The sequence below is a fragment of the Rhodococcus sp. Q genome (assembly GCF_005503035.1).
Lineage (GTDB): Bacteria > Actinomycetota > Actinomycetes > Mycobacteriales > Mycobacteriaceae > Rhodococcus_G.
Genome location: NZ_SCOY01000007.1, coordinates 112,133 through 169,803, shown reverse-complemented (window position 1 = coordinate 169,803; position 57,671 = coordinate 112,133). Strand labels below are relative to the sequence as shown.

Annotated in this window: 35 protein-coding genes (2 of these 35 running past the window's edge); 19 read left to right on the top strand and 16 right to left on the bottom strand. The window is 70.0% G+C overall.

Features of this window, described 5'->3' with window-relative positions:
- The 4 genes in view from FFS72_RS10390 to FFS72_RS10375 are tightly spaced (at most 2 nt apart) and all read left to right on the top strand, a layout consistent with a single transcriptional unit that may run on beyond the window.
- Nucleotides 1–1,081, top strand: partial view of a glycosyltransferase family 2 protein gene (locus FFS72_RS10390; protein WP_137873868.1) — the 3' portion only. 917 nt of this gene lie to the left of the window's left edge; the window shows 1,081 of its 1,998 coding nt (coding positions 918–1,998); its start codon lies off the left edge, out of view; it ends in the stop codon at nt 1,079–1,081.
- On the top strand, nt 1,078–3,315 hold the full coding sequence (locus FFS72_RS10385; RefSeq protein ID WP_137873867.1) for a hypothetical protein: 2,238 nt from the start codon (nt 1,078–1,080) through the stop codon (nt 3,313–3,315). The genes FFS72_RS10390 and FFS72_RS10385 overlap by 4 nt, the downstream gene beginning before the upstream one ends.
- Nucleotides 3,316–3,317: 2 nt before the next feature.
- Entirely contained in the window at nt 3,318–3,515 is a 198-nt protein-coding gene (locus FFS72_RS10380) for a hypothetical protein (protein WP_137873866.1), read from the top strand.
- Complete coding sequence (locus tag FFS72_RS10375) at nt 3,512–4,453, top strand: glycoside hydrolase family 16 protein (protein ID WP_137873865.1); 942 nt, start codon at nt 3,512–3,514, stop codon at nt 4,451–4,453. The genes FFS72_RS10380 and FFS72_RS10375 overlap by 4 nt, the downstream gene beginning before the upstream one ends.
- Here FFS72_RS10375 and FFS72_RS10370 read toward each other — a convergent pair.
- Together FFS72_RS10370 and FFS72_RS10365 are read right to left on the bottom strand one after the other, a co-directional pair.
- Nucleotides 4,432–5,811: a lipopolysaccharide biosynthesis protein gene (locus tag FFS72_RS10370; protein WP_137873864.1), complete on the bottom strand. Its 1,380-nt coding sequence runs from the start codon at nt 5,809–5,811 to the stop codon at nt 4,432–4,434. The genes FFS72_RS10375 and FFS72_RS10370 overlap by 22 nt on opposite strands.
- Nucleotides 5,808–6,656: a glycosyltransferase family 2 protein gene (locus FFS72_RS10365; RefSeq protein ID WP_137873863.1), complete on the bottom strand. Its 849-nt coding sequence runs from the start codon at nt 6,654–6,656 to the stop codon at nt 5,808–5,810. The genes FFS72_RS10370 and FFS72_RS10365 overlap by 4 nt, the downstream gene beginning before the upstream one ends.
- Before the next feature lie 188 nt (nt 6,657–6,844).
- Between FFS72_RS10365 and FFS72_RS10360 the strand changes: the two genes are divergently transcribed.
- From FFS72_RS10360 to efeB, 11 genes are all read left to right on the top strand, one after another.
- Complete coding sequence (locus FFS72_RS10360; protein ID WP_137873862.1) at nt 6,845–8,032, top strand: 4-hydroxybenzoate 3-monooxygenase; 1,188 nt, start codon at nt 6,845–6,847, stop codon at nt 8,030–8,032.
- A gap of 148 nt (nt 8,033–8,180) precedes the next feature.
- Nucleotides 8,181–9,008 carry a 2-amino-3,7-dideoxy-D-threo-hept-6-ulosonate synthase gene (locus FFS72_RS10355; RefSeq protein WP_137873861.1) on the top strand — a complete coding sequence of 276 codons (828 nt, stop codon included), beginning with the start codon at nt 8,181–8,183 and terminating at the stop codon, nt 9,006–9,008.
- A gap of 48 nt (nt 9,009–9,056) precedes the next feature.
- On the top strand, nt 9,057–10,241 hold the full coding sequence (locus FFS72_RS10350; RefSeq protein WP_137873860.1) for a 3-dehydroquinate synthase II family protein: 1,185 nt from the start codon (nt 9,057–9,059) through the stop codon (nt 10,239–10,241).
- Nucleotides 10,242–10,247: 6 nt separating this feature from the next.
- Nucleotides 10,248–11,381: an LLM class flavin-dependent oxidoreductase gene (locus FFS72_RS10345; protein ID WP_137873859.1), complete on the top strand. Its 1,134-nt coding sequence runs from the start codon at nt 10,248–10,250 to the stop codon at nt 11,379–11,381.
- A 22-nt stretch (nt 11,382–11,403) separates the two neighbouring features.
- Nucleotides 11,404–13,923 carry a non-ribosomal peptide synthetase gene (locus FFS72_RS10340; RefSeq protein WP_137873858.1) on the top strand — a complete coding sequence of 840 codons (2,520 nt, stop codon included), beginning with the start codon at nt 11,404–11,406 and terminating at the stop codon, nt 13,921–13,923.
- Complete coding sequence (locus FFS72_RS10335) at nt 13,920–14,810, top strand: beta-1,6-N-acetylglucosaminyltransferase (protein ID WP_137873857.1); 891 nt, start codon at nt 13,920–13,922, stop codon at nt 14,808–14,810. The genes FFS72_RS10340 and FFS72_RS10335 overlap by 4 nt, the downstream gene beginning before the upstream one ends.
- Complete coding sequence (locus FFS72_RS10330; protein ID WP_249353227.1) at nt 14,807–16,105, top strand: lipopolysaccharide biosynthesis protein; 1,299 nt, start codon at nt 14,807–14,809, stop codon at nt 16,103–16,105. The genes FFS72_RS10335 and FFS72_RS10330 overlap by 4 nt, the downstream gene beginning before the upstream one ends.
- A gap of 222 nt (nt 16,106–16,327) precedes the next feature.
- Nucleotides 16,328–16,804 carry a hypothetical protein gene (locus FFS72_RS10325; RefSeq protein WP_137873856.1) on the top strand — a complete coding sequence of 159 codons (477 nt, stop codon included), beginning with the start codon at nt 16,328–16,330 and terminating at the stop codon, nt 16,802–16,804.
- 367 nt (nt 16,805–17,171) lie between these two features.
- On the top strand, nt 17,172–18,065 hold the full coding sequence (efeU, locus tag FFS72_RS10320; protein WP_137873855.1) for an iron uptake transporter permease EfeU: 894 nt from the start codon (nt 17,172–17,174) through the stop codon (nt 18,063–18,065).
- 17 nt (nt 18,066–18,082) lie between these two features.
- Nucleotides 18,083–19,216 carry an iron uptake system protein EfeO gene (gene efeO, locus FFS72_RS10315; protein WP_137873854.1) on the top strand — a complete coding sequence of 378 codons (1,134 nt, stop codon included), beginning with the start codon at nt 18,083–18,085 and terminating at the stop codon, nt 19,214–19,216.
- A complete protein-coding gene (gene efeB, locus FFS72_RS10310) occupies nt 19,197–20,513 on the top strand; it encodes an iron uptake transporter deferrochelatase/peroxidase subunit (protein ID WP_137873853.1) in 1,317 nt (438 codons plus the stop codon). Before efeO ends, efeB begins: the two co-directional genes overlap by 20 nt.
- Nucleotides 20,514–20,612: 99 nt before the next feature.
- On the opposite strand, the gene FFS72_RS10305 is transcribed toward efeB, so the two are convergent.
- Nucleotides 20,613–21,131: a hypothetical protein gene (locus tag FFS72_RS10305; RefSeq protein WP_137873852.1), complete on the bottom strand. Its 519-nt coding sequence runs from the start codon at nt 21,129–21,131 to the stop codon at nt 20,613–20,615.
- Between the two features lie 211 nt (nt 21,132–21,342).
- On the opposite strand from FFS72_RS10305, the gene FFS72_RS10300 reads away from it, so the two are divergent.
- On the top strand, nt 21,343–21,750 hold the full coding sequence (locus tag FFS72_RS10300) for a Rieske (2Fe-2S) protein (RefSeq protein WP_137873851.1): 408 nt from the start codon (nt 21,343–21,345) through the stop codon (nt 21,748–21,750).
- Between the two features lie 8 nt (nt 21,751–21,758).
- Here FFS72_RS10300 and FFS72_RS10295 read toward each other — a convergent pair whose 3' ends face one another.
- The 9 genes from FFS72_RS10295 to FFS72_RS10255 form a co-directional block, all read right to left on the bottom strand.
- Nucleotides 21,759–22,643 (bottom strand): glycosyltransferase family 2 protein, encoded by an 885-nt coding sequence (locus tag FFS72_RS10295; RefSeq protein ID WP_137873850.1) that lies wholly within the window; start codon nt 22,641–22,643, stop codon nt 21,759–21,761.
- Complete coding sequence (locus tag FFS72_RS10290) at nt 22,640–23,623, bottom strand: glycosyltransferase family 2 protein (RefSeq protein WP_137873849.1); 984 nt, start codon at nt 23,621–23,623, stop codon at nt 22,640–22,642. Before FFS72_RS10290 ends, FFS72_RS10295 begins: the two co-directional genes overlap by 4 nt.
- On the bottom strand, nt 23,620–24,612 hold the full coding sequence (locus FFS72_RS10285) for an endonuclease/exonuclease/phosphatase family protein (protein WP_137873848.1): 993 nt from the start codon (nt 24,610–24,612) through the stop codon (nt 23,620–23,622). The genes FFS72_RS10290 and FFS72_RS10285 overlap by 4 nt, the downstream gene beginning before the upstream one ends.
- A 48-nt stretch (nt 24,613–24,660) precedes the next feature.
- Complete coding sequence (locus FFS72_RS10280) at nt 24,661–24,891, bottom strand: phosphopantetheine-binding protein (RefSeq protein ID WP_050062993.1); 231 nt, start codon at nt 24,889–24,891, stop codon at nt 24,661–24,663.
- A gap of 49 nt (nt 24,892–24,940) precedes the next feature.
- Entirely contained in the window at nt 24,941–26,224 is a 1,284-nt protein-coding gene (gene entS / locus FFS72_RS10275; protein WP_137873847.1) for an enterobactin transporter EntS, read from the bottom strand.
- 1 nt (nt 26,225) lies between these two features.
- Nucleotides 26,226–27,278, bottom strand: a complete 1,053-nt coding sequence (locus FFS72_RS10270; protein ID WP_137873846.1) for an ABC transporter substrate-binding protein — start codon at nt 27,276–27,278, stop codon at nt 26,226–26,228.
- A gap of 49 nt (nt 27,279–27,327) precedes the next feature.
- Entirely contained in the window at nt 27,328–39,576 is a 12,249-nt protein-coding gene (locus FFS72_RS10265; RefSeq protein ID WP_137873845.1) for a non-ribosomal peptide synthetase, read from the bottom strand.
- Between the two features lie 59 nt (nt 39,577–39,635).
- A complete protein-coding gene (locus tag FFS72_RS10260) occupies nt 39,636–50,216 on the bottom strand; it encodes a non-ribosomal peptide synthetase (protein ID WP_137873844.1) in 10,581 nt (3,526 codons plus the stop codon).
- A 123-nt stretch (nt 50,217–50,339) separates the two neighbouring features.
- Nucleotides 50,340–51,464 (bottom strand): alpha/beta hydrolase family protein, encoded by a 1,125-nt coding sequence (locus tag FFS72_RS10255; RefSeq protein WP_137873843.1) that lies wholly within the window; start codon nt 51,462–51,464, stop codon nt 50,340–50,342.
- A gap of 201 nt (nt 51,465–51,665) precedes the next feature.
- Between FFS72_RS10255 and FFS72_RS10250 the strand changes: the two genes are divergently transcribed.
- Nucleotides 51,666–52,538, top strand: coding sequence for a siderophore-interacting protein (locus FFS72_RS10250; RefSeq protein ID WP_137873842.1), 873 nt, complete (start codon nt 51,666–51,668; stop codon nt 52,536–52,538).
- 31 nt (nt 52,539–52,569) lie between these two features.
- Here FFS72_RS10250 and panD read toward each other — a convergent pair whose 3' ends face one another.
- Nucleotides 52,570–52,965, bottom strand: coding sequence for an aspartate 1-decarboxylase (gene panD, locus FFS72_RS10245; RefSeq protein ID WP_502704098.1), 396 nt, complete (start codon nt 52,963–52,965; stop codon nt 52,570–52,572).
- 87 nt (nt 52,966–53,052) lie between these two features.
- On the opposite strand from panD, the gene FFS72_RS10240 reads away from it, so the two are divergent.
- Nucleotides 53,053–54,189 carry an isochorismate synthase gene (locus FFS72_RS10240; RefSeq protein WP_137873841.1) on the top strand — a complete coding sequence of 379 codons (1,137 nt, stop codon included), beginning with the start codon at nt 53,053–53,055 and terminating at the stop codon, nt 54,187–54,189.
- An 18-nt stretch (nt 54,190–54,207) separates the two neighbouring features.
- On the opposite strand, the gene FFS72_RS10235 is transcribed toward FFS72_RS10240, so the two are convergent.
- Both FFS72_RS10235 and FFS72_RS10230 read right to left on the bottom strand, forming a co-directional pair.
- Nucleotides 54,208–54,888 (bottom strand): isochorismatase family protein, encoded by a 681-nt coding sequence (locus FFS72_RS10235; protein ID WP_137873840.1) that lies wholly within the window; start codon nt 54,886–54,888, stop codon nt 54,208–54,210.
- 48 nt (nt 54,889–54,936) lie between these two features.
- Nucleotides 54,937–55,710, bottom strand: coding sequence for an SDR family oxidoreductase (locus FFS72_RS10230; protein WP_137873839.1), 774 nt, complete (start codon nt 55,708–55,710; stop codon nt 54,937–54,939).
- A gap of 67 nt (nt 55,711–55,777) precedes the next feature.
- Here FFS72_RS10230 and FFS72_RS10225 point away from each other — a divergent pair, with 67 nt between their 5' ends.
- Nucleotides 55,778–57,418, top strand: a complete 1,641-nt coding sequence (locus FFS72_RS10225) for a (2,3-dihydroxybenzoyl)adenylate synthase (RefSeq protein WP_137873838.1) — start codon at nt 55,778–55,780, stop codon at nt 57,416–57,418.
- Nucleotides 57,419–57,442: 24 nt separating this feature from the next.
- On the opposite strand, the gene FFS72_RS10220 is transcribed toward FFS72_RS10225, so the two are convergent.
- On the bottom strand, nt 57,443–57,671 hold the 3' portion of the coding sequence (locus FFS72_RS10220) for a L,D-transpeptidase family protein (RefSeq protein WP_212744344.1). The gene runs 425 nt beyond the window's last position; 229 of the gene's 654 nt are visible here — the last part of the coding sequence; the start codon falls outside the window, past its right edge; its stop codon occupies nt 57,443–57,445.

Sequence of the window (57,671 nt, the reverse complement as noted above, 5' to 3'; positions counted from 1 at the left end):
GACCGCGGTCGGTGCCGCCCGCCTACGCACACGGCGACCCGAATCCCCCACGCAGGCACCGGAACTTGCTGAATCCGACACCGCGATCAGCGAGGACGAGCTCGTGACGGTGGTGATCCCCACCGTCGGACGCGCGTCTCTCGTCGACACCGTCCACTCGATCCTCGCGCAGGACCACGGCAACATCGAACTGCTCGTGGTCGACAACCGTCCGCACCGCGGTGACGCCGCGCGCATCGTCGCAGGTATCGACGACCCCCGCATCCGGGTGCTCGACCAGCCGGTTCCCGGAGTGTCCGCGGCCCGCAACCTCGGGCACCGCACCGCCGCCGGGCGCATCGTGGCGTTCACCGACGACGACGCGCTCGCCGACCCCAGCTGGCTCTCCCGAGCGGTCGCCAGCTTCCGTGCGGACCCGGTCGGCGTGGTCGGCGTGGTGACCGGCCGGGTCCTGGGCACCGAGACCACCAACCGGGTCCAGGAGTGGTTCGAGGAGGCGAAGGTCTTCGACAAGGGTGAGATTCCGACGGTGTGGACGCTGCAGCCACACGCGATCGAGCCGGAACTCGGAGAGTTCGGCCCCCGCGGTCCGTTCTTCCCCTACACCGCGGGAGAATGCGGTTCGGGCAACAACATGGTGTTCCGGTCGTCCGCACTCGCCTCCATCGGGGGGTTCGACGAACGCCTCGGCACCGGCACCCCGACGCGGGGCGGCGAAGACCTCGACGCCTTCCGGTCCGCCATCCTGCGCGGCTGGTCGATCGCCTACAACCCGAATGCCGTTGTCCGCCATTACCACCGCGACAACATGGCCGAGCTCCGGGCGCAGAGCTACGGCTACGGCACCGGCATGGCGGCAGGCCTGACCAAATTCGTCGTCTCGGGCAATCCGGCGCCGATCCTGACGCGACTGCCCCGCGGCATCCACATGCTGCTGTCCCCGAACTCCACGAAGAACGCGGACTTCCCCAGCGACTGGCCCCTTCGGCTTCGCGCACTCGAGGCGTGGGGATACGTGACGGGCCCCGCGCTGTTCGTACGCAGTCACCTCGTCACACGCCGATCGGGGGCGCGCCGATGACCACCGACACCGCCGTCCCCCGGGTGACCGGAACCTCCTCCCACACCGCGGCATTCGGGTGGAATCCGCGGTCCGCGCTGATTCTCGGCGGCGCCGTGTCGGTGGCAATGCTCGCACTGAACCTGCTCGTCGCGATCGGCGCATCGGACCTGCTTCCGGAGCCGCTACGGCTCCTCGTCGCGCTCGCGGGTGCCGTCCTGGTGCCGGGCCTGCCCGTCGTGGTCGCGTTGCGGATCCCCGGTCGCGCACTCGCCGCCTCACTGACCGTCTCCGTCTCGCTGGCCATCGTCATCCTCGCGGCGCAGTTCACGATCGTCGCGGAGTGGTGGAGTCCACTGACGGTCCAGACACTGATCGCGATCGGATCACTCATCGGTTGCGTGGCGGCCGGGAGGAGCCTCCCGCGGCGCTACACGGTTCCTCGCGGCGCGTTGCAGTACCTGCGCACCGCGACCCGTGCTCGCCTGCAGCCGCTCGGAGCGCTCCTGGCTGCGCTGCTGCTCTTCGTGGTCGCCGCGCGGCAACTGGACTTCCTCGGCTCCGGGCACTTCGGCATCGTCACGCAGGTCGGAGTGGTGTTCTGGCTCGGATTCGCAGTTCTGTCCGCCACGATCGTCCACACGCTGACACGCAGCCGTGTCGACCACGTGGTGATGGCGGCGTCGACTGTCGTCCTGCTCGCGTACACGACGATGCTGGTACCGGTTGCCAGCGGCGAGACCTCGGTTCCCACCGCCTTCGTGCACCGCGGGTTCATCACGAGCATCGCCGAATCCGGACACCTCCCGAACGGCATCGACGCGCGGTTCAGCTGGGCCGGATTCTTCTCGGCGGGCGCGCATCTGGTGACGGTGGCCGAGCTGCAGGACGTCACCGTTCTCCTCGCGTGGTCGACACTGTTCATGGGTGCGCTCCTCGCGTTCCCGCTGTACGCGATCGCCATCTCCGTCACCGGCCGGGCCCGACTCGCGTGGCTGTCGGTCGTGCTGTACCAACTGTTCAACTGGTACCAGCAGGACTATTTCGCTCCGCAAGCCGTCGCGCTGGTCTTCTACACGACGATCGTCGCGACGCTGTTGTGGCAACTGCGACGCTCACCGCTCCCCCGGATCGAGCCCGGGTTCCTCCGGTTCGTTCTCGATGCGCCGCGTCGGACTCCCGGCCTGGTCCCCGGGTTCGGCACCGCGCGCACGCTCGCGATCGGCGCCGTGCTCCTGCTGTTGATCGTCGCGAACGTGGTGTCCCACCAGATCACACCGATCCTGGTCATCATCGCCCTCGCCTTCTTCTCACTCTTCGGCGTCACCCGGTACCGAACGCTGTGGCTCGCCGCGGGACTCGTTTTCGCGGCCTGGTTCAGCTACGGCGCCACCGACTTCTGGTTCGGTCACCTGCAGTCGATCTTCGCCGAGATCGGGCAGGTGGGCTCGTCCGTGAACCGTGGCGTCAGCCAACGACTTTCCGGCGACCCGACCTATCAGCAGATGCAGTACCTGCGGATGGGCGCGTCGGGTCTGTTCGTGGCCGTCGCCTTCGTCGGGTGGCTCTTCGCCCGTGGACGCCGAACCTGGCTCGTGGCGGGCGCCTTGTGCGGGGCACCGTTCGCCCTGGTGCTGCTGCAGAGCTACGGCGGCGAAATGATCATTCGTTGCTTCGTTCTCGCGTCCCCGGTACTCGCTCCGTTCGCGGCGATCGCGGTCGCTCACGCGGTTCAGGCCCTACGGAAGCGCGCCGGCTCCCGAACCGCCACTCCCGCCGGGGGCTGGGTGCCGGTCGTCGCGGGGACGCTTGCGCTGGTGACGCTGGGCGCGCTCCTGACCACGAACCGAGGCCTGAACACCTCGTTCGAGGCGTCGACGCGCGAACAGGTTGTCGTGTCCGACGAGTTCGTCGCCGCAGTCCCGGCCGGATCGACCGTCATGGCGTGGTCGTACGCGCCGCACACCAACGGAGTTCGCCGCACCCTCGACCCCCTCGGGCCCAAGTTCTCGTTCATCGACAGTGACGAGTGCATGCGGGATCTCTCAACCTGTGCACTCGAACGCAGCCCGTCCTATCTGTACACGACCAGCCAGGGAACCGGCATGCTGCGACTGCAGTACGGCCTGTCCGAGGAGTACCTCGACACCCAGGTGGACGAGCTCGTCTCGTCCGGTCTGTACGTGCCGATGGTCGACGGCAACAGCATCACCGTCCTCCGCCGCTTCGATTCCGCCGCCATCGAATTCGAGTGATCATGACCCTGACCGTCCTGTTCTTCGTCCTGTCCGCCGTCCTGCTGCTCGTGAGTGTCGCCCTGCGCGAACGCGACGTGCCGGACACCGGCGCCATCGGCAGGAAGCCGTCCGCGCACATCGTCTCCGTCGCCCTCGCGGTGTGCGTGGCGACCGCGGCAGCCATGACCTTCGTTCGACTGATCGCCCTCGCCGGATGACGCGTCGCCCTCTGCGCGCACGTCGGACGGCGCGGGCCGTGGCCGCGGCGCTCGCCGCGGCCGCCTGCACGTCCTGCACGATCCCGACGAACAATCCGACCGGCCGACTGGGAGCCGCGCCCGCATCCGACGTCTGCGGCGAGAGTGCGATTCCCGGCGAGATCCCCGTTCCCGTCGGTGATCTGCCGGGGTGGACGCAGATCTTCACCGACGACTTCGACCGGTGCGAACTCGGCGGCAAGTGGAGTTCCTACAGTGGGCAGCCGGGTGGAAACCCGAACAGCTGGTGGGACGGGTCGATGGTCGAGGTGGCGGACGGCGCACTCACGCTGAAGTCCGAACGCACCGCCGACGGGTGGATCACCGGTGGGGTCTCCAACTATCCCGTGACGCAGCAGTACGGCCGGTGGGAGATCCGGCTGCGCGCCGACCGCAGTGACGACATCTCGTATCACATGCTCTTGTGGCCACAGCGCGAGAAGTGGCCACCGGAGATCGACTTCGCCGAGTCCGCGAGCGGGGAGCGCACGCAGATGGACGCGTTCGTGCACTGGGTCGATGCGAGCGGCGAGAACCGGAAGTCCCATGGCTTCGTCTCCGGCGACTTCTCGGAGTGGCACACGGTCGGGGTCGAGTGGGGGCCGGGAATCATCCGCTATCTGCTCGACGGTGCGGTGTGGGCCGAGGTCCGTTCGGACGTCATGGTTCCGGACCAGCCAATGTGGCTAGGGCTGCAGGCCGAGGCCGGCGCCTGCGAGCGTCGTGCGGACTGGGGTATCACACCGTGCTCCGAGACGAGCCCGTTGCGTCCGGACAGTGTGGACGTGGAGATCGACTGGGTGGCGGTGTACGCGCCGGAGAAGTCACAGCTGGACGCGATGAGCAACGGCACGATCGCGCCGGCGCCGAATGCCGTTCAGATGACCGAGGCCGGCTGAACGCCCCGCGGTTCACTGCCGAGTGCACGTACTGCCCTGGTCAGCGGAACGATGAGCACCACCGCCGACACCGTCTCCGCGACGATGTAGGCCCAGCCCATCGCAGCCAGACCGTGATCGTCGATGAGGGCGATGCTCAAGCCGAGGACCAGCGCCGCGTTGACGACCTGGACCACGATCGCCAGTCGTAGCCGCCGACGCACGCGGGCGACGGCGTTGTAGGCGAATCCCACGATCGCGGGGATCAGCGCGATCGCGGCGAGCCGAAGGAGCGGAGTTCCGGTGTCCGCGTAGTCGTCTCCGACGATGCGGAGCAGTACCGGCGCCACGACACCGAACAGGACGACGCCCCCAGCCGTGACCACCGCGAGGACGATCAGGAATCGCCGGGTCAACGCACGGACCTGGCCTGGGTCGGCGGCGACGCCGGCGACGTACGGCCCCATCAGGACGGTCATCAGCACGAGCACTGCCGATACGAGCGACCAGGCGATCGCGAAGTAGGCGTTGTGGTCGGCACCCATCTTGGCGACGACGATCAACGGAAGCATCAGCGGTGCAAGTGACCCCACGACATAGATGCCGTAGGAGCCGGCGAGGAAGGACCCCATCTCCCGCCGACTCGGCAGCTGGGAGGGGACCTGGGAGATCTCCGGGCGGCGCAGTCGGCGTGCGACAGCGACGCCGAGTACGGCGGCCCCGATCAGGGCGGGCACCGTCCAGCTCCAGATGATCGCCAGCCGGGACGCGGTGAATGCGAGGACAATCGCGGCGACCAGTTTGACCACGGCATGCGCGACGTTCTTGGTTGCCGCCCATCCCGCTTCGCGCAGGCCGACCGAAGTGTGGTCGAGAAGTGCGAACGCCGAGAACACAAGGACGATCAGGGGGAAGGAGGCCGCTTCGAGCGGACTGTCGAACATCTCCTCGGTCGGTCCCCAGAACAGGAACAGCGCGCCGAGGAGGAGTCCGCCGCAGCCGCCGAACACGAATCCGGCGCGTACCAACGTCGATGCTCGGGTGCCTGCGAGGGGCAGGAACCGCTCGAACAGAGCGCCGAGGCTGATGTTGCCGAATGCCGACAGCATGGTGGCGGTGGTGATCACCGCCGATGCGGCACCCACCTCGCGAGCGGGATAGTGGCGCCCGAGCAGTGCCCAGTAGCCGAGGCCGAGGATGCCGGTCAATCCGGCGGACACGGTGAGCGCGAGACTGTTTCGCTCGAGGCTCTTCGTCTTGACACCCGGGGCTGTCGAATCCGGCACGTCGACGGCGATACCGGCGCCGGTGTCGACACCGAGGGAGCCGCTCCCGCCTGCGGCGCGTTCGGCCGGGACGGGGGCGGCTCCGGTGGTCACTGCGTCAGTTCACGCACATCGGCGCGGGCCGATGCCTTGCGGATGTCCTTCGTGGCACGCCAGTGGTTCCATTCCTGCCCGATGGTGCGCAGCACGCGCATGCCGTCGCTGTAGGCGTTGAGGTTGCTGCGCCCGTGCAGTCGCGGCCCCTCGAAGCTGCCGACCTCGACGATGTTGAGCCCGCTGGTGGCGAGGCGGACGTTGATGACGGTTTCGATCTCGAAGCCGTCGCCCCACTGCGCACGCTGGTACTCGATCGGCGGCAGCTCGATCAGCGGAACGTGCTTGCGCCAGAACGCGTTGTAGCCGTAGCACAGATCGGAGAACTGGGTCCGGAAGACCAGGTTCACCAGGCCGTTGAGTCCCTTGTTCCCGACGTTGCGCAGCGCGGTGATGTCGGAGCTGCCCCCGCGGCCGACGAAGCGGCTTCCCTTGGCGAGGTCGGCGCCGCCGACGAGTGCCTCCACGAACAGGGGGATCTCGGCGGGATCGGTCGACCCGTCAGCGTCGATCATCACGATGATGTCGCAGGTCGCGGCGGCGAAGCCACACGCGAGGGCGTTGCCCTTGCCGCCCCGGGTCTGGGTGACGAAGGTGGCCGCAGGCCACAGCGAGCGCGCCACCGCAACGGTGTCGTCCACGGAATTGCCGTCCACGAACACGATCTCGTCGATGCCGTCCGGCATCCGAGAGGCGACGAAGGGAAGGTTCTTCGCCTCGTTCATGGCGGGGATGATGACCGAAACTGTAGGCCTGCCGCCACGACCGGCATCGCCGTCGGCGGGGGGAACGACGGTCGGAACTGCGGGGGTTCCCGGACCGTCCGTCGGTGTTGGGATGCTCACGTCGATGGCTCCAGTTTGTTCACATCAGGGCCGAATCGCACGAAAACCGGCTGCGCCGTTACTCGTTGATCGATCGGGGGTCCCGCAGTTCGTCGAACCGCGAGTTATACAGTAGAAGGTAGGCAAGCCTAAGCAAAGCGCGTCGGCGCCCCCTGTGAGGACTGTCACACCAGACGAAGGGAACCCTCGTGCACACCCAGGTAGCGATCATCGGAGCCGGCCCCGCGGGCCTGACACTCTCCCGCATGCTCCATCTCCAGGGCATTTCCTCGATCGTGCTGGAGAACCGCGATCGGGAGTACATCGAGACCCGAACCCGGGCCGGCGTCCTCGAGCAGCCCACCGTCGCACTGATGCACGAACTCGGAGTAGGCGAACGCCTCAGCACGGAAGGCATGTCGCACAACGGCTTCTATCTTCGATTCGACCGCGCCACCCATCACCTCGACTTCCATCGTCTGGTCGGCGGCCACGCCACGGTGTACGCCCAACAGGAACTGGTCAAGGATCTGGTCGCGAACCGCATGTCCACGGGCGGACCACTCCTCTTCGGCGCCGAGGTGACCGCGATCGAGACGACCGCCGACGGTGCGCGCATCCTCGTCGACCACGCGGGCACACCACTCGAGATCACCGCCGACTTCGTCGCGGGCTGCGACGGCTTCCACGGTGTCAGCCGTGCGCACATCCCGGCCGGTCGACTCCGCGAGCACAGTCGCACCTACCCGGTGGCGTGGCTCGGCATCCTGGCCCGGACCGCGCCGACAACCCCCGAGGGCATGTACTGCGCCCACGAGAACGGACTCTCGGTCCACAGCATGCGCGGACCGCGCATCACCCGCCAGTACCTGCAGGTTCCCGCGGACACCGATCTCGACGACTGGTCGGACGAGCGCATCTGGGACGAGCTGGCACTGCGCAGCGCGAGCGACGACCACCCCGAACTCGAGCGCGGCGAGATCTTCGACCGGTCGGTGGCACCGTTGCGTTCGTATGTGTGCGAGGCGATGCAGGACGGGCGCCTCTTCCTGCTCGGCGATGCCGCGCACATCGTGCCGCCGACCGGGGCGAAGGGCCTCAACCTGGCGGTCTCGGATGCAAGCACCCTCTCCCACGCCCTCGGCGCGTACTTCGCCGCGGGCGATCGATCGTTCCTCGACGCCTACTCCGAGACGTGCCTGCCGAGAATCTGGAAGGCACAACAGTTCTCGTGGACGCTCACCACGACCCTGCACGCACTGAGCGACGACCCCATGGATTGGCAGCTGCGGCGCGCCCGCCTCGGCAGATGGGTGGAATCCGAGGCCGAACAAGCCGCCCTCGGCGAGGTGTACCTGGGCCTGCCGTTCCCGACTCGATGGAACTTCACCGGGTGACGCACTCGACGGCTCGCCCCGACGGTGTGGCGCAGATGCAGCCACCCCCCTATGATCCAGCACGTAGCTTTGTGTAGCCTACCCTAATACTGCGGGACGCCAGCGCGTTCGACCCCGCATGCGCGACGTTCCGATTGGAGTCCGGCCGATGTTGAGTTTCCCCACGACCACACGCGCTCGAGCCATGAGCGGCAAGGGACTTCGACTCTCCCGCATCTCGGATCACGGCACCGGCCGGACCTTCATCGTGCCGATGGACCACTCCGTCACCACCGGCCCCCTCGGCGCCGCCGACCACGCCGACGCCACCGTCCGGACGCTTGCGGACGCGGGCGCCGACGCCGTGATCCTGCACCGAGGTCGCGTCCGCCACGTCGATCCCGCCGTCTTCGCGCGCACCGGACTGATCGTCCACCTCTCCGCAGGCACCAACCGCAGCATGGACCTCAACGCGAAGATCCTGGTCACGAGTGTCGAAGACGCCCTGCGGATCGGCGCGGACGCCGTCAGCATCCACGTCAACGTCGGGTCACCCACCGAACGCGAACAGCTCGCGGACTTCGGCGCGGTGTCGCGGGAGTGCGAACTGCTCGGCATGCCACTGCTCGCGATGATGTACGCCCGCGGACCACTGCGGGCCGACCTGCCGTCGGACTCCGGCGAACTCGCCCACCTCGCCGCCATCGCGACCGACCTCGGCGCCGACATCGTCAAGCTCGACTACTGCGGCGACCCGGACGAGATGCGGCGAGTCGTCGAGTCCTGCCCGATCCCGATCTGCGTCGCAGGCGGACCGAGCACAAGCGATGGCGACGACCACGCGATCGCGCTCGGCGCGGAGATCCTCACGTCCGGTGTGGCCGGATTGAGTTTCGGCCGCAACGTGTTCGAGGCGCGAGACCCGTTCGCAGTCGCATCCGCCCTGGCGCGGCTCGTCCATTCCCCTGCCCCCGCCATCGAGCTCGAAAGCGCCTGACGGCGCCCGATTCACCTCGCGTCACACATGAAGGGAACCCGTCCGAACATGGACAGCACCATCGTCACCGACCAGATCGTCCCCACCGCAGGCGCGGGCGCCGACTCCCGTCGCACCCCCGTCAGCCGCGAGGGTCACTTCGCATGGCTCGACGTGCGTGCGGTGGACGAGGGTCTGCTGCCCGCCGTCGTGCAGGCGGCACTGCACCACCGCATCGACGGCATCCTGTCCGACGATGTCGCCACGTTCGAGGGCCTGCCGCCGACGGTGCGCCGCATTCTCGCCGTCGACGCACCCGTCGCAGAGGACTTCCCCTACGACGCCGTCGACCTCGTGATCCTGTCGAACCGCGGCGACGTGCACTCGAAGCACATCGGCCGCACCCCGGATCGCGGTGTGCACGTGGTGGTCTCGGATGCCCCCACCCTTCAGGAGGCCTGCGAGGTCGTCCGTGAGGTTCCCTGGACCTTGCTGACCTTCACCGATCCGACCAAGATCCCCCTGGAGATCGTCATCGCGGCCGCCGAGAACTCGGGCGGCCGGACGATCACCACCGTCAACGACGTCGAGGACGCCGAAATCGTCAAGCTGGTGCTCGAGCACGGCTCCGACGGACTGCTGCTCGCACCGCGCACCGCCGACGACGTGGTCAAGCTGGCCCGGATCGTCGACCACAAGCTCGAGGGCATGGAGCTCTCCGAGCTCGTCGTCACGAAGGTCGAACACATCGGCATGGGCGATCGCGCCTGCATCGACACCTGCTCGCTGCTCGAGCTGGACGAGGGCTGCCTGATCGGCTCCTTCTCCACCGGGATGTTCCTGTCCTGCAGCGAGACCCACCCTCTTCCGTACATGCCGACCCGTCCGTTCCGGTGGAACGCGGGCGCCGTGCACTCCTACGTGCTCGGCCCCGACAACCGGACCCGCTACGTCAGTGAACTGCAGGCGGGCTTCCCGATCCTCGCGGTCCGCACCGACGGCAGTGTCCGGGAGGTCCGCATCGGGCGTGTCAAGATCGAGAAGCGCCCGCTGATCTCGATCACCGCCGTCGCCCCCAACGGCAAGAACGTGAACGTCATCGCGCAGGACGACTGGCACGTGCGCCTCCTCGGCCCCGGCGGCTCGGTCAACAACGTCACCGAACTCACCCCCGGCGACGTCCTGCTCGGCTACGTCCCCACCGAGGCCCGTCACGTCGGACTGCCGATCACCGAGTTCTGCGACGAGCGCTGACCGACCATGCCCAGCACGCCCGACATCCTGTGGTACATCGGGGCGAACGACGGTGAGGTGCCGTGGGATCCGCGGCACCGCTTCGAGCCGTCGTTCGCCGCGCTGCGCGAGCAGGCCCGCACGTTGGACCGTCTCGGTTTCCACGGCGCCCTGACCACGGCGAGGGAGGCGATCTCGCTGGTGGCCGACACCGAACGGCTCCGGTTCGTGGTCCCCGAGTACCCGGGCGTGAAGCCGCCGGTGCTGTTGGCCGAGGAGGCACAGGTCTTCGACCAGTACTCCGGTGGCCGACTGATCTACAACCAGGTGAACGGCGCCGACCCGGTGCTCGCCCGCTACGGCAGCTTCCACTCCAAGGCCGAGCGATACGCGGTGTCGGAGGAGTACTGGAAGCTGGTCAGGCGGCTCTACCTCGACGACACCGACGGCTACGAGGGCACGTATTTCGGCTACGGACCGCGCTACAAGCCCGCGATCGCCGGCCCGCGCCAACCCGGTGGCGTCCCGGTCTGGGGCACGGGCGCGTCCCCCGAGGGCATCGCGCACGCCGCGCAGGTGCTCGACGCGTACCTGATGTTCATGAGCCCCGAATCGGCGATGGACGCACTGTTCACCAAGGTCCGCAAGGCATCTGCCGATGCCGGCCGCGAGATGAGGTTCGGCGTGCTCGCCAGCGTCGTCGTCCGCGAGACCGAGAGCGCGGCGTGGGAACGCTTCGAATGGCAGCTGTCCCAGACGTCACCGGAGTCGGTGCTCGCCACGGCCGACCGCAACCTCACCAGCTTCGGCTTCCCACCTCTCGCGGATCTGACATCGGAGGATCGTCAGGTGCAGGCCCGGATCGACGCGCTGCGCGCCGGGCGACTGCCCACCCGCGCCGAGCTCGAGTACGCGCCCAACATGGCCGCCGGGCTGACCACATGGACCGGTGCGGAGCCGCCGTTCGACGTGGCGGGCAAGGGCACGGGCAACTATCTGGTCGGCAGTGCGGACCAGGTTGCGGACCGCATCCTCGGCATGAGCGAGAATCTGGGCATCGACATCTGGATCCTGTCGGGGTGGCCACTGATCGACGAGGCGAAGTACGTCGCGGACCTGCTGTTCCCGCGTCTCGGTGTCACCACGACACCCGACGTGTGAGGTTGCCGTGCCCGATCCCGCAATGACGCCCATTCACCCGGCGACGCCCCAGCTCGCACCGCCGCGTGGCCACGAGCCGTTTCCCGTTCCGTGGATGTCGATCCGCGACCGATTCGACGTGGTCGCGGACTCGCTGCCCGAGCAGACCGCGGTCGTGTGCCAGGGCGAGCACATCACCTACTCCGAGTTGCGGGAGCGTGCGCTCGGCGGGGCGCGGGCACTCGTCAAGTCACGCAAGGGTGTCCGCCGCCCGATCGCGATCGACACCGAGTGCACACTCGACTGCGTCGTCGCGATCGTGACGGTGCTGGTGTCCGGGTACCCGCTCGTGCTGCTCGACTCGCAACTGCCCGAGCAGCGACGTATCGAGATCATCACCCGCAGTCACGCGGCGCGCTTCCGGCCGTCCGAACTGGCCGCGCTGCCGTCCTCGCCCGGCACGCCCCTGCACTCGGGCGCCCCGACGGACACCGCCGTGTTGCTCTTCACGTCGGGATCGACCGGGAAGCCGAAGGCAGTGCGGCAGGGACAGCGTCTCTGGCTGAACCAGGCCGCCGATTTCCACACGACGCTCGGAACGGGCGCATCGGATCGGGTCGGGATGGCGCTGCCCATCAGCTTCGGCGGCGGACTCGACGTCGTGATGACCTCGCTGCTCAACGGCGCCACACTGCACTTCCTCGATCCCCGCGAAGTGGGTATCGACGCCATGCCGCACTGGATTTCGGGCGAGCGGCTGACCACCCTGCACGCCACCCCGTCGCTGCTGCGAGCCGTGATGACGGCGTGCACGGACACGCCGGCCCTGTCGGACCTCCGCCTCGTCACCACCTGTGGGGAGGCCGTGCACGGCGCCGACGTGACCCGGCTGCGGGCGCTGCTCGGCCCGGATGCCTCGTACTGCAACCTGTCCGGGTCGTCGGAGACCGGCAACCTCGCGTTCAACGCGTTCCCTCCCGGACGCCCCGTCCCGGACGGTGTGTTGCCCGTGGGGGTGGTCGCCGCGAACAAGACCGTCCGCCTGCTCGGGCCGGACGGCGCACCGGTCGGCCCGGGCGAGGTCGGCCAGATCGTCGTCGAGTCCGACTACCTCGCGGAGGGGTATTTCGTGGACGGGTTCGGCCCCGGTCCCCTCGACGACCGGTTCGGTACCTCCGACCATGGCGTTCGCTCCTTCCGCATGGGCGATCTGGGCCGCTTCGACGACGACGGAATCCTGCACCTGGTGGGTCGCGGAGACGACGCCGTCAAGATCCGCGGGTATCTCGTCGAGCCGTCGGAGGTCGAGTCGGCGCTGCGCAAGATTCCTGCCGTCGAGGACGCCGTCGTCGTCGCCAGGAAGTCGGACAACGGTTCCACGGCCCTCGTCGGCTACGCGGCTCTCGCCCACGGCGATCGGGCGCCGTCGGCGGCCGATCTCCGATGCGAACTGCGGAACCTGTTGCCGGACTGGATGGTTCCCACGAACATCGTCCTGATGCCGACCCTGCCCCGAAACGAGCGAGGGAAGGTGGACCGCACGGCCCTGCCGGATCCCACGCCCCGCGCTTCGGTGGTCCCGCCGCGCAGCGGTACCGAGACGACCGTGGCCGCGTTGTGGTCCCAGATCCTCGGCGTCGACCCGATCGGCAGGGATGACGACTTCGTTTCGCTCGGCGGGGATTCGCTGCAGACCCAGCAGATGCTCACCCGGGTCGAGGAGCGTTTCAACGTCCAGTTCTCGTCGGCGACGCTGGCCGGTTTCCCGACCCTTCGGCACTTCTCCGCGCACCTCGACGGCACGAACTCGGGTGCGGCCGCCGCCACCTCGGTACTCGTTCCGCTCAGCCCGGACGGCGTCGGCAGACCCGTGTTCGCGTTCGCCGGCGCCGGATCGACCGCGTTGGCGCTGCTCCCTCTGGCGCGCGAGTTGAGCAGGCCCGTCCACGGCCTGCAGGCCCACGGACTCGAGAGCCGGGGACTTCCGGACTGGACGGTCGCGGCGGCCGCGCGCCGATTCCTCACGGAGATCCGCCGAGTCCAGCCGCACGGGCCGTACGCCTTCGTCGGGCATTCGCTCGGCGGCGTCATCGCCATGGAGGTCGCCCGACTGCTCGAAGCGGACGGGCACCACGTCCAGATCGTGGTCTGCCTCGACACGATCCTCGGCGGGCCACTGTCGGAGGGCGGACCCGACCTGCCTCGCACCGCGAGCACCCGACCCGCCGTCGACGGACCGGCTCCCAGCCGCGTCGCACTGTGGCGCACCCGTTTCCGGCTACTCACGGCGGGCATCGTGCCCCGTCCCGCCCAGAAGCAGTGGGACCTCTTCCACGAGCTGGGCAGGCGGGTGGCATTGCTGCACAAGCTCCAGCCGTGGCACGGACGGGTCGCGGTCGTGATGGCCGAAGACAACCCCGACGAGCCGTCGTGGTGGTCGATCATCGCGCCGAACGTCGTGTCGGTGGACCGGGTGTCGGGCGATCACGTCGGGATGCTGCGCGCGCCCCATGTCGCGCGGACCGCAGCACTGGTCCGCACCGCCCTGGGGGACAGGACATGACGCACCGGCACGCGGTGCTGGTCCTCGCACATCACCAGCCACGCGTGCTGGCGTCGCTGCTCGAGTCGCTGCGCCACCCGGCGATCGACGTGTACGTCCACGTGGACGCGAAGTCGGACCTCACGCCCTTCCTCTCCGCGGCCCCGGAGCGCGACGGACTGACCTACCTCCACGAGCGACGCACCGTGTCCTGGGGCGGATTCAGCATTGTCGAGGCGACACTGGATCTCATTGCCGCAGCACAGGCTTCGGGGCAGGGCCACGTACGTTTCTCCCTGCTGTCGGGCGCCGACCTGCTGATCGCCCCACTCGACGACGTGCTCGCGGCGTGGTCGACGGACACCGAGTTCCTGCGCGTCGACCATCGGCTCACGGGACCGGGTTCGCAGCGCGGCCACGTCGTCGCGCGCCGGCACTTCGCGGACCGTTCCGGCCCCGTGTGGGCCCGCCTGTCCGGGCGGCTGCCCCGACGGGTCGACGACACGATCCCACTGGTGCAGGGCTCGATGTGGTGGTCGCTGACTCCGGCCGCGATCGCGGAGGTCACCGGATTCCTGGCCGCGCACCCGCAGTGGCTGCGATTCCACCGGCACACCCTGTGCCCCGACGAAGTCGTCTTCCACTCGATCGTCGCGGCCTCGCCGCTCGCCGACCGCATCGCCCAGCACGTCGACCGCGAGTCCGACATCGCCGCATACCTCGCGCATCCGCTGCACGGAATGCACCACATCGACTGGTCGGATCGTCAGGCCGTCAACCCCCGCACGTTCACCGCCACCGACGAGGCCGAGTTGCGTCGCTCCCCCGCGCTGTTCGCGCGCAAGGTCGACGACTCGGGGCTGGCACTCATCGACGCATTCCGTTCCTCCGAACCGGTGACGCCGTGATCCGCGTGCCGAAACGTCTCGCCACGGCTAGCCTCGAATCCAACGCCGCGGCCCTGATGGTGTCATCGGTGGCGACGGGTGCGCTCGGATTGGTGTACTGGGCTGTCGCGGAACGCTTCTTCGACACGTCGGAGGTGGGCCGCGCTTCCGCGGTGATCAGCACGGCAACCATGCTGGCGTCGGTGTCGTGTCTGTCCCTCGGCGGGGCGTACCAGCGGTTCCTGCCGCTCGCGGGGCGTTCCTCCACCCGGCTGATCGTGGGCGGCCTGACCCTGACCTCCACTGTGGCACTGCTGCTCGGCACCCTGTTCCTGGCGGTGAATCCGTCGAACTCACGACTGTTCACGTCCACGACCGAGCTCGTGCTGTTCCCTCTGATCGTGGTGGCCTTCGCCGTGTACGCCCTGTCCGATCCGATCCTGACCGGACTACGGCTCGCGAAAGCCGTGGCGGTCAAGAACATTGCGCTGTCGGTGCTGAAGATCGTGCCCGTCGTCGTACTCGCGGGGACGGGTTCGGCTCTGGCGCTGACGGGTTCGTGGGCGGTGCTGGCGTTCGTCGTCACCGCGGCGGCGGTCGTCCACATGCTGCGCACCGGGGTCCGTGGCCGCGAACACACCGACCCGCAGCTGCCGCCGACGCGGGAACTGTGGGCGTTCCAGGGTGTGTACTTCACCATGACGCTCGTCGTCACCGTGACGCCGCTGGTGCTACCGCTGATCGTGGTCGCGCAGCTCGGCACCGAGCAGAACGCGTACTTCAATCTGGCGTGGACGATGTGCTCGGCGGTCGGGCTGCTCCGCAGCTCCGTCGGTTCGGCGTTCATCGTCGAGGCATCGGCACCGGACGCCGACCGGGCCGCCCTGCTCCGCCGCCTGGTGAAGATGCTCGGCGCGGTGGCCGTGGTCTCCGCTGCCGGGTTGGCGGTCGGCGGGCCGCTGGTCCTGTATGTGGTGAGCCCCGACTACTTCCACGCCGCGGCCGGTCTGGTGGTGGTGATGGCGGTGGACTCGCTCGTCGGCACCGTCGTCATCCTGTACTTCCTCCTCGCCCAGATCCTGCGCCGGCTCCGGCTGATGTTGGCGATCCAGGTGGTCATCGTCGTCACCACCCTCACTGCGACGCTGCTCCTCGTCCCTCGGCTCGGCCTGATCGGTGTCGCGTGGGGTTCCCTCTCCGCACAGATCATCGCCCTGCTCATCCTTGCGCTGCCTCTACGCCGAGCGGTCTCCGAGATCGCTCGCCCTTCCGGCAAGCCCCTCGGCCTCGTCCCGGAATCCATCGCCGCCAGGTAGTCCGGGGCCCGCGCCGGGCCCGACGGCGTTCCACCTCTCCGTGCCGCAGCAGGTACCAGACTCAGCGTTCCTTAAGCATTCCCTAAGTAAGGTTTACCTCAGTCAACAAGCTTGGCTCACCAACTGCGTAGGGCGCGTGGGGACAACCCGGCGCCGCGCACGATGTCGATCACACGCCGCGCCGCAGAGGCAGCGCGGTGCCCAAATCCGAAGGGACCCACGATGGGTGTTTCACGCAAGCTGGCCGGCGCCGGTGTCGTTGCCGGACTCTCCGCTCTTGCTCTCGTTGCCAGCCCCGCGCTGTCGTCGGCTCAGGTCACCGGCACCTGGACCGCGACCGTGTCCGGCTCACAGATCACCACCACGGTCACCGGCCTGAAGACCACGCTGCCGTTCAACTACTGCGAGGGCTACGTGTACCGCGGCGACGCCACCGCCTTCGACCGGGCCAACATGGTCCAGGAGTTCCTCATCACGGGCACGGACATGGTGAAGGACCAGGTTCTCGCCGGCGTCGCCGGTTCGGGTACCTCGACGGACCTGGCCACGGGCGAGTACTGGGTGGTCACCAAGTGCAAGGAGATCGGCGACACCGGCTACCAGGTCGTCGGCACGCCCAGGCTGGTCGCGGTCACCGACGGGTCGACTGCTCCCGAGTCCGGCAGCGTCGAGGACATCTTCAGCCAGTTCGGCAGCTAGTCTGCGGGTTTCGTGATCCGGGTGCGGTCGGCGGGCTGCAGCCCGCCTGCCGCACCCGTCATCGTTGCCGGTTCTACGCTCGCCGTGCCGGCGTTCCCGCTGCGCCGCGGCCGGGCATCGGTTCTCGTTCGACGTCGATCCAGCATGGCGAGACTTGGGATTGACGGACCCCGCGTAGCCCTGCCGGCGGCAGGATTGGCGCCGCTCTTTGTCGCATCAGTGCTGGTAGCGGGACGATTCGGACATTTCAGTCGACCTCGATATCGGCTCGGGCTACGTGTGCCGCAAGTGCTAGGTTCCCAGTAACAAAGGTTCGCCTAGCCTGACTCGGGCCCGGGCGGCTCCGCATTCGGAATCGAGGGTTGCTGTGCTTGCACTCGCCGCCGACGCCACGGCGCCGGGGATCGCGACCCAACTGTTCGGCAGCGGCCTGATCGGCCTTCGAGAAGGCCTCGAAACCGGCGTCGTCGTCATGATCCTCGTGGCGTTCCTGGTCAAGTCCGAGCGCCGCGACGCACTGAAGTGGGTGTGGCTCGGTGTCGGTACCGCGATCGCGATGGTGGCCGTGATCTTCGCCGCCATCCACTTCGGTACCTCGACCGTCACCGGAACCGCGGCAGAGCTGATCAGCGGCATCGCCTCCCTCGTGGCGGTCGCGATCGTCACCGCGATGGTGCTGTGGATGCGTACCGCAGCGGCCACCATCTCGGGCGACCTGAAGGACAGTCTCGGCAAGGCACTCGCGATCGGCCCGCTCGCGGTCGCGGCGATGGCGTTCTTCGCGGTCGGCCGCGAAGGCGTCGAAACCGCTCTGCTCCTCGTCGGCTACGCCGAGAACGCGGGAAACAGCGTCTGGCCGCTGATCGGACTCCTGCTCGGCATCGGGGTCGCGGCGGTCCTGACGGTGCTGCTGTACTTCGGCGCGGTCCGGATCAACTTCGCGAAGTTCTTCAAGTACACCGGGGTGTTCCTCGTGGTCGTTGCCGCGGGAATCCTGGCCTACGGCGTCCGGGCTCTGCAGATCGCCGGGTGGCTGCCCGGCGGAACCAACTTCGCCTTCGACGCATCCTCCTGGTTCGACACGTCCAGCTGGTACGGAACGGTGCTCCAGGGCATCTTCAACTTCCGCCCCGACCCGACGGTCCTCCAGGTCGTCGCGTGGGTTGCCTACATCGCCATCGTGCTCCCGCTGTTCCTGCGTCCGGTCAAGAAGCCGTCCGCGGCGCCGACGGCCTCCGAAACCTCCGACCTTCCCGCATAACCCGAAAGGCACCTCCTGTGCGTCGATCCACTCCCGCTCTCGCCCTCCTGGCTCTGACGCCGCTCGCGCTTGCCGCGTGCACGTCGAAGTCGGATTCCAGCGCGGACGCCATCGCTGTCACCGCCACCGACACCACGTGCGACGTCGCCTCGAACACCGCGGAAACGGGCAACACCACCTTCTCGATCACCAACAACGGGTCGAAGGTCACCGAGTTCTACGTCTTCGGCGCGGGTGATCGCGTCATGGGTGAGGTCGAGAACGTCGGCCCCGGCCTGACCCGCCAGCTGATCGTCAACCTGACCGAGCCGGGCACCTACCACACCGCCTGCAAGCCGGGCATGGTCGGCGAAGGCATCCGAACGGAATTCACCGTCACGGGCGAGGCCAAGGCCGCGACCGACGAGTCGGGCCAGCTCGCCGAGGCTGCCGCAGGCTACAAGCGGTACGTGACCAGCCAGGTGACCGCGCTGCAGGAGACGGCCGCGAACTTCGTCGCGGCGATCAAGGCCGGCGACATCGAGGCGGCGAAGGCCCAGTTCCCGACCACCCGCACCTACTACGAGCGCATCGAGCCGATCGCCGAGTCGTTCCCCGACGACCTCGATCCTCGACTCGACCTGCGCGAGGTCGACGTCGAGCCCGGCTGGAACTGGACCGGCTTCCACCGCCTCGAGAAGGACCTCTGGGTCTCCGGACTGCAGCCGGACACCAATGCGATGGCCGATCAGCTGACCGCGGACCTGCAGGAACTGGCCGACGGCATCGCCGCCGAGGACTTCGTCGTCGACCCGATCCAGGTCGCGGGCGGTGCACAGACCCTCCTCGACGAGATCTCCCGGACGAAGATCACCGGCGAAGAGGACATCTTCAGCCACACCGACCTGTATGACTTCCAGGCCAACGTGGACGGGTCGCAGGCCGCGATCGCCTCGCTCCGCCCGATCATCGACGAGCGGAACCCCGAACTGGGGCAGCGCATCGACCAGCGGTTCGCCGATCTCGATGCGGCCCTCGCGCAGTTCCGTGCCGGCGACGGCTTCGTCTCCTACGACACGGTCACCGAGCCGCAGCGGCAGGAACTGTCGCACAAGATCGACGCATTGTCCGCCGAAGTGAGCCAGGTGCAAGGTGTCGTCGCAGGAGACTGATCCGCAGGGGAACCCCACACCGCCGTCCGGGAAGATCTCCCGCCGAGCGCTTCTCGGCACGGTCGGTGTCGGGGTCGTCGCCGCGGGAGCGGGTGTCGCCGTCGGGCGCCTCACCGCTCCCGAGGACACCTCCGCGAACGGGGACGTCGTCGAGTTCCGGGGCGTCCACCAGGCAGGCATCGTCACCCCCGCCCAGGACCGGATGCACTTCGTCGCATTCGACGTGATCACCGACTCCCGGGACGAACTGGTCGAGCTGCTCAAGACGTGGACGACGATGGCCGAGCGGATGACCGTGGGCGAGGAAGCAGCGCCCGACGGCGCGCTCGGGGCGGGCACCTACACACCGCCGAGCGACACCGGCGAAGCCCTGGATCTGGAGGCCGGCCAGCTGACCCTCACCATCGGCTTCGGCCCCTCGCTGTTCGAGAAGGACGGGGTAGACCGCTTCGGTATCGCCGACAAGCGACCGGCCGCGCTCGTCGAACTGCCCAAGTTCACCGGCGATGCGCTCGAACCCGCCCGCAGCGGCGGCGACATCTGCATCCAGGCGTGCGCTAACGACCCACAGGTCGCGGTGCACGCGGTCCGCAACCTGGCGCGGGTCGGGTTCGGGGTGGTCGCCGTCCGCTGGTCGCAGCTCGGCTTCGGGCGGACCTCGTCGACGTCGACGAGCCAGACGACGCCGCGAAACCTGTTCGGGTTCAAGGACGGAACCCGCAACATCAAGGCCGAGGAGGACGACGCCGTCAACCGGTTCGTCTGGGTGGACCCCGCCGACGATCAGGTGTGGATGGGCGGCGGCTCCTATCTCGTCGCCCGCCGCATCCGCATGCTGATCGAGTCGTGGGACCGCACCGTCCTGCACGAGCAGGAGCGGGTCATCGGACGCAGTAAGGGCACCGGAGCGCCGCTGGGACAGGACGACGAGTTCGACGAACTCGATCTCGATTCCAAGGGCCCCGACGGCCACCTCGTCGACGTCGACGCGCACGTGCGTCTGGCATCGAGGGAGGAACTCGGCGGCATCGAGATCCTGCGCCGCGGATACAACTTCACGGACGGATCGGACGGGTTCGGGCACCTCGACGCCGGACTGTTCTTCATCGCGTACTGCCGCGACCCGCAGAAGCAGTTCGTGCCGATGCAGCAGAACCTGGCGCGGAACGACGCGATGAACGAGTACATCAAGCACGTCGGGTCGGCGGTGTTCGCCGTGCCGCCGGGCGTCGAGGACGGGACCTACTGGGGCTCGACCCTGTTCGGCGGAAGCAGGGAGTCCGCGGGAAATCCCTGAGGACTGCCCCGCTGCACGACAACGACCCCGCACGGCGAAACGGAGTGCGTCACGAGGTGACGCACTCCGTTCACGTTCTGTCCGCCGCGCGGACGAGCATCAGCTTCCGAAGATGCCGAGCACGCTGCCGAGCAGGTCCTTCACGAACGCACCCGGGTCGCTCGATCCACCGGTCGCCGGCGCGCCACCGGTGACGGTGACGCGCACCGAGGCGATCGGGTCCTGGTAGTCGGTGTCGCCCTCTTCCTTGCACTTCGTGCGCACCTGGTACTCGCCCTCAGGGAACACCGCGGACGTGCCGACACCGGACGCGTTGGTCAGGACCTGGCCCGCGACCATCGTGTCGCCGACGACGAGGTAGCTCTGGCCGACCTTCGTGGTCGAGTCCAGGACGGTGGCGTCGGCGCGGTACACGGTGCCCTCGCACTTGACGAACGGCTTGGTGGTGTTCAGGCCGGTGATCGAGGTGGTGATGGTGCCCGCGCCTGCGTTCGCCTGGACCGTCGCGCCACCCGTGATCGCCGCAGATCCGATGGCCGGGTTGACGACGAGGGCGAGCGCCGAGAGGCCCGCGAGGGTTCCGGCCGCGGCAAGGCGGTGCGTGGTGCGAGTAGCCATGAAGTGTGTCCCTTCGATTTGTCGCCGCGCCGACCGCCCCGAACGAGTCCGGCCGGTCCGCGAGGAGCAGCGCGCGGCATCCGTGGTGCGTCGTCGTGACGCCAGGTCGATCATGGCAGGGCAATACTTAGGGGACCCTGAGTAGCGGTCGGGTCCGAGCTCTGCCAGTAGGCTGACCGACCATGACCACCACCTGCACGAGGTCACACTCATGAGTTCGTCGGGCCGTGAACTGTCCCGCCGCGCGTTCGTCGGAGGAGTGTGCGCGGCCGGGTGCCTCGCGGTCGCCGGCTGCGCCGGATCGTCCGAATCGGAGCCGAAGCGGTCGGGCCCGCTCCAGGTCCCCGTCGGAGACGTTCCCGTCGGCGGTGGCGTGGTCCTGCGGGCCGATCAGGTGGTGGTGACGCAGCCCGAACCCGGTGTCTTCCATGCCTTCTCAGCCGTGTGCACCCACGACGGATGCCTGGTGTCCAGCATCGACAAGGGTCTGATCGTGTGCCGATGCCACGGCAGCGCATTCTCCGTCGATGACGGTTCGGTGGTCCGCAGCCCCGCCCAGAAACCGCTGCCGACGCGCGTCGTCGAGCAGACCGGCGACACCCTCACGATCACCACCTGACCTCGGTCCTACGCGCGGGCCACCGCCTCGACCACCTTGCGTCCGGTGAAGCGGAGCGTCTCGAGTCCCGGCTTGCGGAGGACGGCCGACACCGCAGGCCCGGCGACCGCGGCGAACGCCCTCGCCGCGGCGACCGGCCGCGGGCCCTCCGGCCTCGGCAACCACAGCAGGGCTTCGAGCGCATCGTCGGACAGTGGCCGGCTGCCGACCGCAAGCGCATGCTCACGAGCGATGCGCAGGTGCGCCTGCCGCTGCTCGACGGAATACAGTGCACTGACCTGCGATTCGTGTATGCGGTACAGGTACCCGACCATCGGCAGGTTTCCGAGTCGACCGTGCTCGGACAGTTCCGTCCACATCCGGTAGTCCTCCGCGTGGGCGAACTCGGTCCGGAAACGCAGCCCCGTGCGGTCGAGTGCCGACGCCCGGATCATGACCGACGCACCGCAGTGCGGGCTCGCCAGCAGCATCCGCTGCCTGCACGCCGCGTCGCTGACCGGCATCCGGACGCGTCCGGTGAGCGCGCCGAACAGTTCGTAGTCCGTTCCGCAGACGATCAGGTCCGGATCTGCACGCATGGCGCGGATCTGGGCCGAGAGCCTGCCCGCCGGCATCGGGTCGTCGGCGTCCATTCGCGCGACGAACTCACCTCGGGCCTCGTCGAGTCCGCGGTTGAGGGCGCCGACGAGGCCGGTGTTGTCCTGCCGCACGACCCGCAGTCGTGGATCGTCCACCGATGCGAGCACGGCCGGGGTCTCGTCGGTGGATCCGTCGTCGACGACGAGCAGTTCGAAGTCCCGGAAGTCCTGCGCGAGGATCGACTCGATCGACTCACGCAGATACGGCGCGGCGTTGTAGGCGGGCACCAGGACGGTGACCGTGGGCGCGTTCATCGGTACCTCAGGATGGTCGAGTAGAGGCCGGGCGTGACGCCGAGCATCGCGGCGAACACCGCTTCTCGGCGGTGACCGGTGCGCAGGAGCGGAATCACGTCGCGCATCGACACCTTGCTCCGGACGCGGGAGATCGCCTCGTCGTACAGGTCCGGACGGGACGCGGCCGCATGGTCGGCGCGCATCGCGACGTGTGCAACGGAGCGCAGGATCTCGCGGTACCGGAAGCCACGCATCTCGGACGCCCAGCGGTCGCCGAGGCCCGCCTCGGTGACGGCGATGTCGACGTCGCGTTCCACGGTGAACAGGTCGAAGGTGCGCCGGTTCAGGGACGTGCTGATCGACCCCTCGCGGTACAGGTAGCGGTACAGCGGCTCGTCCACCAACGCGATCCGGTTGGCCCCCAACGACATCCGCATCAGCGGCGCCATGTCCTCGTAGCCCTGGTCCTCGTCCCACGGACGGTCACCCAGCAGCTCGCGGCGGAAGAGTTTCGTGCAGGCGTATGCCTTGGCCCGCCCCGTGACGAGCAGGTGCGCGAACACCGTCCCGGACACCACGATCGCCTCGTACGGCGCCTCGTCGATCTGCAGGACGCGTCCGTGCTCGTCGACGCGCTGGGTGCGGGTGCACGCGAAATCCGCGGACCCGTCCGTGAGAGCACCGGCGAGCAGTTCGACGAACCGTGGATCGGCTTCGTCGTCGCTGTCGAGGAACCAGATCAGATCGCCTGTGGTGGCCGCGAGCCCGGAGTTTCGCGCACGGCCGAGCCCGCGGTTGCGCTCGTGCACGACGCTGCGGAAGTCCACTCCACGCTCACGCAGGAACCCCTCGGCAACGGCCATCGACTCGTCCCCGCCGCGGTCGTCGACGAGGACGATCTCGTCGACCGGACGAGTCTGGGCGAGCACCGATCCCAGGCATCCCTCGACGTATGGGAGGCAGCGGTACACGGGCACCACCACGGACACGCGGTTCACTGCGCTTCCTCGGTCTGCGTGAACTGCGGTGAGACAGTGGCGAAGATGCCGTAGTGGTCCGAGCCGGGCAGGTCCACGCGCTCGTACTCCCCCACGACCGCGTTCTTGAGCACGACCCGGTCGATCGCGATCACCGGTGGATACCAGCGGTCCGCCGGATAGGTGGGCACCAGCCCCGCGCCCGCCTGCTCCCCGGCGTCCACGAAGCCGTCGGTGAGGAGGTCGCGGTACCGGCTGTGCGAGAAGGTCGAGTTGAAGTCGCCGCTCACGACGACGGGATCGCCGTCGGCGGCCCGCTCGTGCAGCAGGTCGCGCAGCTTCTCCACCTCTGCCGCCCACATCCAGGACGGCGACGGGTACGGCGGCATCGGGTGCACGGCGGCGAGGGTCACTGTGCGGCCGCCGCCCACCTCCAGCGTGGTGACCAGGTTGGCCATCGAGAAGTCCCCGAGGCGCGCGGGGTCACGCAGCGGGAACCTGCTGTAGATGCCGGTGCCGCCCCCGCCGGATCCGTGGGGCACCAGGTACGTCTCGGGCAGATGATCTTCGAGACCCGAATCCCGAAGTCGGATCACAGCCGAATCCGTGAGTTCCTCCACCGTCAGGACGTCGACGTCCCGGGACCGTACCAACTCGACGAGGGCGTCCGTGTCCGCCTCACCGAGTCGAATGTTGGCCTGCAGCACGCGGATCTCGTTGTCCCTCGCTACCACGTCCGGGGCGTCGCGCACGTACAGCGGCGCCTGCATCGACGCGCCCGCGAGGACCACGACGACGCCGACGGCGAGCGTTCGCCACGCGCGCACGCACGCCAACGCCACAAGACCGACGATCCCGACGACGAGCAGCAGCGGCACGAACGACGCCAGGATGATCAGGGCGTTGCTCTCGGGCCCGACGACGTGCGCCACCGCCGCGAACGCCGCAGCGCCAACGGCCGCGACGCCACACACGTACACCGCGCGGCGCGCGCCGCCCCCCGGTGTCATCGGCGCCATCGGCGTCGCTCGGCTCGCAGCAGCGTCAACCCTCGTCGTTCAACTCGCACCCAGAACCTCGAACCACGCCCCGAGTTCCGGATCCGACGCCAGGTCGACGAAGTCGACGCTCACCCCTTCCGAGCGCCACCGCTCGACGAGCGACATCAACCGGACGGAGTCGAGGCCGAGATCGAGGAGATTCGCATCCTCGGTGAACTCGTCGACGGGCAGATCGAGCAGGGCCGCCAGGTCGGCGCGCATGCGGTCACGGGTCAGGGTCGAACTCATCGGTGGTGCCTTTCGAAATCGGTGACGTGTCGCGGCAGGGAACCGCTGGTCACGCCGACACTGCGGTGTCCTCGTCGAGCGTGGTTGTGGCGGTGGCGCGACGGAGCGTGCCGAGCACGACCAGCAGGACGAGCGCGACACCGCACAGGGTTGCGCTGTAGGCGACGATGGCGGCGGACGGCGCCACCAACCCGCCGACCGCACCCGCGACGAGGGCGCCGACGGACGCGCCCGCGACTTCCTGCGCCGCCCACAGTCCGTTGACCCGGCCCAGCATGTGCTCGGGTGTGTGGGTCTGGATCAGCGAGTAGCGCAGGACTTCCTGCACGGACGTGATCGCACCCGCGACGATCAGCAGGAGCATCGCCACGACCAGGACTCCCGCGAGCCCGACGACGGCCTGCGCGGCGAATCCCGCGGCGAGTGCGATCAGCAGGACGAGTCCCGGTCGGGTGAGCCTGCCCAGCCATCCACTGGTCACCGTCGCGATCACGGCGCCGACCGCGGTGGCGGCGTACAGGAGGCCGGCGGCGCGGGAGTCGTTGCCGAACCGCTCGTCGACGAAACCGGGAACGAGCACGAGCAGTCCGCTGCCGAGCATGGCGACGACACCGGCGATCATGACACCGCCGATCACCCGGTGCCCGGCGATGAACGCCAACACGGAGACCTCCTCGGCGGGAAGCGGTTCCGCGGCGTCGTCGGATCCCTCGGCGGCGCGACCGGCCGGGGCGGGGAGCGGCGGCAACCCGGCGAGCAGCGCGATGGTGATCGCGGTGCCGATCGCGGCAACCCAGTAGTTCCAGGACACGGAGAACGCGGCGATGACGACACCGCCGAGTGCCGGGGACACGACCGCGCCTGCCCGAGCGCTGAGCACGTTCAGGGCACCGACCCCGACCAACTGCTCGTGCGGAACGAGGGTCGGCACCACGGCGAACAGTGCGGCGATGCTGATGGATCCGATCAATCCGTTGATCAGCGACAGCACCAGGATCGCGACCCAGGACGGGTCGGCGAGCATCGCGTTGACCGCGAGCCCGACGAAGGTGATCCCGGACACGGTGCGCGCGAACAGGATCAGCTTCTTGCGGTCGTAGCGGTCGGCGAGGATGCCGCCCACCAGCATTCCGCCCATCGACGCGGCGCCCTCCACGGCGGCGACGAGACCGACCAGGAAGGACGACCCGGTGAGGGCGTACATCTGGATCGGCACGCCGACCATCAGCAATCCGATGCCGAAGATCGAGATGGTGCGGGCGATGAACACCCGCCGGAACGCTGCGCTCTCGCGCAGCGGCCGTACGTCGAGGAAGACACCGCTCTCACTCATGTCAGCCCGCGTTGCTCTTGGCGACGGCGTCGACGATCAACGGCATCACCTGGTCGGTGGCCCAGGCGAGGGAGATCGCGGACGGGAAGCCGATGGCGTTCGGCAGTCCGGTGTTGCGGGCGAGGGACACCACGGCGCCCTTCTGCACGGCGGGCAGCGCGTTCCAGGCCTCGAACTTCGTCAGGTAGCTCATGTCGCCGGTCGGCGACACGACGAACTCGACGTCGGCGTTCATGTTGCCGATGTTCTCGTAGGAGAGGATGCCGCGGCCGTCGGCGTCGACGGGCAGGGACGTGGCGTACGGGCTCAGGACCAGGCCGAGCGAAGTGAGGAACTGGCCGATGCCACGCTCGTCGGAGGCGAGCACCGACAGCTGGCCGCCCGTGTCACCGATGACCGCGTTGTAGACCTTGCCCGCGATGGACGGGTTCGCGTCCTTCGCGGCCTGCAGGTTCTTCTCGGCGTCGGCGATCACCGACTCGGCCTTGTCGGGGATACCGAGCGCGGCCGCGACCTTGCGGGTCGAGTTCTGCCACGGCTCACCGTTGGCCTTGGTGTCGAAGTGGACGACCGGGGCCTGCGTGTTCAGCTGGTCGAAGTTGGACTGGTCGAGTCCCCAGAAGCCGGTGGAGACGATGATGTCGGGCTGCAGCACGGCGAGCTTCTCGGCGATCGAGTCGGCGCCGGTGTCCATGTCGAGGGTCTCGACGCTCTGGCCTCCCAGCGCCTCCTTCTGCCAGGGCCAGATGCCGGTTCCGCCGGTGGCGGCGCGGTTCTGGGCATCCACCGGGAAGGCGATCGGGGTGACACCGAGGGAGAGCAGGATGTCGGCGTCCTGCGGGGACAGCGGCACCGCGCGGGTCGGCTGCGCCTCGACGGTCGATTCGCCAAACTTGCCGGACACCGTCACCGGGAACTGCCCCGCATCGGCGCTCGCCGACGCTCCGGCGGTGGTGTCGGTGCTGTCGGAGTCCGAGCCGCATGCGGCCACACCCAACATCACGGTCGCGGCGGCGACAGCGGCACCGATCCGTCTGGTCCATCGAGTGTTCATCTGTTCCCTTTCGTGCGGTTGACGTGTGTCCCCGTGCGGTTGGCGTGTGTCACGGACGAATTCCGGCGTCGTCGACGACAGCTGCGAGATCACCGAGCGACCCGACCGCGAACACCTGTGCGGCGTCGACCTCGACGCCAAGGGCTCGGAGCCGGCTCAGCAAAGCCATCACGCCGATACTGTCGCAGCCGAGTGCGAACAGGTCGTCGTCGAGTCCGACGCGATCGAGCCCGAACTGCTCGGCGACGGCCCCGCACAGCAGGGTCTCCGTCGGCGTGGTCGGCGCCCGGTACTCCCCTGCCGCTCGGAACTCCGGTCGCGGCAGGGCATCCCGATCGAGCTTGCCGTTCGGGAGTGTCGGCAGGGCGTCCAGGACGACGATCGCCGCGGGCACCATGTAGTCGGGCAGCACCGCCCGGATGCGGCGACGCAACGCGTCCGGGTCAACGGTTCCGGATGCAGCCACCACGTAGCCCACCAAGTGGACGCCGCTGCCGGTGCCGCGGGCCTGCACGACCGCGTCGGCGACCGCGGTGTCGGCAAGCAGCGCCGCAGCGACCTCGGCGGGTTCGATGCGGTGACCACGCACCTTCACCTGGTCGTCGGACCGGCCGCGGTACTGGATCTGTCCGTCGCGGTTCCAGCGGGCACGGTCCCCGGTGCGGTAGATGCGGGCGCCGGGCGCACCGAACGGGTCGGCGACGAAACGCTCCGCCGTTCTTCCCGGTTCGCCGCCGTAGCCGCGGGCGAGTCCGTCGCCCGCGAGGTACAGCTCGCCCTCGACACCGACCGGCGTCGGCCGCAGCCACTCGTCGAGGACGAATGCCCTGGTGTTGCCGACCGGGCGGCCGGTGACGGGGAGGTCGCTGTCGGAGGTGCGTGCCACGAGCGCGTCGACGGTGCTCTCGCTCGGCCCGTACAGGTTGTACGACTCGGTGCCGTCCTGCGCCCGCAGCCGCTCCCACAGGGGAGCCGCGACGGCCTCGCCGCCGAATCCGAGCGATGCGGGCACCCGGCCACCCTCGAGGAGTCCGGCGTCGATCAGTTGCGCGAGATGTGACGGCGTGACCTCGACGAAGTCCCATTCCTGGGTCTGCGCCTGGAGCACCATCTTTCGCGGATCACGCTGGGTCTCCTCGTCGACCAGGCACAGCGCGTGCCCGTCGAGGAGCCAGAGCTGCGGCTGCCAGGACGCGTCGAACGCGAAGGACCAGGCGTGACCGACCCGGAGGCGGTGCCTGCCCGCGCGTCGCTGCGTCGGCCGGTACAGGTCGGCGCGGTGACTGTGGAACAACGTCACCAGGCCCCGGTGCACCGCGACGACGGCCTTCGGGACGCCGGTCGAGCCGGAGGTGTGGACCACGTACGCCGGGTGCTGGGGGCGCAGCGGGGCGACCCGGTCCCGGTCTCCGACCGGGGCCGGGCTCAGGTCCGTCAGGCGTGCCGTGACAGCCGGGTCGTCGAGTAGGACGACCGTGGCCTCGGTCGCCGGAAGCCGGTCGGCGAGGGCGCGGGTGGTGAGCACCAGCGCAGGCGTCGTCGTCGCGAACACGGCGGCCGTCCGGGCCGCGGGCGCGTGCGGGTCGCAGGCCACGTAGGCGCCGCCCGAGGCCAGTACCGCGAGGATCGACGTGATCGCGTCCGCGGTCCGCGGAAGCATCAGCGCCACCGGGACTTCCGGACCGACGCCCTCGGCGATCAGCAGCCGGGCGACGCGGTTGACGCGCGCCGCGAGGTCGCCGAACGTCCACTCCGTGTCCCCGTCGATCAGGGCAGGCTCGTCGCGGTACCGCTGCGCCGCGTCCGCGAACAGGGCTGGGACCGTCGTGTCGGGCACGTCGATCGGGTTGACGTTCCAGTTCCGTGTCAGATTCCGGCGGTCCGCGGCGGGGATCGCATCCAGCGCCGACAGCCGGAGATCCGCGGGACCGGTCGCGATCTCGCGCAACACCGTGGACAGTCCGGCGGCGAGCCGCTCGACCGTCTCGCGGTCGAACAGGTCGGAGCTGTACTCGATCATGCCGACGACGGTGTCGGTGCCCGCGTACTCGACGAAGTCGAAGGACAGGTCGAACTTCGCCGTCGTCGCCTCGATCAGCTCCGGCGTCATGCCGGCCACTCCCCCGAAGCCGTCGGTCGGGCTCGGCTCGGTGAGGTAGACGACCATCGTCTGGAACAGCGGATGCACGGATCGCGACCGGGCTCCCGCACCGGAGCTGCTCGGGAACTCGGCGGGGTTGCGTGCGGCGTCGACGACCTGCTCGAACGGCAGGTCCTGGTTCTCGAAGGCGGCGAGGTCGCTGTCCCGGACCCGTGCCAACAGGTCCGCGACGGTCGGGTCACCGGACAGGTCGGTGCGCAGCACCAGCGTGTTGAGGAAGAACCCGACGAGGTCCTCGAGCTGACGCTCCCCGCGTCCCGACACCGGTGTGCCGATCGGGATGTCCACGCCCGCACCGGACTTGTGCAGGAGAACGGCGACCGCGGTCTGTACGAGCATGAACATGCTGACGCCGTGCGCACGGGCGACCACGCGCATCCCGGCGACCACGTCGGCGTCCACACCGAGGTACACGGCGCCGCCGCGGTAGCTGAACCGGGCAGGCCGGGTGCGGTCGGTGGGCAGTGACAGTTCCTCCGGCAGGCCTGCGAGGGTCTCGCGCCAGTACCCCGCCTGCCGGGCCGCGAGGCTGCCGGAATCGGACGGGTCCCCGAGCAGTTCCCGCTGCCACAACGTGAAGTCCGCGTACTGCACCGGCAGCGGCGTCCACTGCGGCGCCCGACCCGCCTGGCGCAGGGCGTACGCGCCGAGGAGGTCGGTGAGCAACGCACGGGTGGACCACTCGTCGGTGGCGATGTGATGGATCACCAGGACGACGACGGTGTCGGCGTCGGTCTCGAGCACCGTGACGCGCACCGGCGCCTCGGCCGCGAGGTCGAAGCGGTATCCGGCCGCGTCCGCCGTGGCCGCGGCGACGTCCTCGGGTCGCACGGCGCGGCGGTCGAGGTCCACCTCGACCCGGTCGGCGGGCAGGATCACCTGCTGCGGTGCACCGTCCACCTCGGGGAAGACCGTGCGCAGCGCTTCGTGACGAATCATCAGGTCCCGCACCGCTTCCGCGAGCGCGACGACGTCGATCGAGCCCTGGACGCGCCACGAGATCGGCACGTTGTACGCGCCTGCGCCGTCGGTGCCCGCACCGAGCCGGTCCAGGATCCACATGCGCTGCTGCGCGAAGGACAGGGGCACCACCCCGGGGCGGTCACCCGCGACGAGGTCGGGACGCGAGGCGCCCTGCGCTCGCAGTGCGAGCGGCGCGAGCCTGGCCACCGTCGGCGCCTCGAAGATGCTCCGCACTGCGACCTCGACACCGAGGTCGGCGCGCAGCGCGTTCACGAGACGGATCGCGGTGAGCGAGTGCCCGCCGAGCGCGAAGAAGTCGTCGTCGATTCCGACGGACTCGACGCCGAGTGCGTCGGCGAACGCCGCACACAGTCGAGCCTCGAAGTCGTCGCGGGGGCCCCTGGACTCCGTCGATGCACCGAAGTCGGGTCGCGGGAGCGCCTTCCGGTCGAGCTTGCCGTTGAAGTTGACGGGCACGGAGTCGATCGGAATGACGACGGCGGGAATCAGGTGGTCGGGGACCACGCCGGCGAGCCCGGATCGCACCGAGGCCGGATCGACCAGGGCCGCTCCGACGACGTACCCGACGAGGACCGGCTCGCCCTCGGCGTTGCGTGCCACCGACGCCACGGCGCGGGACACCGACGGCAGCGCTTCGAGCGCCGACTCGACCTCACCGAGTTCGATACGCAGGCCTCGGATCTTCACCTGATCGTCGATGCGGCCGAGGAACTCGAGTTCGGGGGCCGACTCCGATCCGGCACCTTCCCCGTCGCTGTGCTCGCCTCCGCCCCACCGCACCAGGTCGCCGGTGCGGTAGAGCCGCGACCCCGCGTCGCCGTTCGGATCCGCGACGAAGCGCTGCGCGGTCAGTCCGGGCTTGCCGAGATAGCCGTCCGCCACCTGGACGCCGCCGAGGTACAGCTCGCCCGGCACCCCACCCGGGACCGGTCGCAATCGTGAATCGAACACGTAGAGGGCGACATTGGCGCCGGGTCCGCCGATGGTCGTGGAACCGGCGGCATCGGCGACCCGCGCCGTCAGGTCTGCGGCGAGGGTGACCTCGACCGCCGCTTCCGTCGGTCCGTACAGGTTCTCGATCGAGGCACCGGGAACGGCGGCGGCGAATCTGGCGACGGTCCGGAACTGCAGCGCCTCTCCGGAGCACACCACCCGGCGAAGGCGCGGAAGCTCGACCGTGTCGAGTGCGAGGACCTCCTCCAGCATCGACGGCACGAAGTGCGCGACGGTCACCTCTCCGACGCGGAGCAGAGTTTGCACGGCGGTCGGGTCGCGGTGGTCGTCCGGTCCCGCGACGACCACGGCAGCGCCGTTGACGTGGGGCCAGAACAGTTCCCACACCGAGACGTCGAAGGTCGCGGGCGTCTTGAGTACCACGCGGTCGTCGGCGGTCACCGGGATCCGGTCCTGCACCCAGTTCAGCCGGTTGACGACCGCGCGGTGCGCGACCACGACACCCTTCGGGTTTCCCGTGGAACCGGAGGTGTAGATGACGTAGATCGGGTGTGCGGGCGTGAGCGACGTGCCCCGGTCGGCGTCCGTCACGGGCTGCGACGACTGCGCGGCCAGACGGTCCCGGACCGTCTGCGCGTCCAGGTCCGTGCGCGGCACGTCGCCGGGCAGCGCCGTCGCGGTCGTGGACAGCACGCGGACGGGGCGCGCGTCACCGAACAGGTACTCGATGCGCGCGGACGGGAGTCCGGTGTCGATCGGCAGGTAGGCAGCACCGGATTTCACGACGGCGTGGATCGCGACGAGCTGGTTCACCGACCGGGGCACCGCCACCGCGACGAGGTCGCCGGGGCCTGCCCCGTCCTCGATCAGCATGCGCGCCAGCGCGTTCGAGCGTCCGTCGAGATCGGCGTACGTCAGGGTGTCCGTCCCTGCGACGACGGCCGTGGCACTCGGGGCGAGCGCGGCACGACGAGCGAGCATCTCGGCGACGGTGACGTCCTCGTACCGCGCGACGGGGCCGACGCCGACCGCGAGCTGCCGGGCCTGATCGTCCGCGTCGAGCAGCGAGATGTCGCCGAGACGGACGGCGGGATCGGCGGCGACCTCGGCGGCCGCGCGCACCAGCGCACCGAGGACGGTCAGGGCGGCCGTGTGGTCGAAGAGGTCGGCGGCGTACTCGGCCACGACGGTGACGTCGCCGGTGTCCGGCGCCTCCACGAAGGTGATGTTCAGGTCGAACTTCGCGCGGATGTTGGTCAACTGCTCCCAGCGGGTGGGCACGCCGAGCAGGTCGGGTAGCACCGCGGGCCGCTGCAGGTAGCTGACCATCACCTGGAACAGCGGGTTGCGGCCCTCGACGCGGGTGGGCGCCAGTTCCTCGACGAGCCGCTGGAACGGCACGTCCTGGTGGGACATCGCCGCGAGGTCGGCCTCGCGAACCCGGTCCACGAGGTCCCCGAACGTCGGGTCGCCGGACAGGTCGGTGCGCAGAACGACCGTGCCGACGAAGAACCCGACCAGTTCGTCGAGGGCACTGTCGGATCGGCCGGACACCGGGCTGCCGACCACCACGTCGTCGCCTGCTCCGAGCCGAGACAGCACGGCGGTGGTGAGGGCGTGTAGCACCATGAACATGGTGCCGCCGCGGGCGTCCGCGACCTCCCGCAGTCGCGCGGCGACGTCGGCGCCGATCACGGTCTGCGCGTTGCCCGCGCGGTACGTCGGCGTCACGGGTCGGGGGCGGGTGACGGGGAGCGGCATCTCCTCCGGCAGGCCCGCGAGCGCGCCCCGCCAGTAGTCGAGTTGTCCCTCGATTCCCTTCTCGCCGAGGACGTCCCGCTGCCACAGCGCGTAGTCGGCGTACTGCACGGGCAGCGGCGTCCACTCCGGCTCGCGTCCGGCCACTCGGGACAGGTAGGCCCGCGTCAGGTCGCCCAGCAGGGGCGCGTCGGACCACTCGTCGGTCGCGATGTGGTGCAGCACCACCACGACGACGTGTCGGTCGGGTGCCTCCCGCAGCAGGCTGACCCGCAGCGGCACGTCGGTGCGCAGGTCGAAGTTCGCCGTCAGTCGCTCGACGACCCGGGTCTCGGTGGTCCCGGCGTCGGTGTCGAGGACCTCGAGTTCGCCGCCCGTGGGCAGGATCACCTGGTAGGCCTCACCGCCCTCGGATTCGACCACGGTGCGCAGACTCTCGTGCCTGTCGGTGACGTCCCGGACCGCTGCCGCGAGGGCATCGGCGTCGACGGGTCCGTCGAGGCGGGCGACGTGCGCGTAGTGGTAGCCGAGAGAATCGTCGGTCATCTCGGCGAGCAGCCACAGTCGTTCCTGCGCCGCGGACAGCGGGATCCGGTCGGGACGCGGACCCGCGACGATCGCGGGCAGCGCACTCGCCGCCGACGGCAGCAGCCGCGCCAGCTCGGCCGGGGTCCGGGCGTCGAACAGGTCGCGGATCGTGAGCTGCACGTCGAACGCGGCGCGCACACGGCTGACGACCCGCATCGCGATCATCGAGTGACCGCCGAGTTCGAAGAAGTCGTCGTCGGCGCCGACGGTGTCGAGTCCGAGCAGGTCCGCGAACAGCTCGCACAGCACCCGCTCGGCTTCGGTGGCCGGTTCGCGGCTGCCCGCGCTCGCCCGCATCTCGGGCTCGGGCAATGCCTTCGCATCGAGCTTGCCGTTGACGGTCATGGGGATCGCGTCGATGGTCTGCAGGCTCGACGGCACCATGTAGTCGGGGAGCTTCGCCCGCAGGTGGTCGAGAACGACACCGACCTGGTCGCCTCCGGCGGCATCGGCCGGGACCAGGTACGCGGCAAGGCGTTTCATGCCGGGCACCAGCGGGTCGTCGACGGCGATCACGGCGGCCGACGCCGCGGCCGGGTGTGCCTCGATGACGGATTCGATCTCGTGCAGCTCGACGCGGTAGCCGCGGATCTTCACCTGGTCGTCGATGCGGCCGAGGTAGTCGATGTTGCCGTCAGCGCGGGCACGGACGAAGTCGCCGGTGCGGTACATCCGCGTCCCCGGCTCGAAGGGGTTCGCGACGAAGCGGTCGGCGGTGATGTCGACCCGGCCGAGGTACCCGCGCGCCAGGCCCGCGCCCGCGATGTACAGCTCGCCCGCGACACCGTCGACGACGGGTCGCAGCCACGGGTCGAGGATGTGCCCGCGGGTCGCCCGGATCGGCGTGCCGACGGTCGGGGTGTCGCTGTCGTCGGTGCCTGCGCCGAGGGTGTTGATGGTGTACTCGGTGGGTCCGTACAGGTTGTAGCCGAGGGTTCCGTCGGTGTCCCGCAGCCGGTTCCACACCGAGTCCGGGACCGCTTCGCCACCGAGGAGCACCAGGGGCGGCCGGTGCGCGCCGGTGCCGTCCGGCCCCGGACCCTCGTCGAGGAGCCCCTCGGCGAACAGTGCAGTGGCATAGGTGGGGGTGACGTTGACGACGTCGATGGCCATGCGGTCGCAGTACTGCACCAGCGCCTGCGCGTCGCGGCGCAGATCCTCGTCGCAGATGTGTACCTCGTGGCCCTCGACGAGCCAGAGCAGCTCCTCCCAGGACATGTCGAACGCGAAGGACACGGTGTGCGCCACCCGCATCCGGCGTCCGCCCGCCGCGGCGACGACCGGGTCGAAGATCTCGTCCTGGTGGTTGCGCTGCATGTTGGTCAGGCCCCGATAGGGCGTGACGACGCCCTTCGGCTTGCCCGTCGATCCCGATGTGTAGATCACGTAGGCGGGATGGTCGAGCCGGTCCACGGACCCGGGCGCGAACGCTCCGAGGGCCGAGTCGTCGAGCGGCGACGAGTCCCACTCGTGGGGTTCGTCGAGCCGGATCGACCGCAGCGGATCGAGATCCAGTCGGGCTTCGACCACGGACGTGGTCACGGCGAGCACGGGCTGCGCGTCGTCCAGGATCACCTTGAGACGCTCGTCGGGCTGATCGAGTTCGAGCGGCAGGTAGGCGGCGCCGACGCGCAGGACGGCGAACAATGCGACGACCATGTCGACGGTACGCGGAAGACCCAGTGCCACCACTGTTTCGGGCCCGGCTCCGCGCTGGATCAGGTGACGGGCGAGACCGTCGACGCGGGCCGCGAGGTCGCCGTACGTGACGCGCTCGTCACCGAACACGAGCGCGATCTCGTCGGGGATCTCCGCGGCCTTCACCGCGAGCATCTCGGCGATGGTCACGTCCTCCACCGCGGGGAGCGGCTGCGACCACAGCTCGCGGGCGGCCGACAGTTCCGTGACGTTGCGCGCGGACACCTGGCCCACCAACCGGTCGGCGTCCCGGGCGATGGTGCCCAGCAGGTCCACGAACCGGTCGTGGAGGCCGTGGGCGCGGTCCGCCGCGACGAGATCGGCGCGGTAGTCGATCTTGACGTGCAGTTCCTCGCCCGGCGAGACGACCACGGCGAGGGGGTAGTGCGTGTGGTCGAGGCTGTCCTCCCCGACGATGTCGTGCTTCGCGGACTGCGCGGCCATCTCGGCTGCGTTCTTGAAGTTCTGCAGCACGAACAGGGTGTCGAACAGTTGGGTGTGGCCGGTGGCCCGCTGGATCTCGCCGAGCCCGAGGTACTCGTGTTCCATCCGCTCGACGTACTCGTCCTGCATGCGGCGCAGCAGCGCTCCGACGGTCTCGGTCGGGTCGAGCGTCACTCGCACGGGCACCGTGTTGAGGAACATGCCGAGAACGCGGTCGAGGCCGACGATCTCGGTGGGCCGTCCCGCGACGGTGGAGCCGAACACCACGTCGGTGCGGCCGGACTCGGCGGACAGCAGCAGGCCCATCGCCGCGTTCATCAACGCGTTCAACGTGACACCACTGGTCCGGGCTCGCTCGCGCAGCGCGGAGGTGAGCTCGGTGCCGACGTACGACTCGATACGTGTCGGCACGACGGGGACGCCACCCTTGGTGGGCCCGGTGACGAGGGTGGGGGTCTCGAAACCGGCGTACGCGTCGCGCCAGGCGAGCGCCGCGGCCGCGGGGTCACGGTCGGCGAGCCAGGTCAGGTAGTCGGTGAAGCCCGCCTCGGGTGCGGCGACCGGGTCGCCTGCGTAGCGGGCGAGCAGCTGGTCGACGAACAGGGCACCGGACCAGCCGTCCCACAGGATGAACTCGCGGTTGACCACGAGCCGGTCCACACCGCCACCGAGGTGCAGCAGCAGCATCCGCCACAGCGGCGGCGCCGCGAGGTCGAACGGCTTGGCGCGATCGGCCGCCATCAGTTCCTGGGCCCGAGCCTCCTGATCACCCTCGGGGAGCTCGGACAGGTCGGCTTCCAGGAACGGGACCTCGAGTCCACTGCCGATGAACTGCACCGGATCGGTCAGCCCGTTGTTGGTGAAACCGGCTCGCACCGTGGGGTTCTCGTCCAGCAGGGCGGTGGCCGCGGCGCGCAGCCGCGCGATGTCGACGCGGTGACCGAAGTCGAGGGAGAACTGGGCGGTGTAGATGTCGCGGGAGTCGTCGAACACGGACTGGAAGAACAGTCCGCGCTGGAGCGGGGAGAGCGGCCAGATGTCCTCGACCACCACCGGAGCGACGGCTTCGACGCGGTCGATCTCGTCCTGGGTCAGGTCGATGTGCCGGAGGTCGGACGGCGTCAGTCGCGCCGACCCGGACGCGGTGCCCGCGAGTTCCACCAGGTCGGCCAGCGCCCGCTGCCACAGTGCCACGATCGCGCCCAGGCCGTCGTCGCCCAGCCCGTGATCGGACTCGAAACGGACAGTCGCGCCGCCGTTTCCGTCGGGACGGACGCACACGTCGAGTGCGCGGCTCCCGATGCGGTCGCCGCCGGCTCGGACCGACACCTGCGGGGCCGGAAGCCCTGCCAGCGCGGGTCCGGCCTGCACGTTCGCGTACCGCAGCATCGGGAACCCGATTCCACCCGCGGACCGGATTCGTTCCTTCGCGGAACGTAGCACTGCGAGCGGGTCGGTGCCGAGGAGCAGCCGGGCGGGTGCCGACCAGTCCAGCGCGCCGACGGTGCGATCGAGCGCTCCTCGGTCCGATCCGTCCCACCCGTCACGGCCGTCTCGCCACAAGTCGATGACGAGTTCGGCTGCGGTGTCGTCGTTCTCGCGCCAGTGCGCGACGGCGAGCGCCGTCGCTGCGGCCCACACGTCGCCGGGCTCACCCTTGACGAGCGCAGGAACGGCGGCGGTCGTGGCGGCGTACTCGCTCGGCGACAGCGTCACCTCGACGCCGGTGGCAGGGCCCACCGTCGCCACTCCGGCACCGGGGGTGGCGAGTTCGGCGCCGGGCGCGAGCACCGACATCCACGTCACCAACTCGGCGAGGCGGGCGGGCTGCGCGGCGTCGGCGGTGAACTGCTGGGCGTGCGTCTTGAGGGAGACGGGCACGGCGGGCAGCGACACGTCACGGCCGCGGCGCACCGCGCGCAGTGCGGTTGCGAAGTCCTCGGCGACGACCTGCCAGGACCGCTCGTCGACGAGACCTGCGGGGGCGAGCAGGATCAGTTCCCCGGCTCCCCCCGTGGCCCACACCACGCTGAGCACGCGCCCCGTCACGGGGTCGGGCGACACCCCGTCCAGCGCCGTGAGTTCCGCGATGTCCGCACCGGGTTCGACGGCCTGGACGTGAACCAGCGAGGACGCGAACTGAGACAGCGACGACACGTCGGCGGTGTCGGGGACCGCGAGGAGCCACAGGATCGGGGCGGGCGCGGTCAGCGTCGCCCGGAGTGCGTGGTGGTGGGTGACGACGGCGTCGACGGCGTCGACGAGCTGGGCGCGTGTCAGACCGGCGGGAGTGGGAACTCGCAGGCTGCGCAGGGCGGCGTCGACGGGCAGTTGCGCGTCGCGGCGCGCGGCGAGCGCGGGCGGGATCGCGAGCGGTCCGCTGCCGTCCTCGTCGTGGATCCGATGCGGGTCCACCACGGTCGGCGCGGTGGCCGGCAGGGACCACACCGTCTCGTCGGTGTCGGCGAGGAACGCATCGACGAATTCGGCGAGGTCGTCGGCGATCTCGGCGCAGCGGTCGGTGTTGTCGGGGTGGCTGCGCAGTCCGATCTCGATCGGCTGCCCGGTCTTGTGGAGCAGCACGATGAATTCGAGCTCACCGACCGGTCCCGACGCGAGCATGTGCGCATCGGACTCGCGACCGATCAGCACGCGGGAAGCTGACGAGGGCATGATGTTGATGCCGATCGCGGGTGGCCGCCAGTTCGGGTCACGGGCGGTGAGTTCCTGGCCGATCGCCTCGCCCCGGAACCGGCCGTGCTTGAGGAGCGTCCACATCTTCTTGTCGGCGGCGCCTGCCACGTCGGCGATGCGGGCGTCCACGCCGACGTCGAAGCGCATCGGTAGCACGCTCGCGACCATGCCCGGCACCACCCGCAGTTCGCGGGTACCGCGAGCGGTGGTCGGTAGGGCGAACACCAGGTCGGTGGTCCCGGTGGCGCGAGCGACGTAGCTGCCGAGCAGGCCGATCATGAGGATCGGCAGCCGCAGTCCGTTCTCCTTGCCGTACGCCTCCAGGCGGCTCCGCTGATCCGCGTCGAGCGTGACGGTGGTGTGGGTGACGCCGGGAGCGGGTGGATGATCGACGGGGATCAGCCTCGGGACGGCAGGCAGGTCGGCGAGTTCGGTGAGCCAGTGGTCGCGGTCGGCCGCGATCTGCTCACCACCGGTGTACTCGATGTCGGCGGCGACGAATCGGGCGAGCGACCATTCGGCCGACATGTCGGGAGCGGTGCCGTCCGCGTAGGCGCGCATCGCCTTCGTCAGCACCAGCGAGAAGCCGTAGCCGTCGTTCACGATGTGGTGATACTGCTGGTATAGGCGCACCTTCTCGGCGCCGACGAGGTGCACCGCGAACGCGAACAGCAGGTCGGTGGCGAGGTCGACGCGGGTGCGCATCTTCTCGCGCATCCACTCCAGTGACGCGGCCTCGGGGTCGGGTTCGCCACGGAAGTCGAGGACGGGGATCTCGTAGTCGCGATCCACCCGGAGGGTCTGCACGAGTTCGCCCGACGCGTCGACGTCGACGTTGACGTGCAGCGTCTCGGCCTGGTCGAGCACCGCCCTGCACGCCGCCACCATCCGGTCGATGTCCACGTCGCCGACGGTCTCGGTGTACATGCCGGTGTTGTACAGGTGACCGACCGGATCGAGCTGGTGACCGAAGTAGATGCTGCGCTGAGCAGCTGTCACCGGGAACGCCAACTGCACTGTGTTTCACTCCACGTCTCGGCCGCGCCGGGCGTCACGACCGGCTAGTTCTGGTTAGCCTAACCAAACTGCCCTGCGGTACTCAATCCCGCCGCATCGAACTGCGTCAACGCGCCGGCGACACCTTCCGCGATCGCACGCGCGTCCGCGGCCACGACCTGCACCGCATCGTGATCCACCCGGACCCGCGCGAGACCACCGCCGAACACGACGGTCACGTCGATCGGCCTCGGATCGACCACCGCCTGCTCCGGATCGCTCGCGTCCGTCACGCGCACACTCACCTCGGGCCGGGCCAACGCCGCGAACACCGGCGCCGTCTGCGCTCCCAGGTAGCGGAGCATGCCGTAGCCCAGCGTCGACGGCGCCGCGGCGAGCGCCGCACGAGCCGTGTCGAGGCCACCGTCACCGACCCGCACCGGAACCCCGACCTCGAACGGTCCGACGGTGCGGGTGCCGTCGGGATCGCCGTCCACACCACCCTGCGCGTCACGGCGAACCTCGACGACGAGGTCCGCGACGCTGCCGCGCCAGTGCGCCACGGCCTCCGCGACCGCCGCCACGACGACGACCTCACGCTCGATGCCGGGGCCGCCGAACACCGCGTCGACCGTGACGCTTCCGCGGTCCGGCACGAGCGCAGGCAACGCGGGCACCCCGACCCGAAGCGAGCCACCCGGTGCCAGCACCTGCGACCAGTGCGTCAGTTCCGCCATCAGGACGGGGTCCTGGGCCCGGTCGTTGAGTCGGTGCGCAAGCCCGTACGCGGTCGCGGCGGGACGCGTCGCGCTTCCGCCCCGCAGCAGCGCCCGCAGGTCGTCGGCGAGCACCGCCAGCGACCTGCTGTCCGCGGCGAACGGGTGCACCGCGACGACGAGTGCGCCCGGGTGTTCGCCCCCGTCGATCCAGGTCGCGGCGACAACGAGACCGGCTTCGGGTTCGAGCGACGCGATGGCGCTGCTCTCCGCCTCGGAACACTGTTGCGCCAGTGCGCCGTTCGACTCGGTGCGCGACACCGGAACCGAGGTCGCGGCGTGGGACTCCAGCGACCACAGCACCGACGCCACCCGCGTCAGTCCCAGCCGTAGTGCATCGTGCGTAGCGACGAGCGTGTCGACCGCCGCCTGCATCTGCTCGAGGGTTGCGCCCGGCTCGGTCTCGACCGTGACGGCGGCGCCGATCCCGGCGGGCTCCCGGCCCGACTCACGGGCCCGGTGCACCAGCGCGGTGAGCGGCAACGCACCCGATTCCGCGGGGTCAACCGGTCCCGCATCGGAGTCCGCACCGGCATCGGCGAACTCGGCGACGCGCGCGAGTGCCGCCGGGGTACGCCACTGGAAGATCTCTCGCGGACCGAAGGTGATTCCGCGGCGCGTAGCGGCGTTGACCACCTGAATGGAGATGATGCTGTCGCCCCCGAGGAGGAAGAAGTCGTCGTCGGCGCCCACCTCGTCGACGCGCAACGCCTCCGCGTAGAGCTCGCACAGCGCCGCCTCTCGCGGTCCGTCCGGTGCCCGCCGCGTCGCCTCCGCCGGTGGAGCCGGTTCCGGCAACGCCTTTCGGTCCAGCTTTCCGTTGGCCGACAGCGGGAACGCACCCAGCACCACGACGGCGGTCGGCAGCATGTGCTCCGGCAGGGTCTGCGCCGCGAAGGCGAGCAGCTCCGGGATCGCGATCGCCTGCCCTGGAGCGGGGACGACATAGGCGTCGATGCGGCCCGAGCGGACGAGCGCCGCGGACTGCGCGACATCGGGGTGCCCCGCCAGGACGGACTCGATCTCGCCGAGCTCGACGCGCTGACCGCGCAGCTTGACCTGACCGTCCGCGCGGCCGAGATAGTCGAGCGCGAGGGTCGGACCGGAACCCGAGCCCGTGCTGCGCCACCGCACGAGATCGCCGGTGCGGTAGAGCCGCTCGCCCGGAGCTCCGTACGGATCGGCCACGAACCGGTCCGCGGTCAGTGCCGGGCGACCGTGGTAGCCGCGCGCCAGCTGGACGCCGCCGAGGTACAGCTCGCCGGTCACCCCCGGCGCCACCCGCCGCAGTCGCTCGTCGAGTACGAGCACCCGCGTGTTCCACACCGGCGAACCGATGGGCACCCACCCGGGGCCGTCGCCGACCCACTCGGCGACCGGCGTCGCCGTCACGTCGACTGCCGCCTCCGTCGGCCCGTACAGGTTGAACAGGGGCGCGTCCACCAGGACGTGGAACCGGTCGCGGTGCTCCGTGGTCAGTGCCTCACCACTGCACAGGACCCGCGCCAGCGCCGGTCTCGCGTCGGCCGGGTCCGCCTCGGCGAGTCCGTCGAGGAACGCCGCGAGCATCGACGGCACGAAGTGCGCCGTGGTGACGCCACGGCGCGCGATGACCTCCCGCAGGTACTGCGGATCGCGGTGACCGTCCGGACGCGCCACCACCAGCGTGGCACCGGTGATCAGGGGCCAGAAGAACTCCCACACCGACACGTCGAACCCGGACGGCGTCTTCTGCAACACGCGGTCGGCGGCCGTCAGGCCGTACTCGGCCTGCATCCAGGCCAGGCGGTTGACGATGGCGCGGTGGCTGACGACCACGCCCTTCGGGCGCCCGGTCGACCCGGAGGTGTAGAGCAGGTACGCGGCCGAATCGGGGAGTACGGGCACCACCGAGGCCGGTGCCGCCGATGCGCCGAGAACAGCCCCGTCGGAATCGATCTCCACGACCCGGGCATCGGTGTCGATGCGGGCCACGTCGGGGCCCAGCAGCACCAGCGCCGGCCGCGCGTCGGCGACCATGTAGGACAACCGGTCCGCGGGATAGCTGTCGTCGAGCGGCAGGTATCCCGCTCCGGCCCGGTGGATCGCGAGCAGCGCGACCACGAGCGCCGCACTGCGTCGCACCGAGACGGCGACCACGCCGCCCGCCGCTCCCTGCAGGTGCGCGGCCAGCGCCGCGGCGGCCCGGTCGAGCTGCGCGTAGGTCCACTCCTGTCCGGTGTCGTCCACGACGAGGGCGAGCGCGTCGGGAGTCGCGGCGGCCTGGCCGGCGAACAGCTCGGAAAGGGTCGACTCGTCGACGCCGACGGTGTGTCCCGACTCGGCTGCGGCGAGCGCAGCCCGGTCGGCGTCGGTCAACGGGTCGAGGCTCGACAGCGCCGATTCCGGGTGCGCCGCGATCTGTTCGAGCAGCAACGTCAGCCTGTCCGCGAACGACTGTGCGGTCGCGTGGTCGAACAGGTCGGTCGCATACTCGATGCGGCCGCGGACTCCCCCGTCGTCCGCGGCGGCGAGCTCGAAGGTCAGGTCGAACTTCGACGTGCCCGTTTCCACGAACACCGGCGCCACGTCCAGACCGGTCATCGCCACCGGGTCGATCGGGTCGCGGTACTGCACGAGCACCTGGAACAGGGGCTGACGCGACAGCGAGCGCGCCGGGGCCATCCGCTCGACCAGCACCTCGAACGGAACGTCCTGGTGCGCATAGGCGTCCAGGTCCGCGTCCCGAACGCGGCGCAGCAGCTGCGCGAACGTGGGATCGCCACTCAGGTCGGTCCGGAGGACCAGGGTGTTGACGAAGAACCCGACCACCCGCTCCAGTGCGGCGTCGGCGCGGCCCGCGACCGGCGAGCCCACGACGATGTCGTCGCCGGCGCCGAGTTCACGCAGCAACACCGCGACCGCGGCGTGGGTGAGCATGAACATCGTCGCGCCGGAGTCCGCGGCGACCGCGGCCAGCGACCGTGCGACGTCGGAGCCGAGGGTGAACCCGACCGCGGATCCGCGGTAACCGGCGACGGCGGGACGGGGCCGGTCCCGAGGCAGGGTCAGTTCCTCGGGTTGGCCCGCGAGGACCGCCGTCCAGTGGTCGAGCTGGGTCGCCACCGGGGAGCCGGCCTCCGTCGGATCGCCCAACACCTGCGGCTGCCACACACTGAAGTCGCGGTACTGCACCGGAAGCTGCTGCGGCAAAGCCACATCCGATCCCGAGAGGTGTGAGTACGCAGCCGCGAGGTCGGCGATCAGCGGGCGCGCCGACCATTCGTCGGCAGCGATGTGGTGCACCAGCAGCATCAGGTGTGCGTCGTCGGGAGCGGTCCGCACCAGCACTGCGCGCAGCGGCAGCTCGGCTGTGATGTCGAAGGCGTACGTGCTCGCGTCGACCAGCCGCGCATCGAGGTCGGCGGCGTCGACGTCGTCGACCGCGAGCGGAACCTCGCACTCGTCGATGTCGAGGACGCGCTGGTATCCGATGTGTCCGTCGCCGGAGGTGAACACCGTGCGCAGGCTCTCGTGCACGGTGAGCAGATGCGCGAGGGCTCCGCGCAGGGCGTCCACGTCGACCCTGCCGCGCAGACGCATCGTGAACGGAATGTTGTAGGTGGGGCCCGCGCCTTCGAGTTGGAACAGGAACCACAGCCGACCCTGCGCCGCCGACATCGGAACGAGGTCGGCGTGTTCACCGCGCACCAGCGGAACTCGGGCGCTCGGCGCGGTCGCCGCGACGGCCAGTCGCGCGGGCGTCCGCAGATCGAAGATCTCGCGGATGCCCACCTCTCGGCCCAGCCGGGCCCGGATGGCGAAGGAGAGCCGCGTCGCGAGCAGTGAGTTGCCGCCGAGCGCGAAGAAATCCTCGTCGGGGCCGACCGAACTCAGCCCGAGGAGCTCCGCGACGGCGTCGCAGACGTCGCGTTCGGCGTCGGTGACCGGTTCGCGGCGCGCCACGTCCCGGGACGGTGCGGGCAGCGCGTCACGGTCCACCTTCCCGTTGGGCAACGTCGGGAACTCGCCGAGCACCACGAACGCGGCGGGAATCATGTAGTCCGGCAGACGGTCCCGCAGGTGTATCCGGAGGTCGTCGCCTGCGAGATTCGCGTCACCTGCCACGTAGCCGACGAGCTGGTCCGCACCGGACGCGCCCGCCCGAACCATGACCACTGCCCGTTCGACGTCGGGGTGCGCGGCCAGCGCCGCTTCCACCTCGCCCGGCTCGATGCGGAACCCGTGCAGGCTCATCTGGCTGTCGGCGCGGGAGACGAACGCGAGTTCGCCGGTGCGGGTGCGCCGGACGAGGTCGCCGGTGCGGAACAGGCGACCGCCCCCGAACGGGTTCGCGACGAACCGGGCGACAGTGAGCCCCGGCCTACCGAGATAGCCACGCGCGAGTTGCACTCCACCCACGTGGAGTTCGCCGACCACGCCGTCCGGGACGGGCTGCAGACGAGCGTCGAGGACGTACTCCGTGACACCGGGAACGGCCGCGCCGATCAGTACCTGTGGGCCGTCCGCGGCCCACACGTTGACGTCGCCCGCGACCTCGGAGGAACCGTACGAGTTGTAGACCGTCACTCCGCCGTTCACGTCGCCGGTGAGTGCGTCGATGACCCGAGGTTCGAGGGGTTCGCCGCTGAGGAACCAGGTGGGTACGTGGGCTCCCGCCTCGACGAGCGCGACAGCCAGGCTGGGCACCGCGGTCACCTGGGTGACGCCGTGTGCCGCGACGAGGTCGGCCATCGCACCGGGATCCTTCGCGGCCGCGTCGTCGGCGAGGACCAGGCGCGCTCCCGAGAGCAGGCCTGCCAGCAGTTCGGTGGAGCCGTCGATGAAGCTGAGCGACGACTTCGCGAGCCGAACGTCACCGGCGACGGGAAGGTCGTGCTGCCACAGTATCCGATTCGTCAGTGCGGCAACGGTTCCCGGGACACCCTTCGGCACGCCCGTGGACCCGGAGGTGTACACCACGTACGCGAGGTTCGCTCCGCGCAGGGAGGTGATCCGCTCGGCGTCGTCGATCTCGGCGGTCGACCGTTCGGCGGCGTCGGCTTCGAGGTCCGCGATCGTGACCACCGGCGACGTCGACACCAGCGGCGACACCGCTGCGGCAGCCTCTGCGTCGGTGAGAACCAGTGCGGGAGCGGCGTCGGTGAGCATGTGCTCGATCCGAGTGGCCGGGTAGGACGGGTCCACCGGCAGGTACGCAGCGCCCGCCGCGATCACCGCGCGCAGCGCGACCACCGTCGCGGCGGTGCGAGTCGCGGCGACCGCGACGATGGTGTCCGGTCCGACGCCGCGGTCGATGAGCACACGTGCCAGCCGGTTCACGCGAGCCGAGAGATCGGCGTAGGTCAGCTCGGCGGCATCCGCGACCAGCGCGACGCGGTCCGCGAACTCGTGGTCGGCCGCGGCGAGCACGTCCGGCAGCAACTGCATCGGCACCGAAGGCGTCGCCGGCCCCACCAGCGCGTCCCGCTCGGAGGGAAGCAGCACGTCCACCGCGTGCACGGCGGGATCGCCGGAACCAGCGACCACGCCGAGCACCGCGGTGAGTCGCTTCGCGATCGCATCGACGGTTTCCCGGTCGAACAGGTCGAGCGCGTACTCGACCCGGACGTCGAGACCCGCCGGCAGTTCGACGAATTCGAAGGTGAGGTCGAACTTCGCGGTCCCTGTGGACAGGTACGACGGTTCGACGTCGAGGCCCGCGAACGACGGAGCGACATGCGGCGTGCGGTGCTGCACGAGGGTCTGGAACAGCGGGTGACGCGACAGTGACCGCGTCACTCCGGCCGCGTCCACGACATCCTCGAACTGCGCGTCCTGGTGCGCGAACGCGTCGAGGTCGGTGCGACGCACCCGGTCGAGGAGTTCGGTGACGGTCGGGTCGCCGGACAGGTCGACGCGAAGCGCGACGGTGTCGACGAACAGACCGACGACGTCCTCGACACCCCCTGCGCCGCGGCCCGCGACGGGGGCGCCGAGCACGATGTCGTCTCCCCCACCGAGCCGTGCGAGCAGGAGCGCGACAGCGGCCTGCACCGTCATGAACATCGAGGTTCCGGTACCGGCGGCGCGGGCGCGCAGTCCGTCGATCACGCCCGCACCGAGGTGGAGCCAGACGTCCGCACCGCGCTGCGTCGAGACGGCGGGCCGGGTGCGGTCACGCGGCAGCGCCAGCTCCTCCGGCACCCCCGCGAGCTCGCTGCGCCAGAAGTCCAGCGCAGCAGCAGGTTCCGGATTGCCTTCCTGCCAGGCGGCGTAGTCTGCGTACTGGATGCGCCCGGCGTCACCCGGCAGGTCGCCACCCGAGTACACCGTCGCCAGGTCCCGTAGCAGCGGACCCGCCGACCACTCGTCGCCCGCAAGGTGGTGGATCACCAGCAGCAGGACGGCGGCATCGGGAGCGGTGCGCAGCAGATGCGCGCGAATCGGGATCTCGGCGGTGAGGTCGAACGGCGCGCGTGCCGCGTCTCGCAGCGCCGAATCCAGCTCGGTCTCGGTGACATCGGCAACGACGGTCGGAATCACCGTGGCCGGGGGCAGGATGCGGGCGACACCGACCCCTGCGGAATCCACGACGACCGAACGCAACACCTCGTGCCGCGCGACGACCGCGGCGAGTGCGCGATGCAGTGCGTCCACGTCGACGGTGCCCGAGATCCGCAGGACGAAGGGGACGTTGTAGGTCGCGGACGGACCGTGTGCCCGGTGCAGGAACCACAGTCGCTGCTGAGCCGCCGACAGCGGCATCTCCTCTGTCCGGGGCACGGGCGTCACAGCGGAAAGCGTCGGGGTCGCCGAGTCGACGACGGCCGCGATACCGGCGACGGTCGGGGCGTCGAACACCTCGCGCAGCGACAGACTCACACCGAGGGTGCCCGCGATCCTCGCCAGCAGTCGCGTCGCGGACAGCGACGTGCCGCCGAGCGTGAAGAAGTCGGCGTCGACGCCCGGATCGCCGAGACCGAGCAGATCGGCGAACATCGCCGCCACCGCGTGCTCGGACGTCGTCCGCGCACTGCGGCCCGTGTCGATGGCACCGAAATCGGGTTCCGGCAACGCTTTCCGGTCGACCTTCAGGTTCGGGGTGAGCGGGAACTCGTCCAGCACGACGAGCGCCGAGGGAACCATGTACTCCGGCAACGCAGCGGCGAGATGCGCCCGCAACGCGTCGGTGTCGACACTCGCGCCGTCGGCGGGCGTCACGTAGGCGGCGAGATGCAGGGCGCCCGTCGCGTCCGGCCGCGCCACCGCGACGGCCGCGGACACGGCGTTGAACCCGGCCGCGACGGTCTCGATCTCGCCGAGTTCGATCCGATGCCCCCGCACCTTCACCTGGTCGTCGCCGCGGCCGAGATATTCGAGGGCCCCGTCCCGGCTCCAGCGCACGAGGTCGCCGGTGCGGTAGAGGCGACCGCGACCGGCCGGGTCGGCGACGAACCGGGAGGCGGTGAGGTCCGGTCGGCCCCGGTATCCGCGGGCCAGTTGCGGCCCCGCGATGTACAACTCGCCGACGACGCCCGCCGGGACGGGCTGCAGGAACCGGTCGAGGACGGCGGCGGCGGTTCCGGGGAAGGGCGAGCCGATGGAGCCGGACCATTCCCGGTCCGCGGGGACCGGCGCGGACGTGCACCACACCGTCGCCTCGGTCGGGCCGTACATGTTGGTGACGGTCCGCGCGCGAGCCGAGAGCGCCGCGGCGACCGGCGTCGGCAGCGCCTCGCCGCCGACGAGGACCGCGACTGACGTCAGGTCCACCGCGGGATGTTCGAGCACCGCACCCCACAGCGACGGCGTCGCCTGCATCGCGGTGACGGATTCCGCCGCGATCAGGTCGGCGAGCGCGGCGGGATCGCGGGCGGAGTCCTCGTCGGCGAGCACGACCGCGCCGCCCACACTCAGCGGGACGAACAGTTCGAGCACGGCGATGTCGAAGGACAGGGTCGTCACCGCGAGAAGTCGTGTTGTGGAGTCGATTCCGGCGAGTGCGGCGGCGGTGTCGACGAAGCGCGAGAGGGCTCGTCGGTCGAGGACGACGCCCTTCGGGTTTCCCGTGGAACCGGAGGTGTAGATCACGTAGGCGGTGTTCTCCGGCGTTGCGGCAGTGCGCCCGGACGGCCCCGGCTCGGCGGATTCCGCCCAGGACGCGACCCCGCCGGCGACCGTCGCGACGACGGTTCCCGCGGGGACCGCCACCCGACCGGTGAATCCCGCGGTCGTCAGCAGGATCGCGGGACGCGCATCGGCCAGCATGTAGTCGAGCCGCGACGTCGGGAACTGCGGATCGAGCGGCACGTAGCCGGCGCCGGTGCGCAGCACCGCGAGCAGGGCGACCACGACGTCGGCGGTGCGGGGCAGTGCCAGGGCAACCAGGGACTCCCGCACCGCTCCCCGGACCGTCAGCTCGGCGGCGAGCGTGTCGACTCGGTCGGCGAGTTCCCGGTAGGTGAGCCGATCGTCACCCGCGACGAGCGCGAGCGCATCCGGACGGGCCGCGACCTGCTCGTCGAATCGGGCCAGGACGTCGCGGCTGTCGTCGACGGCGACCGTTCCCACCCACTCGGCCAGTTCGCGTCCCGACGCGGCGTCGAGCAGATGCACCCGAGCCAGCGCAGGCCCGTCGACGGTCGCGGCGTCGACCAGTCGGGTGAGTCCCGCGACGAGCCGATCGAGGTCGGCGTCGGTGTAGCGCTCGGCGTCGGCATCGATCTGGATCTCGAGCGCGCGAGTGTCGTCGAGGCGGCGCACCACGAAGGCGATGTCCCGGACCGGCCCGCGCGCGAGGGAGTGCACGGTCGCGGTGGCACCGGTGAAGCGCAGCGTATCGCCGAACGGCTTGATGTTGACGGTCGGGCCGACCGGACCCGCCGCGGCAGCCGGGAGCCGGAGGGCGCGATGGATGTCCTCCGCGCGGCGCCGGGCGTGGGGGGCGGTGCGGGCGACGGCGGCCCGGACGGAGTCGGTCAGCGCCGCGATGCCTGCGCCGGGATCGACGGACACGCGGAGCGGGACCACGTTCACCGCGGTCGTCAGGACCTTGGCTGCCGCGGTCCCCAGCCGGTTCATCGCCGGGAACCCCAGCGTCACATCGAGTTCCCCGGTGACCCGCGCGAGATACCCGGCGATGACGGCGGTCACCGCGTCGGCCCAGCCGCCTCCCGCGGCCCGGCCCACGGCGTCCAGGCGGTCGGCAGCCCCGGCATCGAGGGTGACGGTCCGGCCGCGCAGCTCCCGCGCCACCGCCGATGCGGACGGCGGGGGCGCGAGCGCGGGACTGATCGAGTCCGGTGCGCCTCGCAGTTCCGCGACCCAGAAGTCGCGGTCCGCTTCGGCGACAGCCGATTCGGCGTACTCGTCGCCCGCGGCGATCACCTTCGCGACGGGGTCGAACCGCGGCGCGGGCGGCTCGGCGCCGGCGGCGAGCGCGTTGTACACGGCGGCGATCCGGCGACCGAGCAGGCTGTATCCGTAGACGTCGAGAAGTACGTGATGGGCCCGGTGGAACAGCGCCACATGATCGGGCCCGAGCACGTGAACCGTCGCGCCGTAGCCCGGCTGCGCGGTGAGGTCGATCGGCTGCCTCAGCTGCGCCCGCATCTCGCCGAGCGCCGCCTCGATGCCCGCGGACGTGACGACCGGCGTGGACGGCACCGCCGCGCCGCCGGGAACCTGGACGACCTCCCCGTCGACGACGTCGATGCGCGTCCGCAACTCCGGAGACTGGGCCACCACCACGTCGACGGCGCGCGCGAGGGTCGCGGCGTCGACCGGTCCGACGATGTCGATGCACTGGCCGGTGACGAAGGCCGGATTGTCCGGGTCGAGCTGCTGAGCGAACCACATCCCCGCCTGCGCGGCCGACAGGGGGTGCTCCATGCTCGACTCCACCGACGACTCCTCATCACACTCGACGCGCCCGCCCGTCCGCACACACGGCAGGCCAAGATAGTTAGGTTAGCCTATTCTATAGAGGCGCCGAGGCGTGCCGGTCGCAGGTACCCGCCCCCCGGTTCAGTGGAGGATGCGATCGAGGAAGTCCCCGACCTCGGGCGCCGACTGCGCGAGACCGTCGACATGACCGGCGCCCGGGAGCCGGAGGGTCAACTGCTCACCCGCGAGCGCGAGCTCGGCGGCGAACCACAGTGCCAGCGGCGGTGGCACCACCCGGTCCTGCGTGCCCTGAACCATCATCAGCGGCTTGTCGAATCCCGTTGTCGGAACACCCAAGTACTCGGTGACGGCCTGCGGAAGGGGGGTTCCCGCCAACGGCCGGGAGAACAGGTCGCCGACGGGGGTCTGGTTCGCGCGGGGCTTGAACTGCGCGAGCGGCGTGCCGTCGGCGGCGTCGACGAGTGCGCGGCCGCGCGGGGTGAGATAGCTGTCGACGTCGAGGTCGGGCCTGGCCTGGCGCAGCCCCGCCGCGATGTACGTCAGATAGAGCGTGACGCCGTCCAGCTTCACATCGGGAAAGTCCGGACCGGCGAGACCGACGAGCCGGTCGAGATTCGTCGGTGCCCCGCTCGCGAACGTGCCTCGGAAGTCGAGGTCCGGCGCAAGCACCTCCGCTCGCACGGTCGTCGCGAGCGCCGCGTGACCGCCCTGCGACTGGCCGGCCACGGCCCAGCGCCGCGACGCGCTCGGGAAGAGTTCCCGGGCAGCGCGGACCGAGTCGACGACATTGTTCGCGACAACATCGGCGTTCAGGTACGGATGCGGACCCGGCGTGCCGAGTCCCGCGTAGTCGGTCGCGACGACCATCAACCCGCGACGCAGCCAGTCCTCGAACAGCGAGCGGTACAGGGGGTACACCACTCCGGACCGGGTGGGCGCGTCCTGATCTGCCATCCCGACGGTGCCGTGCGCCCACGCCACGATCGGCCACCCTCCCTCGGGCGCGATCCCCTCCGGCACCAGCACCTGCCCAGTGGACAGTCCGTCCGCTCCCACTGTTCGGTACGTGAAGGTGAGGTTGTCGGATGCCCCTTCGACCTGAAGGAAGGAGTCCGCGGCGTTGCTCGCGACGACGATGCCCGCGTCACCGACGTTCGCGGACTGCGCATGAGCCGCCCCGCCGCCCGAGGCGGCAACGAGGGTGACTGCGGCGATTCCCGCGAACAATCCACTGACACGGCGCATTCGGTCGGGCCTTCCGTTGGGGTGGTGACGCTTTCGGGAGTCGACCCTAGTTTCTCCGGCACCCGATGTGGGGTGTGCCGATCGGCGAAGTCGGAGCCCGTCACCACCCGCCCGCCGTGCATCCTGCGGTGCCCCGGCACAGGACGGACGACACCCGTGAAGTTAGGATGGCCTATCCCAGTTCTGGAAAGGACCAAGCGTATGCCGGTGACCACGCCGTCCCAGCGGCTCGACCTCCCGATCGTCCTGCGTGAACTCCGGGTCATCCGCACCACCGAGGTGACCCCGCGGATGCGCCGGATCACCGTCGGTGGCGACCAGCTCGGCGCATTCCGCACCGGAGAATTCGACGTCACACCGTTCCGAACCGAGGGCGCCGACGACTACGTGAAGGTGTTCCTGCCCGAGGAGGGCGAAACCGAGCCGGTCCTGCCCGAGCAGCACGACGGCCACCTGCACTGGCCGCGCAAGCCCGCACCCGTCGCCCGCGCGTACACGGTGCGCCGATTCGACGCCGTCACCGGCGAACTCGACCTGGACTTCGTCGTACACGGCCACGGCGTCGGGGGGAACTGGGCGCGCGACGCGAAGCCGGGCGACGTCCTGCACCTGGCCGGACCGAAGGTGTCGACCATTCCCCCGGTCGGGGCGGAATGGTGGCTGCTCGCAGGCGACGAGACCGCGCTGCCCGCCATCGGCCGATACGTCGAGACGCACGACGATCCCGCGACACTGCACGCGGTCGTCCTGGTCGACGGACCCGCCGAGGAGCAGTCCGACCTGGCCGGGGTGACGTGGGTGCATCGGCAGGCCGGGGTCTCCGACGCCCAGGCCCTCGCGGACGCGGTGCGTCGTGTCGTCCCGCAGGCAGGCGACGGGTGGATGTGGATCGCGGGCGAGGCCGCGATCGTGCGGGAACTGCGCGCCGTGGCCAAGGAACGAGGCGTCCCGAAAGCCCAACTCGACGCGTCCGGCTACTGGCGGGTCCCGGTCACCGGCGCCCTGGGACGCGTCCGCGCCCTGCGCGATCAGGCGGTGGAGTCGATGGAGCACCGCCGTCGCGAGCACCACTGACGGGCCACCCGGTGACGGGTGGCCATCACGGTCAGCGGCTGGCGAACTGGTCCGTTGCGCCGGGCACCGGCTCGGCGGGGTCGATCCCGAGCTCGACAATCGTGTTGCTCGCATCGACGTGCACCACCCGGGGAACGAAGTCCGCGGCCTCACGGGTGTCGACATGCCGGTAGGCCATGATGATCACGAGATCACCGGGAGAGATCAGATGCGCTGCGGCACCGTTGATTCCGATCACTCCGGTACCCCGGGCCCCGGCGATGGCATAGGTCTCGAGGCGGGCGCCGTTGTCGATGTCGACGATGTGCACCTGCTCGCCTTCGAGCAGATCCGCGGCGTCCATCAGGTCTTCGTCGATGGTCACCGATCCCACGTAGTGCAGGTCGGCCTGCGTGACAGTGGCACGGTGGATCTTCCCGGAGAGCATGATGCGATTCACGCTCAGTAGGTTAGCCTAAGCGAAGTAGAGTGCGACAGGGGTTGGCCCTCAGGACCACCCCGGCGAGGACACAGAATGACAACCGGCACGGCCACGAGCGCGGCCACACCGCACGAGCCTTCCGGGCCCGCAGAGCCCCACTTCATCCTGTCCAGACCCCACGGCACGGTGACCGCCCGCGGCGTCACCGACTCGATCACCGATCCCGCCCACGCCGTCGCCCGACTGCGAGCAGGCACGCCGATCGTCGGGGCACTCCCCTTCGATGTCCGCGAACCGGCCGCACTGACCGTCCCCGGTCGACTCGACGTCACCACCACGCCACTGCCGGTCCGCACCCGCCCTGCCGTGCCCACCGTCACCGTCCGCAGGCACGTGCCCTCACCGGCCGAGCACACCCGCCGCGTCGCCGACGCCGTCACGCGTCTGCGCGAAACATCGCTGCGCAAGGTCGTTCTCGCTCGCGCCCTCGAACTGGACGCCGCCGAGCCACTCGATCATCGCGCGATCCTGGACCGCCTCGTGGCCGCCGATCCGTCCGGAAACGGCTACTCCGTCGACCTCGGCCCGGCCGGAGACGACCATCACGGTGTGCGACTCGTCGGCTCGAGCCCCGAGGTGCTGATCCGTCGACAGGGCACCACCGTCACGTGCCATCCCCTCGCCGGCTCCGCACCCCGCGACCCCGACCCCGACCGTGACGCCGCCCTCGGGCGCGCGCTCGCCGCGTCGACGAAGGACCTCACCGAGCACGCCTACGTCATCGAGTCACTCACGCAGTCGCTTGCACCGCTGTGCACCGACATCGTGGTTCCCGACGGACCCGTCCTCACGACGACGCCGCAACTGTGGCACCTGGGCACTCCCCTGCGCGCGACCCTGCGCGATCCCGCCGTCACCGCGCTGGAGCTCGCCCTCGCCGTGCATCCGACTCCGGCCGTGTGTGGAACCCCGACCGACGAGGCGATGCGAACGATCCTCGAAGTCGAGGGCAGCCGCGGCTTCTACGCGGGCGCGGTCGGCTGGTCCGACGCGTCCGGTGACGGCGAGTGGATGGTCACTCTTCGCGGCGCGCAGATCGCCGCGGATGGACTCCACGTCGTCGCACACGCGGGCGGCGGCATCGTCGCGGCGTCCGATCCGGAGACCGAACTCGACGAAACCACAACGAAATTCGGCACGATCATGGCCGCGCTTGGCGTCACCGCCTGACCGCGTACGGCAGGAGGCTCACGCCGTTGTGTTCGCCTCCGCCGACGGGTCCGGCACGGTGGTGGTCGCGTCGATCGCCGCGACCACGTCTGCGGTCGTGGGCACCACACCGGCACGCTTGGCGACGTAGTCCAACGCCATCAGGTGCTCGTCTCGGGTGAAGTCCGCGGTGGCGTCCACGACCAGGAACGGCGCGACGTCACTCATGAACGCCTCGGTCGCGCTGAGCATGCAGCCCATGTGCGCGTAGACGCCCGTGACGATCAGCTGGTCGCGGCCGAAGTGCCCGAGCAGCTGACGCAGGTCGGTGCGCTGGAACGCCGAGTACCGCCACTTGGTGACCTGGATGTCCGATCCACGCGGGGCGAGTTCCTCGACGACCTCGGTGTCGCGGCCGGTCGTCATGCCGACCCCCCAGAAGTCGGCGAGGATCCCGCGCCGCGACGGGTGCTGATCGCCCGGCTGCATCGTGTAGATGACCGGAATACCGGCCCGCGTGCAGGCGTCACGGATGGCGGCGATGTTCGCGATCACCGAGGCGATCGGCTCGGTCCCCGGCTCGTACGCGTCGATGAAGTACTTCTGCATGTCGTGGATCAGCAGTGCGCATCGCGAGGAGTCCAGGGCCCAGTCGACACGGTCGGCGGGTACCTCGTCGCGGCTGGGCAGGTCGTACGGCGCGATGGGCGGGATGGCCATCCGGTGACTCCTTGTCGTCGTTGGGTGCGTGAGTTCTGATGTGGCGGTTCACATGTCGAGCGTTGCTCCGCCGTCGACCCGGAGGTCGTGCAGCGTGACGTGGCGGGCGGCGTCCGAGCACAGGAACAGCACGGTCTGCGCGATGTCCTCCGGCCGGGCGATGCGGCCGAGTGGGATGCCGAGCCGGAACGACGCCGCGTCGCCCGCGATCACGGCCGGCGACTCGTCGTCACCGGACCACATTCCGCGCAGCATCGGCGTGTCCGTGGAGCCAGGCGACACGACGTTGCACCGGATGCCGTGCGGTGCGAGTTCCAACCCGAGGCTGCGCAGGTAGGCCGTCGCAGCCGCCTTCGACGCGCCGTAGGCGGCCATCGACGTCCGCGGGGTCGCTGCCGCGTTCGACGACACCCCCACGATCACCCCGGGCTCCGCACCGGCTCTCACGGCCGCGACGAGGCGCCGCGCCGCCTCACCGGCGACGTTGCGGGTTCCGGTGGCGTTGACGGCCATGCAGGCGTCCCAATCGTCACCCAGGTCCATTCCGGAGCCGGTGCGCAGGACGCCCGCGGCATGGACGAGGATCGCGATCGGCCCGACGGCCGCCTCGGTGGCGTCATAGGCGGCCGCGACGGCGTCGAGGTCGGTGACGTCGACGGCGAGCGTCTCACCCGCATGCAGGTCGGCGTCGGCCTCACCGGCGAGGTCCCATCGCGCGACGGTGGCACCCACCGACTCGAGCAGGCGCGCGACGGCGGCACCGATGCCGCCCGCGGCACCGGTCACGAGTACGGAACGCCCGGTCACACCCTCCACAGCCATAAGCGTAGGCTACCCTTACGGATTTGGTGGTGACGCCGCAGGGCACACCCGAAGCGAAAGGGATGCGGTGCCCGAGCAGTCGAAGGGACCTGTCGAGTTCACCCGGTGGCCGGAGACCGACGCAGCACGCTACCGAAGCGAAGGCATCTGGGCGGGAACGACGTTCGACCGTATCCTGCGCGACACGGCGACCCGGCGCGCGGACACCGTCGCCGTGATCGACGCCGACACCTCGTGGACCTACTCCGAGCTCGATGCCCGAGTCGGCACCCTCGCCGCCGGGCTCCTCGATCTCGGCATCGAACCGCGGCAACGCGTGATGGTCCAGCTTCCGAACAGGGCCGAGTACGTCGCCACCGTCTTCGCACTGTTCCGCATCGACGCCCTACCGGTGTTCTGCCTGCCCGCGCACCGCTCCGCGGAACTGACCGCGCTGGCCGCGGCCTCCGAGTCGGTCGCCATCGTCGTGGCACACCATCACGAGGGATTCGACCACGCCGCGCTCGCCGCCGACGTCGCCGCGGCCGTGCCCTCCCTGCGCACCATCGTCTGCATCCCCGACGCAGGAGCCGTCGCCCCCGAGGGCACGGTCGCGTTCGATGCGGTTCACGGCCACGACCGCGAGTTCCCCACAGCCGACCCCGGCGAGGTCGCGTTCCTGCAGCTGTCCGGTGGCAGCACCGGCGTCCCCAAGCTCATTCCCCGCACGCACGACGACTATCTCTACAGCGTGGTCCGCAGCAACGAGGTGTGCGGTGTCACCGAGGACACCGTCTACATGGCGACTCTTCCTGTGTCCCACAACTTTCCCATGAGCTCGCCGGGAATCCTCGGAGCCGTCGTCGCCGGTGGCACCATCGCGCTGACACCCTCCCCGGCCCCGTCGACCGCCTTCGCGATGATCGAACGGGCCGGCGTCACGATGACCGGACTCGTCCCGCCCCTGGCCCGGTTGTGGACGGAATCCGCCGAACGCGGACAACCCCACGACATCTCCACCCTCGCCACCGTCCAGGTCGGCGGGGCACGCTGCCCCGACGAGCTCGCCACCCGCATCGGCCCCGCACTCGACGCCCGCCTGCAGCAGGTGTTCGGCATGGCCGAGGGCCTCGTCTGTTACACCCGCCTCGACGATCCCGACGAGGTCGTCACCACCACCCAGGGGCGGCCGATGTCGCCGCTGGACCGGATCCGAGTCGTCGACGACAACGACGTCGACGTCCCGGCGGGCAGCGAAGGCTCCCTGATGACCCACGGCCCCTATACAATTCGCGGCTACTACCGGAACTCAGACGCCAATTCTCGCTCGTTCACCGACGACGGCTGGTACCGGACCGGCGACATCGTGCGCGTCGACGCGCGCGGCAACATCACCGTCTGCGGGCGCGCCGTCGACCGGATCAACCGGGGCGGCGAGAAGGTGTCCGCCGAGGAGGTCGAGGAACACCTGCTGGCACATCCCTCGATCCGGGACGCGGTGGTCGTGGCGATCGCCGACGAGTACCTCGGCGAACGCACCTGCGCGTTCGTCCTCGCCGCGGATGAGGACAACCCACCCAAGACGGGTCAGATCCGCGCCTTCGTCCGGGACCGCGGCCTGGCCGCATGGAAGATCCCCGACAAGGTGCAGGTTCTGGACGCGTTCCCCGAAACCGGCATCGGCAAGACCAGCCGCAAGGAGTTGCGCAGAGCGCTGACGGGTCGCTGACTGCCCGAGCCGGGTGGTGGTCGGTCAGCGCTCGATGGCGATGACCGCGCCGGGCTGCAACCACCGGATCAGCCACACCAGCGCCGCCTCGTCGATGGCGACGCACCCGAGAGTGGGCTCACCGTTGGTGACGTGAAGGAAGAACGCGCCGCCGTCGCCGGGCACCCGCGCCTTGTTGACGCCCATCGTCACCGCGTAGCGGTACTCGGGGATCTGCAGCTGTTCGGCGGAGTCCTCGTCGAACGCACACGAT

Excerpts from the sequence above, each read along its gene's own strand:
- FFS72_RS10385 (WP_137873867.1), top strand. The coding sequence starts at position 1,078 with ATGACCACCGACACCGCCGTCCCCCGGGTGACCGGAACCTCCTCCCAC.
- FFS72_RS10380 (WP_137873866.1), top strand. The coding sequence starts at position 3,318 with ATGACCCTGACCGTCCTGTTCTTCGTCCTGTCCGCCGTCCTGCTGCTC.
- FFS72_RS10375 (WP_137873865.1), top strand. The coding sequence starts at position 3,512 with ATGACGCGTCGCCCTCTGCGCGCACGTCGGACGGCGCGGGCCGTGGCC.
- FFS72_RS10355 (WP_137873861.1), top strand. The coding sequence starts at position 8,181 with ATGTTGAGTTTCCCCACGACCACACGCGCTCGAGCCATGAGCGGCAAG.
- FFS72_RS10350 (WP_137873860.1), top strand. The coding sequence starts at position 9,057 with ATGGACAGCACCATCGTCACCGACCAGATCGTCCCCACCGCAGGCGCG.
- FFS72_RS10345 (WP_137873859.1), top strand. The coding sequence starts at position 10,248 with ATGCCCAGCACGCCCGACATCCTGTGGTACATCGGGGCGAACGACGGT.
- FFS72_RS10340 (WP_137873858.1), top strand. The coding sequence starts at position 11,404 with ATGACGCCCATTCACCCGGCGACGCCCCAGCTCGCACCGCCGCGTGGC.
- FFS72_RS10335 (WP_137873857.1), top strand. The coding sequence starts at position 13,920 with ATGACGCACCGGCACGCGGTGCTGGTCCTCGCACATCACCAGCCACGC.
- FFS72_RS10325 (WP_137873856.1), top strand. The coding sequence starts at position 16,328 with ATGGGTGTTTCACGCAAGCTGGCCGGCGCCGGTGTCGTTGCCGGACTC.
- FFS72_RS10305 (WP_137873852.1), bottom strand. The coding sequence starts at position 21,131 with ATGGCTACTCGCACCACGCACCGCCTTGCCGCGGCCGGAACCCTCGCG.
- FFS72_RS10300 (WP_137873851.1), top strand. The coding sequence starts at position 21,343 with ATGAGTTCGTCGGGCCGTGAACTGTCCCGCCGCGCGTTCGTCGGAGGA.
- FFS72_RS10295 (WP_137873850.1), bottom strand. The coding sequence starts at position 22,643 with ATGAACGCGCCCACGGTCACCGTCCTGGTGCCCGCCTACAACGCCGCG.
- FFS72_RS10285 (WP_137873848.1), bottom strand. The coding sequence starts at position 24,612 with ATGACACCGGGGGGCGGCGCGCGCCGCGCGGTGTACGTGTGTGGCGTC.
- FFS72_RS10280 (WP_050062993.1), bottom strand. The coding sequence starts at position 24,891 with ATGAGTTCGACCCTGACCCGTGACCGCATGCGCGCCGACCTGGCGGCC.
- entS (WP_137873847.1), bottom strand. The coding sequence starts at position 26,224 with ATGAGTGAGAGCGGTGTCTTCCTCGACGTACGGCCGCTGCGCGAGAGC.
- FFS72_RS10270 (WP_137873846.1), bottom strand. The coding sequence starts at position 27,278 with ATGAACACTCGATGGACCAGACGGATCGGTGCCGCTGTCGCCGCCGCG.
- FFS72_RS10255 (WP_137873843.1), bottom strand. The coding sequence starts at position 51,464 with ATGCGCCGTGTCAGTGGATTGTTCGCGGGAATCGCCGCAGTCACCCTC.
- FFS72_RS10250 (WP_137873842.1), top strand. The coding sequence starts at position 51,666 with ATGCCGGTGACCACGCCGTCCCAGCGGCTCGACCTCCCGATCGTCCTG.
- panD (WP_502704098.1), bottom strand. The coding sequence starts at position 52,965 with ATGCTCTCCGGGAAGATCCACCGTGCCACTGTCACGCAGGCCGACCTG.
- FFS72_RS10240 (WP_137873841.1), top strand. The coding sequence starts at position 53,053 with ATGACAACCGGCACGGCCACGAGCGCGGCCACACCGCACGAGCCTTCC.
- FFS72_RS10235 (WP_137873840.1), bottom strand. The coding sequence starts at position 54,888 with ATGGCCATCCCGCCCATCGCGCCGTACGACCTGCCCAGCCGCGACGAG.
- FFS72_RS10230 (WP_137873839.1), bottom strand. The coding sequence starts at position 55,710 with ATGGCTGTGGAGGGTGTGACCGGGCGTTCCGTACTCGTGACCGGTGCC.